The organism is Streptomyces sp. NPDC127098 (assembly GCF_042722465.1).
GTDB classification, from domain to species: Bacteria; Actinomycetota; Actinomycetes; order Streptomycetales; family Streptomycetaceae; genus Streptomyces; species Streptomyces millisiae.
Genome location: NZ_JBHXFJ010000041.1, coordinates 1 through 57671 on the forward strand (window position 1 = coordinate 1; position 57671 = coordinate 57671).

The following is a 57671-nucleotide window of genomic DNA, read 5'->3' on the forward strand; positions in this document are numbered from 1 at the left end:
GTGGGGTGGTTGTATCGGGGGCCGGGCTAATGCGGGGCGTGTGGCCCCGTGTTGGGCTACTTGGTGGGCGGCCGGGGGGGCGCGCCCCCCGACGAGGCCGCCCTCGACGGCGTCTGCGACACGGTGATCGAGCAGCTGCGGCCAGCGGTCGGCAGCAGCGAGTCGGACGACCTGGCGCTGCTCGCCGCCCGGCTCGGGAGCCTGCCCCCGGACCGGGTGGCCACCTGGACCTTCCCGGCCGCCCCGGCGATGCTGCCGGCCATCGGCGGGACGGTCGACCACCGGCTGCGCGGGTGGGGGCTCGGCGCCCTCGCCGAGCGCGCGGGGCGACTGGTCGACCGGCTGGCCCGTGACGCGATGGCGGGCGAGGACCGGTCGGTGGCCGTGCGGATGGTGTACGGCGCGTCCCTGATGGTCGAGGTGACCGCCCCCCTCCCGGAGCCCGGCTACCGGGACGGCGCCGAGCAGCTGCTCACCGCCCACCAGGCCCGACGCTGGGGCACCAGGCACGGCCCGATCGGCCACGCCGTCTGGTTCGAACTGCCACTGCCGGAGAGCTGGGGCCTGACCTAACGAACCGGCAGGTGGTACCCGACCCGGAACCGGTCGGCCGGGACCACCACTTCGGCCGTCTCCACCGGGAGGCTGCCGGCCCTGAAGGTGCGGTGGACCACCAGCACCGGATGCCCGGGCAGCCCGCCGAGCACCCGGGCCTCGGCGGCCAACGCCGGCCGGGCGCCGACCTCCTCCGCCACGTTGTCCACCGTGACGTCGATGGCCGCCATCCGCTCCACCACCCCGCGCCCCGCCAACGGGCCCTGCTCGGGCAGCATCACGGGGGTGCGCCCGGTGATCCGCAGCGGCTCCCAGGAGGTGGACAGCATGATGGGCTCGCTGCCGGTGCGGAACACGTAGTGCGTGCACATCACCTGCTCCCCCGTCTCGATCCGCAGCCGCTCGGCCACCGCGGGCGGCGCCTCGATCCGCTCGCTGTGCCCCTCCCAGGTGCCGCGCACCCGCTCGTCCGTCTGCTCCTGGCGGAACGACGAGCAGTCGCCCAACGTGCGGTAGCCGCTGCGGGAGACGACGCGCGGCGCCGGCCGCTCCCGCACATAGGTGCCGGAGCCCGACCTGCCCTCCACGAGCCCCTCGGCCATCAGCACCTTCCGCGCCTCGAGCGCCACCGTGTCGGAGACGCCGTAGGTGGCGCGGATGCTGGCCTGTGAGGGCAGCCTGGTATGTGGCGGCAGGCTGCCGTCGACGATCTGCTGTCGAAGGTCCTCCGCGACGCGGAGATATGCGGGCTGCTCACCGAACGGCACAGGCCCCTCCCAGGGGTGCTCCCGTCTCGTGTTGACAATCGGCAACAGCTTGACAACAGAGCGTCGCCAACGGCAAGAGACGGCCAACGTTTCACCCGAAGTGATGACGACGGGGCGCGCCCCCGTGCGCCGGCGCCCCTGAGCCGGCGGCCCCGGCGGTGCGAGAAGCGGTGCAAGAATGTGCGCCCTGTACGGTCGGCCGACGATCGGACGCCGCCGACCAACCATGAGGGAAGGGACCACCAGCCAGCATGAGCGCGTCAGGGGGAACCAAGGCGATCGTCGCCGCGTTGACGGCGAACCTCGCCATCGCGGTGGCCAAGTTCACGGCGGCCGCGTTCAGCGGCTCGTCATCCATGCTGGCCGAGGGCGTGCACTCGGTCGCCGACTCGGGCAACCAGGCCCTGCTGCTGCTCGGCGGCAAGCGCGCCAAGCGCGCGGCGAGCGAGGAGCACCCGTTCGGCTACGGCCGCGAGCGCTACATCTACGCGTTCCTGGTCGCGATCGTGCTCTTCTCGATAGGCGGTGTCTTCGCCCTCTATGAGGGCGTCGAGAAGATCAGGCACCCACACGAGCTGGAGCACTGGTACTGGCCGGTGGGCGTGCTGGTGTTCGCCATCATCGCCGAGGGCTTCTCGTTCAGGACCGCCATAAAGGAGTCGAACGAGGTGCGCGGCACCCAGTCCTGGGGCCAGTTCATCCGCACCTCCAAGGCGCCCGAGCTGCCGGTGATCGTGCTGGAGGACCTGGGCGCGCTGCTCGGCCTGGTGCTCGCGCTGGGCGGCGTGCTGCTCTCGCTCGCCACCGGCGACGGCGTCTGGGACGGCGTCGGCACCCTGTGCATCGGCGTGCTGCTGGTGGTCATCGCGCTGGTGCTGGCCGTCGAGACCAAGTCGCTGCTGCTCGGCGAGGCCGCCGGGCCCGAGTCGGTGAAGAAGATCCGCGCGGCGATCGTGGACGACGACACCGTCACCCGGGTCATGCACATGCGGACCCTGCACCTCGGCCCGGACGAGCTGCTGGTCGCGGCGAAGATCGCGGTCCGGCGCGGCGACGACGCCGGCGAGGTGGCCGACGCGATCAACGGCGCGGAGGCCAGGATCCGGGAGGCGGTGCCGATCGCCCGGGTGATCTACCTGGAGCCCGACATCTACCGGGAGCGCACCGAGGCCGCCGCCGCCACCGACTGAGCGGGGCGACGCGTGAAGGGGCCCGCGCCGGCGACGGCGCGGGCCCTTCCTCATGGCCCACGTCCTCGGGCGGGTCAGAACTGCAGGGCCCAGGAGCTCAGGTAACCCTGGTCGGCGCCCGCGCCGTCCGTGATCCGCAGCGTCCAGGTGCCGTCGGCGGCGACACCCGAGCCGCTGAAGGTCCAGGTCGAGTCGATGTTGTCGGCGCTGCCGCCGCTGCGGTTGTGCAGGTTGCGCACCGTGCCGTCGGGCTGGATCAGGTCCACGGTCAGGTCGCCGATGTAGGTGTGCACGATGTGCACCTCCGCCTGGAAGGCGCCGGTCAGCGTGCCGACCCCGGTGACGTCGATGGTCGAGGTCGAGGTCGTGAAGTCGGTGATCGGGACCTGGGTGGTGTTGTCGAAGCGCGGACCCGAGGGCGGCGGGGGCGGGCCGCTGCCCTCGTCGCCGACGTGCAGCAGCGCGTTGACGGTGTTGCCCGGCACGCCGGACAGCCGGTTCCAGACCGCGTTGTTCACCAGGGCGGAGGAGACCTCGGCTGGGGTCGCGCCCGGGTTGTCCGCCAGGTAGAGCGCGGCGGCGCCGGCGACGTGCGGGGTGGCCATCGAGGTGCCGGAGATGGTGTTGGTCGCCGTGTCGCTGGTGCTCCAGGCCGAGGCGATGGAGGTGCCGGGGGCGAAGATGTCCACCACGGAGCCGACGTTGGAGAAGTCGGACCGCGCGTCGGTGCTGGTGCTCGAGCCGACGGTGATGGCCTCGGAGACCCGGGCCGGCGAGCGGGTGCTGGCGTCGGCGCCGTAGTTGTTGCCGGCGGCGACGGCGTAGGTGACGCCGGCCGCGACGGAGTTGCGGACCGCCGCGTCGAGCACGGTGTCGACGCCGCCGCCCAGACTCATGTTGGCGACGGAAGGACCGTCCGCGTCGCCGGTGACCCAGTCGATGCCGCCCACGACGCTGGCGGTGGTGCCGCCGCCGGAGTTGTCGAGCACCCGGACCGCCACGATCTCGGCCTGCTTGGCCACGCCGTAGCTGGCGCCGGCGACCGTGCCGGCCACGTGGGTGCCGTGGCCGTGGCCGTCGACCGCGCCGTTGTTCCAGTAGTCGTAGCCGAACCTGGCGCGCCCCTCGAACTCCTGGTGGCTGAGGCGCACCCCGGTGTCGATGACGTACGCGGTCACCCCGGCGCCCTCGTTGGGGTAGGTGTAGCCGGCGTCCAGCGGCAGGTCGGCCTGGTCGATCCGGTCCAGGCCCCAGGACGGCGGGTTGGGCTGGGTGTCGGCCAGCTCGTACCGCTGGTTCTGCACGACCTCCTTGACGCCCGGCTCGGCGGCCAGCTCCAGGGCGTCCTCCTCGCTCATCTCGGCGGCGAAGCCGTTGATCGCGTGCCGGTAGACGTCGGTGACCTCGGCGTCGTGTCTCTCGGCGAGGTCCTCGGCGTCGTCCGAGGTGGCTTCGAAGCCGCCGTCGTCGAGGAGGACGACGTAGCTGTCCTCGATGGTGTTCTCGGCGCCGAGGTTGCTGATCACGCCCACCGGCTCGTCGGCCTGGGCCGTGGCCGGGATGCTCACGCCGATACCCAGGGCGAGCAGGGCGGCGGTGGCCACCGTGCCGCCGAGTCGCCGCGAGCGGCGGGGAGTTCGCGTCACTGCTATCAAGGTTCCTCCTGATCAGTGGTGCGCACGCACAGCAGAAACGTCATGCCCATGTCAATCACTCATGTCGATTGCCACGGACATGACGACCTCTTGAATGGTCCGCCGTGGTAAAGGAATTGACAAGGGTGCCCGGCGATTCGACACAGCCGCGCAACGGCGGTGAAGCATCCGTTTCGATTGTGAACCGCCGCGCCCGCCGCCCCGGGCGAAGCCGCCTGGCCGGCCGACCGAACGGCCCGCCGGCCAGGCGCCGGCGGGTCAGGCCTTGGCCGGCCGCTCGTAGGAGGGCGGCCTGGCGAGGCCGAGCAGCCAGCCCCAGTGGGAGCCGAGGCGCTGCTCGGCGAACCTGACCGCCCCGTAGTAGGCGGTGCCGGCGGCGGCGGTCAGCGCCGAGGTCACGGTCGCGTTGTCCAACTCGACGCCGACGCGCGCCGCCTGGACCACGACCCAGGAGACGGCGTAGGGCACGAAGGTGCGCCAGAGGCTGGCGACCCAGTCGTAGACGGGCATGGGAGCTCCGATCACGGGGGAGGGAAGAAGGGGCGCGGTCGCGACGCGCACGGCCGCTACCAGCCTTTTTCCCGTGCCGGGAGGGCGGTCACCGATCGGAGTGGGTGACCGCGGCGGGCACGCGCCCCTCGCGCACGCCGGTGGCGCACTCCGCTGGCCCGGGCTCCTCGCCGCCCCGCGCGATGGCCGCGAAGAGTTCTACGGCGCGCCGTGCGGCCGGGTTGCCGGCCACCGCGGCCCCGATCGCGACGGCTACGTGCCGGACCGGGGTCGGCGCCACCAGCGGCCGGACGACGAGGCCGGCCGGCAGGTCGACGGCGGCGAGGCGCGGGATCGCGGTGACGCCGATGCCGGTCGCCACCAGGGGCAGCGCGGTGCGGTAGTCGGGCGTCCACACCTGGAAGCGGGGCGCGAAGCCCGCCCGCGCGCAGGCGTCGAGCAGCACCCGCCGGCAGGGCCCGTCGCGGTGCTCGTTGTCGACCCACGACCGCTCGGCGAGGTCGGCCAGCGGCACCTCGGGGAGCGCGGCCAGCGGGTCGTCGCGGCGCACGACCAGCACGTAGGGGTCGGCCGTGAGCCGGCTGACGACGGCGTCCGGGGGCGGCGGGGCGGCCGCGTCCTCGACGAACACGTCGATGTCGTGCCGCGCCTCGGCCAGCTCTGCCATGCGCAGTTCGAGACGCACGTCGGGGAACTCGGCGCGCAGGGCCTCGACCACCGGCGGCAGCCAGGTGGCGCTCACCGAGGCGACATAGCCGATGGACAGGCTGCCCACCCGGCCCGCCCGCAAGTCGTCCACCAGGCATTCGAGGCGGCCCAACTCCTCGAAGAGACGCTCCGACTCGGCGGCCAGGGCCCGCCCGGCCGCCGTCACCTCGATGCCCCGCCCGACCCGCTCCACGAGGCGCAGCCCGGTCCCCCGCTGCAGGGCCGCGAGCTGCTGGCTGACGGCGGACGGCGTGTACCCGAGCGCGGCGGCGGTGGCGCGCACCGAGCCGGTCGCGACGACGGTGCGGAGCAGGCGGAGCCGTGGGAGATCCAGCATGGACGCCATCGTACAGGGCTACTTAACGGTTACGCCGAATTATTCGCTTGTGCTGTCGTGTTGGTGGCCCGACGATGACGGGGTGACCACAGACCTCACCGCCCCGCCCGCCTCGCCCGCCCCCCTCGCCGCCGAACCGCCGAGGGCCGGCGCCCGCGCCTTCGACCTGCCGAGCACGGTCGCCGCGCTGGTGACCGTCCTGCTGTGGGCCTCCGCGTTCGTCGTGATCCGCGACGTCGCCGACACCCTCTCCCCCGCCCCGCTCGCGCTGCTGCGCCTCGTGGTCGCCGGCCTCGCCCTGACCGTGGCGGTCGCCGTCCGCGGCCGTCCCGCGCTGCGCGCCCAACGCTGGTCGCGCGGCCCGCTGCTGCTGATAGCCGCCTACGGGGTGCTCTGGCTCGCCGCCTACACCGTCGCGCTCAACACGGCCGAGCGGCACGTGGACGCCGGCACCTCGGCGCTGCTGGTCAACCTGGCCCCGCTGCTGGTCGCCGTCGGCGCGGCCGCGGCGCTGCGCGAACGCCTCTCCCGGCCGCTCCTGCTCGGCGGTCTCGTCTCGCTCTCCGGCGTCGCCATCATCACGGCCGGCAGCGGCGGCGGGGAGCGCGACACGGTCGGCGTGCTGCTCTGCCTGCTCGCCGCCGCGCTCTACGCCGCCGGCGTCCTCCTGCAGAAGCCGGCGCTCCGGCACGTCGACCCGCTCACCGCGATCTGGCTCGGCTGCCTCGCCGGCACGGCGGTGCTGCTGCCGTGGGCCCCCCAACTCCTCGACGAGCTGGCGACCGCCCCGACGAGCGCCGTCGCCTCCGGCGTCTACCTCGGCCTCTTCCCGACCGCCATCGGCTTCTGGCTCTGGTCGTTCGCGCTGCGCCGCACCGACGCCGGCCGCCTCGCCGCCTCCACCTACGCGGTGCCCGCGGTCTCCGTGCTCCTCTCCTGGCTCCTCCTCGGCGAGTCCCCCACCGCCCTGGCCCTCACCGGCGGCACCGTCTGCCTCCTCGGCGTCGCCATCTCCCGCCGCCGCGCCGCGCGGTGACGGTCACCCCTCCGCCCTGACGCTCCACCGGACGCCGTGCGGCTCCAGGGCCGCCAGGAAGTCGGCGGGCTCGAAGACCTGGGCGGGCGCCAGCACCCCCGGCGCTGGCTCGCCGGCCACCAGCCGGAGGGCGCCCTCCACGGCGATCACCGCCGTCAGGCCGTAACCGTCGGTCCCGGTCACCGCGCCCCGCGCCCACCGGCCGTCGCCACCGACCGCGTAGACCGCCATCAGCCACCGCGCCACGGCCCGCGCCGCCGGGTCCGGACCCTCCGGCAACGCGGCGGCGAACTCCTCGGTCACGCCGCCGAACAGGGGCACGACCTCCGCCCGCATCACGGTCTCGACCCGCCGCGCCCGCACATGGCGCGGCACGGTGACGACGCCGGGCAGCGCGAACGGCGCCACCTTCAGCTCACCCGTCTCCCCGTCCGCCCCCACCTCGGGCACCGGGACCGTCTCCGCCCGGGCCACGGTCCCCTCGCGCCACGCGCCGTCCGCCCAGTGCAGACCGCCCTGCCCGCCCCACAGGCGGCGGTTGGCCAGCGCCGTGCGCGCCGTGCCACGGGAGACGCCACCGGGCAGCCGCAGGTCGGCGATCGTCAACGACTCGGCCTCCTCGCCCAGGGCCTCCGCGGTGAGGTGCGCGATCAGGTCCCCGGGGCCGCCGTCGTCCGCCAGCGCCGGGACGACCGTGACCCCCGCCTTCCGCGCCGACTCACTGAACGCGTCGAACACCCGCTTGAGATAGGACTGTTCGCCCGTGGTGTCGACATAGTGACAGCCGGCCGCCACGGCCGCCCGCACCACCGGCTCGCCGAACGACTCGAACGGCGCCACGCAGTTGACCACCGCCGCGCAGCCGTCGAACGCCGCCGCCAGCGCCGCCCGGTCCCCGACCCCCGCCACCCGGACCTCGGCGTCGCTCCCCTCCGCCGCCCGCCGAAGTCGTGCCTCGTCCCGGCCGACCAGCACCACCGGCACGCCCCGGCGCGCCAACTCGGCGACCACCAGACGCCCCGTGAACCCGCTTGCCCCGTACACCGCGATCTTCCTCATGGACGCCACGCTAGGACCCCGCGCCGGGACGCTGAATGCTCGACCATCCCCGAACCCTGTCCGAACGTCCTCCGGCACACGCCCCCCGAGGACGGCCCCCGCGCTACGCTGCCCGCATGGACGTGCTCAGCGACGCCGTGGCGGCCATGCGCAACGGCCGGGCGCACTCATCACGGACCCGTTTCACCGCCCCCTGGGGGGTGCGGTTCGCGCCGTTCGCCGGCGCCGGCTTCCACGTCGTCCTCCAGGGCACCTGCTGGGTGCTGCCGACGCGTGGCGAGCCCGTCCGACTGGGGGTCGGGGACCTCGTCCTGCTCCCGCACGGCCGCGCCCACGGCCTCGCCGACGCCCCGACGACCCCACTGCGCGACGCCGGGGACCCCGGCTCGCTGCCTCCCGCGCCACCACCGGACGGCGACCCCGCCGCCACGGTGCTGCTCTGCGGCGCCTACCTCCTCGACCGGGCCCGCCCCCACCCGCTGCTGACCGAACTGCCCGAGGTGGTGCACCTCTCCTCCCGGGTCGGAGCCCACCCCGAACTGCGCACCGTCCTCGACCTCCTCGGCGCCGAGCTCGATCACCCCCGGGAGGGCAGCACGGGCATCGTCCCCGCCCTCCTTGACACCCTGCTGCTGTACGCGCTGCGCGCCTGGCACGAGGAACAGGCCCGGCACAGGACCGCGACGGGCTGGGCGCGGGCCCTGCGCGACCCCGCAGTGGCCGCCTCGCTCCGCGCCATCCACCGCGACCCGGCGCACCCGTGGACCGTGGCCTCGCTGGGCGCGGTCGCGGGCCTCTCCCGCTCCCCCTTCGCCCGCCGCTTCACCGCGCTCGTCGGCCGGCCGCCGCTCGCCTACCTCACCTGGTGGCGGATGACGCTCGCCGCCCAGCTGCTGCGCGCGGACGACCGACCCGTGGCGCGGGTCGCAGAACAGGTCGGCTACACCTCCGAGTACGCCTTCTCCAAGGCGTTCCGGCGCGCCTACGACACCTCGCCAGGACGCTACCGGCGCGCGCCGTCCTGAGGCGCGAGCCAGCCGTCGAGCCAGGCGAACGCCTCGTCCTGCATGTCGGCGGTGAACTCGTGCCCGCGTTCGGGCCACACCCTGGTGACCAGCCGGTCGCCGGCCTCCTGCGACTCCCAGACCTCGCGCATCCTGGCGAAGGCGCCAGCCACCCCCTCGGGCGGGAACAGGCCGTCCAGGGCGCCCGCGTGGAACAGCATGGGGCGCGGGGCGGCGATGGACGCGACGTCCGGGATGTCCAGGTGACGGTAGAGGCCGGGGTGCAGCATGTGGTACGCGGACTGGCCGCGCAGGGTGTTGTTGCCGGGGACCATCATCTCCTTCAGCGTGGTCATCCAGCAGACGGCGACCGCGGCGCGGACGTCCCGCGACAGCGCGGCGAGCTGCCACGCCCGGTAGGCGCCCATCGAGAAGCCGAGCGCGGCCACCCGGGCGCCGTCGACCTCCGGCAGGGAGGCGAGGAACGCGGCGGCGCGGACGTCCTCGTGGGCGGTGAGGCCGGCGAGCGAGGAGCCGAGGTTGTAGAAGTTGGCGGCCAGGGCCTGCTGGTCCTCGTAGGTGAGCGGCCCCCGGTCGGACCAGCCGAGCGCGTCCACGGCGAGCACGGCGTAACCCCTGGCCGCCAGTTCGTCACCGACGAAACGCCCACTGAAGTACCGCGCCGCCCAGGCCTCCGCCGAGGCGAGGCGGGCGTCGTCGCCCCACGGGCGGATCATCTTCTCCTTGCCGATGTCGAACCTGGAGCCGTGGTCGTGCAGCAGCAGCACCGCGGGGAAAGGACCCGTGCCGCGCGGCAGGAGCAGCAGGCCGCGGGCACGGCCGTAGCGGCTGAGCGCGAACTCCACCGTCCTGCGCACGTAGCCCTCCCCCTCCCGCTCGTCGACGGTCTCCGGCCGGAACGGAACCCCCTCCCGGCCGCGCGGCTGCAACAACGCCGCCTCGACCTGCGCCCGGGCCGCCTCCCGCCAGGCCCGGAAGTCCCGTATCCGCGAATGCCCCCAGGCGAGCGGGAAGTCGAGCTCCTCCTTCATCCGCTCGTAGAACGCGGGCAGGACCCGCTCACTCAACCCCAACCCCCCACCGCCACCGCTCCCGGCGACGGGCCCGGCCCCGGCCTGCGCCACCGCCTGGGCCCCCGGCAACAGAAACGGGGAGAGCTGGGCGAGCGATACGAACGTGCGTCGCTTCATGGTGACCGGTCCTTCCGGGTCCGACGTGCGATGGGGGCCACGGTAAGCGCTTCCATGCCCACGTCAAGATCCCGGGACAGACCGCCGCGCGCCTGGACTGACCGTGCCACCACTCACAGCCACCCGCGCTCCCTACGGAGCACCGGGCTCCGGGCGCAGCCGAGGCGGGGCCGCCCTCTGCTACAACTGCTGCGTGGATCTGTTCCTTTCCGCCTCAGAGAGCCGGCTGCTGCGTCATCTCGCCTTGGCGGACATCCCCTACACCGACGACGACACGATCGCGCTGGCCGTGCGCGGGCTGGACGAAGAAGAGGTGCGGGACGACGCGCGGTCGCTCGCATGGCGGGGAATGGTAACAGCCGAGGCCGACCGGCTCTCGATCACCCCGCTCGGTGCCGCGGCCTACTACGCCTTCGAGGTCGAGCAACTGACGGTCCGCCTGAGCGACGTGTGCGCCTTGGTTGACGAACTCGAGCGCGCGGCCCCCGCACTGGCCCGCCAGACGCGCGCCGTACGCCAAGTAGCTCAAGGGGCATGGACGTTGGAGGAAGCCACCCGCTACACCTCGGCCGATCAGCCAGGACCGCCGGGGTGAAGTGTGGTTATCCAGGCCTCGGTTCACAGGAGCGTGCCCGCCGCAGGTCCGGAGAGCCTGTGGCGCGGCTTGCGGGTCTTACTAGCGATCGGGAGGATCCCGGCCTTCGCCAGATCGGATTCCGTGATCACCGGAGCTCTCACGATCCGCTCCAGGAGATTCCGCTGGGCCGACTCCAGTCCCACCAACCGCCGCAGCACCGAGAGCAGTTCCATGAGCTCCTGAGACCACTCCGCCGTCCAGGACTCGGCATGAATGTCGTCCAGCGGGCTGGTCTTGCGGCTGTTGGGCTTGGCCTTGCGGTAGCCGAACCACTTCTTGACGATCGGCATGCCGCCCACGTCGTACGCCCAGACCGAGGGCGGGATGGGGCCGAACCGCCCTGCCCCAAGGTGCAGGGTTTGCGTCAACTCGTCGTAAGTGATCTCGGCGGGGAGTGACGGCCCCACCGCCTGCAGATACACCACGCGGCGCGGATCACCAACGGGGTAGCACACGTCCCCCACGGGCCTGCCCTCCTCAGGTTCCGCGAAGCACTCCCCGTACGTCGACGCCCAGAGCAGCTGCGCGCCCAGGCACACGGCCTCCCTCCACAGGAGCGCATCGCGCGTGAGCGGCAGGCGTACGCCTGCTGTGAGCAGTTCCTCGGTGAACTGCTCGGTGAAGCCAGGGTGCCCCGCCACCGCCGCCGTGTACGCGGCCAGGTCATACACGGTGACTTCGGGGATTCCCAAGGCGGTAGCGAGATAGTTCAGCAGGCCGAGCGGAACGTTGGGCGTCCCGTCGGGGTGCAGGATGGGCATGACCTTGCCACCGCGCCCGTTGAAGTGGTGGGTGTCCGGTAGCAGAGCCGTGGCCACGACCGCCGGCCCGGAGTCGATTTCATGCGTGGACTGCTGGTTGAGGAACAGTTGGCCCGGACGGAGCGCCTCCCACAGGTCGGGACGCGGGAAGTCGATGACACGACTGTCGGCGATCAGCCACTGCCTGTCAAAGCTCCGCATGCCGATCCGAACGAACTCGGGCTCCGTCACGCCCTCGTCGGCCAGTCTCGTCACGGGTTCGGGACGGCCGGGTAAGGAGTGCGACTTCTTGTCGAGTGTGCGGTCGCGGGTCTCCTTGAACAACTCCACCTTCACATCTCGGTCCTGTTCCGAGATCAGACGGGCCCAACGCCGCCGCAGGATGTCGCGATCCGGGCCGTTGACCCACGAGCGATTCGCCGTGATGCCCAGGCTCCCCCAGGGAAAGAGGTCACTCAGTGCGGGAAACTCCTCCCAGCCGGTCCCCGTGGCCGGGCGGAACGGCCGGGTGTTCTCGGCATGTACGTCCTGCCATCCGCCGTCATCCAGCCGGATCTCCTTCAACTGGCGGTACTTGGCGGCTCGCCGGCCCTCGACCGTGCGGTAGTGGATACGAGCGGGCTGCTCGAGATCCTGGTCGGTGCGGCGCACGAAGATGCAGATCGCCAACGGCTGGGCCACACCAGGGAAGATCCGGGTGGCCACGTCCGGGCGGTGCCCTTCCGGGGAGACGTCGATGATCCAGCCCTCGTCGCAGGTGCGCCGGAAGTAGTCCCGCATACCGCGCCCTCCGGGTCCGCTGGCGAATCCGGAGGGCGTGATGAAACAGATCACGCCGTGCTGGTCCTCGTCGTGTGCGTCGAAGACCTTCCAGGTCGCCCAGCGCCAGAAGTAGATGTACAGGTTCTTCAGGACGTGCTCGTAGCGCCCGTTGCCCGGCCACTTGAAGTCATCGATCGGCGGCGCGCCACGCCCTTCCGCGCCGCTCTCGATCCATCCGCCACGCCCCCTGGCCTTGTCGTCGTATGGCGGGTTCCCAATCACCACCGTCACCGGCGTGGTGGCCTTCACCCTGTTCGCACGCTTACGTGCCTCCGAGATCACCCCGTACGTCGAGGCCAGCGACTCCTCCGCCACATAGGGGTTGTCGAGCGTGTTCGTGACGTAGAGCTGCAGCCCCTCCCCGGGCTGCTCCGCACGATGCCGCTTCAGCAGATCGGAGGTGCGCAGCTCCGCCACCGCGAACGGGCCCATCTGGAGTTCGAAACCGACCAGTCGGCGAGCCAGACCTGTGATGGCGTCCGGGACGGCGCCAGGTCCGGTGTTCCGGCCGGTCCATGCCGCCACGTGCTCAATGATCGCGTGGAGATATGTTCCGGTCCCCATCGCCGGATCGACGATGCGCACGTCCTGGCTGGCGTAGCCCTGCGGCCGGTCCAGACGCGTCCGCAGCACGTCCTCCGTCAGCCGCACCATCTCCTCGACGACCTCGCGCGGGGTGTAGTACGAGCCACTCCTCTGACGCAGCTTCTCGTCGTACACCTCGAGGAACGACTCGTAAAGATGCAGGTAGGCGTCGCGGCGGCCCTTCCGAATGGAATCCCACCGCACGGCATCGATCACCCGCACGAGCAGGTCCAGGGTCACCTCGAAGCTCTGGGTGACGTTGTCCGTGAGCAGTTGGAGGGCCTTGCCCATCAAGGCATGCCCCGCATCGAGCCTGCGGCCGATCTCGTGCAGTCCCATCTCCGTCAGACGGAGATCCTCCGTGCGGGCCAACAGCAACGCGAATGTGACCGCCTGCGCATAGCCGTCGGCGAAAGTGGCATCGTCAGCCGTCGGAAAGAGCAGCTTTCGCCAGTCCCCCATCAGGCCGGTGAAGCGAAGATCCCGCGGGTGTGCTCCCTCGGCCGCGGCCCGCCGCTCGGCCTCCAGTTGCTCCAGCACGGCGGCACGCAGCAGTCGGCACAGCGGAGCTATCCGCCGTACCAACACGGAGACTTGGCGTATCTCCTCGGGATACCAGTGGAGGAAGGTCTGGAGCAACGAGTGGAACGCGTCCGGGGAAGCCACCTTCAGGTCGGCGCCAGCGCGCTCCAAGTCACCCTCTAGGACGACGGGCTCACCGACCGGCGCACCGTGCCGGAACAAGCGCCACTCGGTCCCGTTCGTGTAGAGCAGGTTCGGAAGATCGCGGAGGCGCTCCCACTGCTCCTTGTTCCGGCCGGTGAACTTGTCCGGGTCGACACTGTGGCCGGGCCGCTTGATCTCGACGTACCCGATGATGGCCCCGTGGACCTCGACCGCGTAGTCGGGGCGCACCCCGAGGCCAGGCAGCGGGGTCTCGGTGTGCCACAGGACATCCCGCAGCCCGTACTGGTCACCCGCGGTCTGCAGCAACTTCTCGAGCGGGGCTCGGATGGCGAACTCCCGCCACCCCGGGCCGGCGAGCATCGCCCTGCACGACGCCCCGAAGACGGACACTGCCGTCGATAACCACTTCCGCTGGCTCCCCACCACGTCACACGCCCCCACGACTTCCGCTCCAGAACCCGCAGAAGGTGAAGTATGGCAGGCAATTTCAGATCATAGAAGACGCCGAACCCTCAACAGGGCCTATCTCTAGAGGAATCCATTCCAGACCACCGCGGTCACCCGACCTCCGCCGGCCTCCGGAACCATCTCCCATGCCGCACCTGCCATCCGCCACTCACAGCGGCCAGGCGGCCAGCAAATCGCCGGGGCCGTAGGTGGCGTCGAGCCCCGAACAGTCGACTCCACTGCGCGAAACGGCCACGACTGGAACAGGTTCGTCGGTGAGGGCGGCCCGGTGTCGATAGAGAGCGGCCAAGTCATGCCGGTCGAAGGGCGACTGCTCCAGCCACTTGATGGAACCGAGGAAGAGCAGGTCCTTGGCGATGGGGGCACGATCCGCCCCGACGATATCGATCTCGACATCGTTAGTGCGGGTCCAGTAGCCACCCACTGCGGGGGCCGCGGGCAGCCGGTCATCGGGCAGTATCCGCGCCATGGCCTCACGGACAAAGGGCTCGACGGCTCGGCCGCGCCAACTGGTCCAGTTCTCCCGGATGCGCGCCAAGGTCAGATCGCCCCGCCCTCGCTCGATCTCCTCCATGGAAGGGCCGAGCAGATGCAGCCAAAACCGTAGGTAGGGGTCTGTCACCCGATAGCGACGATCCTTCGAAGGGCGCAGCGATACAGGCAACTCCCCGGCGACGATCCGTTTGTCCGTAAGCAGCTCCAGAGCTCGCCGCAGCGGCGTGGCGCCGATCCCACCGGCTGCACGGGCGATGTTCGTGAAGGTCCGCTCACCGCTCCCGATGGCCGCCAGCACCGTACGCGCCTGTGCGTGCGGTGGGAATTCGGCAGCCAGCGAGCGCTCGGCAGACACCAGCAGAGGCGAAACCGGGTCGCTCAGCGCCTCGCCGAGGAAGTCCCACAGCCCTGCGCCGCTCGGCCACTCCGCACAGATCAGCGGCAGCCCGCCTGTGACCAGTGCAGCGTCGAAGGTTTCCGCCGGATCCAGCCCAAGCATTTGCCCCACCTCCGCGGGGTTGAGCGGTCCCAGCACCATCTCCCGGCCGCGCTGATGGAAGGGGCGTCCGTAGCTGTTCAGTGCCTCCATCATCGACAGATCGGAGCCGATGAGGACCAGCAGCACTGGCTTGGTCTCCAGCACCCGATCCCAGGCCCGTTGCAGCATCCCCTCAAAGGCGCCATCAGCATCCATCAGGTACGGCACTTCGTCGATGACCAGCACGCTCGGCTGGTCGACGGGGAGCGCCGCGGCCAGCACATCGAACGCGGCATCCCAGTTCTCCGGTCGCGCGGCGGCCACCAGCCCCGCCAACGGCAGCGTCGACGCCTGGGCGTCCCGGGCCAGCCGTGCCAGATCATCCCTGGGGGAAGCGCCGGTCGCCGCGTAGAACAAGAACGGGGCTCCGGAACGCTCAGCGAACCGCTCGACCAGTCGCGACTTACCCACCCGGCGCCGACCACGCAACATCACGCACCGCCCGGGGCGCTCTCCGCCAACCCCTGCCGCCACCTTCTGCAGCTCTCGCTCCAACACCGCCAGCTCCTGCCGACGGCCTACAAAGTCCGCCACGCCAACCAACCTCCACGCATGACACTAACATCGACGTTAGTAACATTGATGTTAGTCGATGGCCGCGTCGATCGTCGTTCACCATCGCAGGGGCAACCCCCGTCGAAGCGTCTGCTCGGAGATCTGCGCACCGCTGGTCCGAGCCGGGCCGGCACATCAGCGGCGGGGTCGTTCCAGGAACATACGGAACGCAGATCAGGACTTTCGAATGGTAGACATCCAGGCCGAGGCCTCCTCCGCCGCCACCGCCCCGCCGGCGGCACGGCCTCTTCGCCGCCTCCGGGGGCCAAGCGCACCGCCGCCTGCTGCTTCTGGGCGATCAGCTCCCCGCCAGGACGCGAGAGCGACCGCGACGTCTACCTCTCCAACCTGGAACGCCTGTGGCAGCTCGACCAGCCCTGTGACGGCTTGGAGCGCCACATCCACGGCTGGACCGCACGACTCCCAGAGTTCGTTACCGACAGCGGGCCCGGCGGCGTCCTTCGCTACGCCTTCGAGGCCGACCACGCCCCCCGATGACGCCCGCCACGCCTCCAACAACAGCTTCCCTCGGCTTCGCCGACATCCTCGACAACGCCGAGAACCCCTTCGACCCCACCGCCCCCGTTGACGTCGCGCCGCTCCTAAAACCTCCCCCGAACACACCGGCCGCCACCAGCTCGCCGAAGCCGAGGAACAGCCCCGCGACCTCCATGAGCTGGCAGGCCTGGGCGACGACACCCCTCCGGACTCCGACCTCGTCGACCGCCTCCGCCAACGCGCCCAAGAACAAGGCCGGCACCGACTAAGAGCGCTCGAAGCCAGCCAGGTCACTCATTATGTGAACATACCGTTGACGCTGCGTGAATGGGACGCCCGGCTCACCGACGACGGTGGGTCTCCCAGCGCGCCCGGCGGCAGGCTCTGCACGATCCGCCCCGTCCCCTCATCTGATCGAGCCGCGTCTCGACGACGGCGACGAGGGAGGCACACTGTCGGATTCGGTTCTCACCACCGAACTGTCAGTGCCGGGCCATATCGTAGGCGTCACCAGTACCAGCCAAGCCGGTTGTGGGGGACGGGAATTCACCATGCAGGCCAAAGAAACGCTCTTCGCCGACCTCGTACAGGGGCGGGCCCAGCAGTTCCAAGTACCGCTGTATCAAAGGACGTACTCCTGGACGGAGAAGCAGCTGGCCCAGCTCTGGAGCGACATCCTCGAACAGGCCGACCTGCTAGAGTCCGGCGAGAAGGCGAACACGCACTTCCTCGGCTCGGTCGTGCTGGCTCCCTCCCCGCAGAACGAGCCAACGTTTCCCCGCTGGCTCATCGTCGACGGCCAGCAGCGGCTGACCACACTCTCACTCGCCCTGGCGGCGATCCGCGACCACGTCGCGGATGCCGAGCCGGACGAGGCCGAGCGCATCGATGAGGAATACCTGATCAACAAGCGCAAGAGCGGCGGTGACCATTTTCGGTTGCTGCCGACCCAGGCCGACCGGGCGCAGTTCGCCGCATTCGTTCGCGGCCCCCTCTCGGAGCAGGCCGCTGGCGGGGCCGTCGCCGCGGCCTATGGTTTCTTCCGTCGCAAGCTGGTCGCGGCGGCCGATCCGGCCGCCCCGCAGGACGTGTTCCGCATCGAGCAGGCCATCACGTCCCGGCTCACGCTGGTCGCGGTGACCGCCGAGCGGGGGGACAACGTGCACCGCATCTTCGAGTCCCTCAACAACACTGGTCTCAAGCTGAGCCAGGCCGACCTGCTGCGCAACTACCTGTTCATGAAGCTGCGCGCCCACAGTGAGCACGTGTATGAGACCTACTGGCTCCCGTTGCAGGACAGTCTGAGCAACGACGAGCTGGAGCAGCTGATGTGGCTGCAGCTGGTGCTCGACGGGGACGACCGGGTGCGCCGCCAGGACCTGTACGCGGCTCAGCAGCAGCGCTTCGAGCGCGGCGGGGCCAACCAGCGGGAGATCGAGGCCGACATCGAGGCGTACATCAGGGAGCTGTACCGCCGCGGCGCCCTCTTCCGCCGGCTGCTCCACCCCGAAGAGGAGCCGGACGAAGCGGTCCGCGCCCATCTGCGCCGGCTGGACACCTGGCAGGCCCAGGTCACGTATCCCGCGCTGATGCTGCTGCTCGACCGGCGCGAGCGCGGGGATCTGGACTCCTCGGACACGGCCCGCGCGATGTCGTACATTGAGAGCTTTCTGGTGCGCCGGATGATGTGCCGGGTGCCGACGAACAACCTCAACAGGATCTTCCAGGCAGTGCCAGGACAACTCCCGCTCGACGTGCACATCGCCGACGGGTTGCACCAGCTCCTCTCCGCCGAGAACCGCTTCTGGCCCGACGACGACGAGCTGCGCGAGAAAATCGGGAACGCGCCTTTCTACCAGTACGGACGCTGGCACCAGCGCAAGATGGTGCTGCAGCGGCTGGAGGAGAGCTACGAACACCCCGAGCCCGTGGACTTCACCGCCGCGCAGCTCACCATCGAGCACGTCATGCCCCAGTCACCCAGCGACGAGTGGCTCCGCATGCTGAGTGAGGACGCGACCGACGGAGAGAGCGCGGAGGACCTGCACGCCCGACTGCAGCACACGCTCGGGAACCTCACACTCACCGCCGTCAACTCGGAGCTGTCCAACCACCCCTTCAAGCGTAAGCAGGACCTGCTCCAGGGCAGCCACCTTGAAATGAATCGCCGCATCGCGGCCACCGAACGCTGGGGCGCAAAGGAGATCCGGGCCCGAGCCGACGAACTGGCCGATCGGGCGATCGCGCTCTGGCCGGCGCCGCTGCGCGGAGTCGGCCGAGCGGAGCGGAGCCGGGACTGGCACCTGGCCCACCAGGTGCTCGCCGCGCTCCCCCACGGCACCTGGACGTCCTACGGCGATCTCGCGGCATTCATCGGCTCCGGTGCCCAGGCTGTGGGCAACCATCTCGCCAACACACCGGGAGTGGCCAACGCGTACCGGGTGCTCACCTCCGAAGGCAGAGTCTCCGACGGCTTCCGCTGGACGTCCCAGGACGCCGGAGAGGACGTCCGCACCCGGCTCGCCGCCGACGGAGTCCGCTTCGCGGCCAACGGAGCCGCCGATCCGGCCCAGCGGCTCAGCGCCGATGATCTCGCTCTGCTGGTCGCCGGAACCGACGACGACCAGGCGGGCGGCGCGGACACCGCGCAGCACACCCCGGAGAGTCAGGGCGAGGAGACGCGCGCCGATCGGTTCTTCCGTCAACTCGCGGCGGACGACTCCCCCGAGACGGTGGACGCGGTGCGCGCCCTCTTCACCCACTGGGAAGAACTCGGTGGCTGGATCGGCCACGGGGCAGGTCACGTCACCACCAGCGCGCTCCTCATGCTGGGCGAGGCGGGCGCTCCTGGGCGAGGCATCTGGCCCCTGACGCTCTACCCGGGCTGGGGACGCGGCGGCACCGCGGAGGTGGTGTTCCAGTACCTTGCCACACGTGACCCGTTCGCCGACCGCACGCTGCGCGCTGAGCTCCTCAAGCGGCTCAACGAGTTGGATGGCGTCGACATCCCGGAAGGCAAACTGGAGCTGCGTCCCAGCTTCCGTCTGTCCGTTCTGGAGAAGGACCGCAACCATGAGCTGCTCGTCGAGACTCTGACGTGGTTCCGGGACCGCTGGGCGAGCCGGAATACGGACTGAGGCTCGCGTTCCCCAGGCACGGGTCATACGTCACAGCTCGGACAGGCTCAGGCGGCGGATCTCGCCGCCTGGTTCGGCGCTGCCTGCGGCTTCCTCGATACTCGTGGGCAGGAATCGGCTCGGCCTGCCGTTCCAGGTGATAACGGGTTCGTCGCGGGCTCGGGTGGCCGCGACGAAGAGGAGCGAGCGAGCCCGCTGGAGCTCGCGCTCGTAGCGCCTGGGGTCGGTATCGCGGAACGCCTCGACGCGCTGGTGGGGTACTTGGCCCTCGCTGACGCCGGTGAGGAAGACGCGCTGGAACTCCAGCCCCTTTGAAGTCGTATCCCGCCTGGCCACGGGGACCGCAGCCCGGTCGGCAAGCTGCCGGGCCAGGGCATCGATCTCGGGGTCTCCGACGTACGCGAGCTGTTTCGAAGACGAGGCCCCAGGCTTCGCGCTCCAGCGGGGTCGGTTCGTCGCCCGCCGGTGGTTCAGCCTCAGGCGTGGCGAGGACGAGCCCGGTGCCGGGCCGCTCGGCGCTGCCGGTGCCAGTCGGGGCGAGGAACTGGATGATATCGCCCCAGCACGGCCATGACTTCCAACGGCGGCGGTGCTCCGGACGACATCCGCGCCCTCATCGATACCGAGGGCATCAGCCCACCCTCGTCATCCCCACCGCCTAGCAACCGATGGCCTCCCACGAACGGCCCGTTCGAGTACTTCACTTCCTCATTGCGGGACCACCGAGCTGGGGCTCACTCGCGTCGAGGGACCGAAGCAGTAGAGGTCGTCGGCCGCGAGTGTCCGATAGGTGACGCCTTCACAACTGTTGATGTCAACGGCGAGTCGGGTCTCCGCTTGCTCCTGTAGGTAGTCACGGACCATGCTTGCGCCACCGCGTTTGCGCTGCCTGTCGACGCCATACGTAATGTCCGAGATCACACGATTGGCTTCGATGGCATAGCGTTTCCCGAGTTCGAAATGCATGAAGTGATTCTTTGCCCGGGTGATGAGTGTGGCGCCCCAGGACGCCGGTGGGCTGACGAAGAAACGCAGTTGCACTGTGCCGAAATCATGGATTGTTCTTGCGTCCAGCCAACTCTCGTGGGATATCCGGTCGAGGTAGGGGTGCAAAAGCGTACTTTCGGCGCTGTCCGGACGTTTGTTTCCTTTGATTAAGTTACACCGCTCGCAGACGGGGACCAGGTTGAGCGGATCTACACACAGCGCGGGGAAGAGGCTCTTCGGCATAAAGTGGTCGAGCTGGCGGACGGTACCCTGTCGGCATAGCGGGCATCGTTCGTTGGGAGCAGCGGCCATCAGCTCGTCGCGGATCGCCCGTCCCTCGACGGTCTGTATGCCATTTCCATACACCCAGTCCACGAAAGTGCCGCCTGCAATTTCGGGAACCGTAAAATCTTTCGCGTCAAGGTCGTGCAGGCTCCTGTCAGCAGCGGCCTCGCGCAGCGCTTGGCCAGCCTTGTGCACGGTGTCCGCCGCCTTGAGCAGCCGCTCGCGCCGCCCCTCCGCCGCGGTGCTGCGGGCGACGCATGCCCGGTAGCTGTCACTCGCCTTGCGCATGGGGATCTTAAGGGGCCACATCAAAGGGGCCCATCCGTCTTCTCTGCGAGGAGGATCCGGACCAGCCCCTTCGCCTCTCCGCCGAGCTTGCCGTCGAAGTGGGCGAGGACTTCTTCGTATGAGTCCAGAGCGGCCACCGCTCTGCCGATCTCCGCATAGAAGCCGGACTCCATCACCTCCAACCCGAATACCTCGTGGGTCAGCACGCCCACGTTCTCACCGTACGTCTCAATCAGCGGGCGCTCGAAGCGGCTGCTCTCACCGTGGCGTATCAGCTTGTAGACGCAGGACTGCGGCACCGTCTGAAGCACAACGGGCGAGTGTGTAGCAACTACTGCGACGCCGTTGCGGGCAGCCAAGAGGTTAGACAGCCCTTGCATGAAGGAAGCCAGCAGTGGTGGATGCAAATGGGCCTCGGGCTCGTCCACCAGGACCAGGGACTGCTCTGCCACAAGATGCACGAGCTGTGTCATGGTCAGCGCTACGATCGCGTGACCTGAGCTCATCCGGCCGAAGGCAGAGGTCAGGTCACGCACCTGGGATTCCGTAATTCTCATGCCTGCCCGAAGGTCACGCGCGTAGGCCGCGATAGCGGATTCCGCGAACTGCGGGTCACGGCTCAGCAGCATCATGGCGTCGCGCCAGCGCATGAGTTCCCGCGAGTTGATAACGGCCTGGACCCCGGCGTTGAAGGCTGATTGCAGTCGTTGCTGCTGGGTGCCCGCCTCCAGATCATCGAGTGGGGTGCTCTGCAGGCCGACGTAGGTGTATCTCACCGCCTGGGGATCACTCTCCTCGATCACTTCAACGAAGGGATCGAACGCGCTGAAGGTGACCGAAACTACGTTCACGAACCGCTCGCCAACTGAGGACGTCGACGTCGGGAGGACATCAACACGGCCGAATTCCGCGTGCCTCCCGGGCCAGACGACCGCAGCGGCGAGATTCCGCAGCAGGGTCGTCTTGCCAACTCCGTTGCGGCCGATGAGGACATGAATATTGCTAGATGGCCTGGAGTCAGGATCCACCTTGAAGTCGAGAGTGCTCTCAGCGCCATGCCCCGGTGCCATGTAGCGGAACCAGTACTCGGTCAGCCGGACTCCGCCACGGGCAATCCGATTGAACTGTGCCCTGACCGTCTGTTCCTCAACCGTGCGCAACAGTGATGAGCGTGTCACTGGGTACTGCATAGCGGTCTCAAGAAGATCCGGGTTGTAGGCCACGTCAGAGAGTCCCCGGAGGATCTCTTCGCGCCTGTCGTGACCGAGCTTCTTGATGTTGTCATAGTAGAGATCGCTCTGTCCGAGCGAGAAGAGTTCACCTGGTGGCGAGCCATCGTAAACCCCGGCACGGATAGGGCTGGGGCCGTCTTCCTGTCCGGCGACGGCGACCTTGACGAAACCCAAGTTCGTCTGCGTCAGCGGGTCTCGGTACCAAAGCGTATAGCTAGTGCGGAAGCCGAAGTCATCCCAGTCATCGGCCACTAGGACCACAGCCTCGGGGCCTGAGCGCACCGGCGTGCCTTGGGGTAGGACAATGAACTTCACCGGGTCGAGCCTCCGGTTCTGCGGCGGACACCCGCACTTCGGTCGAACTGAGTTTGGAACCTATCGCCTCGCCCTGCCAGGAGGATCGCGACGCCTTCAGCTAAGATCGTGCACCGATCCGACGAATCACGCCGCCGCCCACACCGTGATCCGGTTCGCGTAAGTTTGACCTACGTAAGGCTCCTCCTTTTGCACCCTTATGCCCACTCTTCCTCGGCGAGTGGCGCTTCATTTAGCTCGTCACGAAGGCTCCGCCAGTTCGGCATGAATCTTTCCATGAGCTTGGTGAAGCGCTCATCATGGTTGCGTTCAAGATAGTGCGTCATCTCATGGACAACGATGTACTCCAGGCAGCCTGGAGGCTTCTTGGCAAGTTCAACGTTGAACCAGATGCGCCCGGTCTCGCGATTGCACGAGCCCCACTTGGTCTTCATGCGCTTGATATTCCACCGCGGCACCGACACTTCGAGGACAGGTTCCCATTTGGCAATCAAATCCGGGATCACATGTCGCAACTGCTCCCGATGCCAACGGTCGAGCAACTCTCGCCGGTGTTCAGCTGTTGTGCCGACCGGGACATACAGCAGCAGTCGTTCACCGTCTAGCTCGAAGTGAGCCCGCCCGGGACGCTCCACGACCTTCATCCTGCGACGAACGCCCCACACATAGTGGGACTCGCCTGTGACCATCTCTCGCGTGGACTGCCGGGCAGCTGATCGAAGTTTCTCGCGCCGCTCTTTAATCCACGGTAGCCGTTGGATTACAGCGAGCCGCACCTGCTCACTGTCGAGCTGGTGCGGCGCTGCTACACGGACGCGTCCCAGTGGCGGATAAACACCGATGTGCAGGTTCTTGATGTTCTTGTAGATAACGTCAACGTCGATGCCACGAACGGTGAGAGAGGCGCTAGCGGTACTCATGGCGTGCCTTTAGCAGTTCCAGTAGCTCATCAAGCTGGTCGAAGTCGGCGGGCAGTGCCTGAGCGAGCGCGCGCTTGACCTTCTTCTCCTTCATCACGTTGCCCACCCACGAGTCGGGCTTGGTATGGAGAACAGTGGTGTCCACAACCGCAGCCAGTTCCGGCGACTGACCGAAGAAATCAATCAGAGCGCGGCGAGCAGCGTTGTCAGCCCACTCCGGGTACTTGGTGTCTGACTCGCCCTTGCCGAGCTTGGACGCGTGCTCCAGGAGCTTCGCGAGGTACTCCTTGTAGTCCAGAGCATTCTGCCGCCGTTCCTCAAGTATTGCGTCGAGCAGCTCCGACATCCTGTCGTAGTACTTCGGGTTCATCGGGCGCTCATCGATGATCACCACGCGCATGTTGTTGGCGATCGTTTCCGCCACCGCTTCCGGGTCCCTCTTGATACCCGAGGGAAGCTTGTCGAGCGCGCCGGCTCCCATCTCGACGATCAACTGGATCAGCCCGGCTTCCTGGAAGTCGGATACCACCTCGGAGGGGCCGGCGCTGATGTACGTGTCGAGCAGGTGCCGCATGCCGGCCTCGTACTGCTTGAAATCGACGTTCTCGCCAGCGCCGAGCTTCACCTCTTCACGCACGTTGGCGTAGTGGGCGATCTCTTCCTTGATCGCTGCGGCTTCGGCATCGCTGTACCCAGCGGCCTGCATTTCGTTGGCGAGGTTGCCGTACGCGCGAGTCACGGCCGCCACAGACTTGTAGAGCTCAACCCGCTTGGGCTCGTTGGCCTTGAGCTGCTCGGTGTTGCCCTGCTCCTGGGCGCAGAAGTACTGCTGGTACTGGAGAGTGTTCTTTGGTGGTTCGACCGGCTCACAGAGCGCCCGGATCTTCTCCAGGGCCTCATCGAGGTCGTCACGGGCCTTGTCGATCCGGTCTGACAGCAGCCCTTCGATGTCCTTCGTCTCGTAGCCTTCGAGAGCACCGCCGGTGTAGTCCGCGATCGCGGACTCAAGGGAGTTGAACAGGTCGCGGTAGTCGACGATGTAGCCGTAGTCCTTGTCCTCGCCGTCAAGGCGGTTGACCCGGCAGATCGCCTGGAACAGACCGTGGTCCTGCATCTTCTTGTCGATGTACAGGTACGTCGCACTCGGGGCGTCGAAGCCGGTCAGGAGCTTGTCGACGACGATGAGTAGCCGCATCTGGCCCGGGTCATTGATGAAACGTTCCTTGACGTCCCTCTCGAACTGCTCGACCTTGCCCATCGCCTTGTCGGCAGGCTCGTTGAAGTGGTCCGCGAGCATCTGCCGGTAGATCTCGTACTGGCGCAGCCGTTCGGTCGCGCCGTGGCCTGAGTCTTCCTTGGCGATGTCACTCGACTGTGGTGTGTACGAGGTGATGATGGCGCACTTGCCCTTGAAGCCAGCCTGAGTGAACAGCTCGTAGAACTTACACGCCTGGTAGATGCTCTGACTGACGAGAATGGCGTTGCCTCGGCCATCCGACAGACGGGGCTTGATCTCCATGTCGAACAGGATGTCGTTGACTATCTGCCGGGCCCTCGGCTCCGAGCTGACGACCTTCTGAATGGTGCCCCAGCGTTTCTTGAGCTCGGCGCGGGAGAGGTCCGTCATGCCGCGGGTCTTGGCCTCAAACCACTGGTCGACCTTCGCCGCCGAGGTCAGGTCCTGGTCGATGTTGCGAGCCTCGTACCGCAAGTCGAGCACGACGCCGTCGGCAACGCCGTCGTTGTACTTGTAGGTGTGAATGAAGCTGCCGAACCGCTGGACAGTGGTGTCCTTGTCTGCCTTAAGGAGAGGCGTACCGGTGAAGCCGATAAACATGGCCCCAGGCATGAGCTCCTTCATGGCGTCGTGCATCTTGCCCGACTGCGTACGGTGGGCCTCGTCGACGAAGACGAAGATATTGCCCTTGGCATGGAAGTCCTTGGGGACAGTCGCCTTCAGCGCACGGATGAACTCGCTCTCAGCTTCATCCCGGGCGGCCTCGTCTTCCGAGCCACGAAACTTGTGAACCAGCGAGCAGACCAGCCACTCCTCGCTCGCATTCAATGTAGCGAGGAGATCAGCGCTGCTCTTGGTGCGATAGATGGCCTCGTTGACTCCCTGGAAGACCTTCTGAATCTGATCATCCAGTTCGCTCCGGTCAGTGATGAGGAGCACGCGGGCATCCGGCTGATTCTCGCGAATCCACTTGGCCAGCCACACCATCGTCAGAGACTTGCCGGAGCCCTGAGTGTGCCAAATGATGCCGCCCTCGCGCTTGGCGATCCGCTCCTGAGCGGCCTTGACGCCGAAGTACTGGTTGTGCCGACAGGTCTTCTTCTGCCCCGCATCGAAGACCATGAAGTCGTGAACCAGCTCAAGCAGACGTTCCTTTGAGCAGAGCTGGGTCAAGGAACGATCCAGGGGGGCGGCGATGTCGGACGGCTCCCGCCATGCAAGCCAGTACTTCTCCGGCGTGTCGATAGTGCTGTAGCGCAGCCCCTCCACATCGTTGCCGGCCATGACTAGCTGCACCGTCGTGAAGAACGACCGGATGAACTCGGGACGCTGGTTTCCGATGGTCTGGCGGATACCTTCAGAGACGGCAACCTTCGAGCGCTTGAGCTCGATCGTCCCGAAGGCGATGCCGTTGACATACAGCACGATGTCTGGGCGCTTCGCGTGCTGCCCCAGCACCGTCACTTCTTCGGCCAGAGCGAAGTGGTTGTCTTCGGGGCGCGCCCAGTCGATAAGCCAGACCGTCTCCATCTGCTCGCCGACACCAGGCTTGACCTTCAAACCGTACCGGAGCAGACCGTAGACGTCCCGGTTCGCCTCGTACAGGTCACGACCGCCACCGAGCGAGGCGTCACTCTTCAGCTTGTCGATCGCCTTGTTGATGAGGTTGTCGTTGTAGCCCCGGGCACGGAGGTTCTGCTCGAGTAGCTCGGCATCGACGTTGGAGTTTGCCGCACGGTGCTCCCAGTTGCCGAGGTAGTCGTAGCCCAGCGACTCCCGAAGAAAGGTAATAACGTGATCTTGAGCCTTGCGTTCGGCTTGACCTACATTACTCATGCCGCGCCTTTCCTGTCCGGAAGGCGGTTCAGTAGCCTCTGCATCATGCCACGCTTGACGTCAATCATTTTTCGAAGCTTGGCATGCAGGGCCAAAATTTCTCCATCCGCATCGCCAAGCACTTGAGCCAGTGCTCGTTGTTCATCAATCCCAGGCATTGGCACCACGAGATCACGAATCTTGGCAAGTGTCAAACGCGTAATCGCGTTACCCGCCATTGCATTCTTGATCTGCTGTCGACCTTGACTTGAGAGCAAATACTGCAAAATGTACGCCTCGGAAGCCTTCTGCGGGTCGCAGCGAAGAAAGGCGACACTTGAGAGGAGGCTGATCTCCTCTCGAAATGGATTCAAGGCGGCGTTGCCAGTGTTCGCCCCATCCTTCGTGATCAGCAGATCACCAAATCTTGTATCGCAGCGACTATAGATCTTCCTGTGTTCAGACTCGGAGATCGTCTCCACGGTCTCCAATTTCATAACCCCAAACCCAATATTCTTCGAGGTGATGTACTTGAAGGATGAACCTCCAAGTCGGGGCGAGAAGTGGGTACCGTCTTGGATCTTGATGCTCACATCTGAGAGACGATGTTCTGCGAGCTCGCCGGTGAAGCCTGGAAGCCGAGTCCTCCCGGCCAAGAGTTGCTGCATCGTGCCTTGCTTGACCGCTTGCTTCTTAGCGATCATCCGTTCCAGTGCGGCGATTGAATCGTCAGCTTCAGCAAGAACCTGCCCGATGGCACGTTGCCGCTCCACAGATGGAAGGCATAGCGGAAGTCTACTAAGAATTTTCTGATTCAAAGAGGCCATAGTCGTGCCGGTTGCGTGTTGCACGATCCAGTCTCGAACCTGGGTCGACTGCAGCACGTAGACCATATACAACGGATCAATGGCTGTTCCCAACCGAACCCGAATTCCATCCGACCCTAGGAAGTACCCTTCTTGAGAATCCAATACCCTTGCAGATCGGTCAACGGCGCCCTTTCGCCCGAAAACGATATCGTTTGCTCGAAGTACATACTCTGACATTCGCTTAACGACGCTTGGCCCTACCCTTGGCGTAGCAGAGGTGATGCATAGCCGACCATGACCGATCTCGCCAACGGAAATGACTGGAACACCTGTATCGGAATACTCGGACGCTCTCAGCGCAGTACCAAATGGCCCAGTTCTGATAGAGCCCCCGCCTCGCCTCAGCAACTCCCCAAGAGTCGTAACTTGTGGCACTGTCACGCGTATACCCCCATTGCCGTCAAGTGGGCAATGACCCTGAACTCTCGCTGCTCTAGGTCGTTATCGAGATCATTGACAGTCTCGGCGTAGCGCTCACCGAGCTGCTGGATCCGCGAAACGAGTGCCAGCGTGAGTGACTCAGCTTCAGACACAACGCGGCTACTGATCGCCGCCTGCCACTTATCGTCGAGTACGAGCTGCTTGATCTCAGGCTCAGTGAGATCGCCGTACTTCTTAAACGTCGCGAGATCGAGGGAAGCCTGGGCTTCCTTGGCGGTCTTCTTGGCGACAGCCTCTTCGTTGTACAGCTTGATCAGGTGCTGGAGGGCCTCGACCTCCGCCGCGTCAGTTCCCTCGTGCCGAGCCACCTTAAGGCGCGACGAAACGAGAGCTTTAGAGACCTTGCCTTCGTCCATCGCCTCGGCAAGCAGGCCGTCTTCTGCGGCGTGCTCTTCGATATACTCCTCGATAGCACGGCTGGCGTCTTCGACTGCCGTGTGCAATGCATCAACCTTGGACTGCTCGTCCGCAATGTACCGAGTGACGACAAGCCTCGGCGGGATGAGGTCCATCTTGAACTTGGTGGCGCTGCGCCCCGAGCCAACGACAAGGTCCGGGGTCTCGGAGAGCTTGCGCGCCTTGTCCTCGAGGGTCTTGCGAGGCTTCGCCGCCTCACACCACCCCTCATTCATGACGAGAAAGACGTCGTCGTGCATGACGCCATGCCAATAAGTCATGAGCTGCTCGTAGACGTCGTACTCGTCGAGCAGCGGGGTGTTCCTGAACCGGGCCAGTAGATCGTCGCCGATACGAGCGATCAGGTCCTTGGGGATAGTGTCTGGGTTGAGCGCTTGCAGGACCGGCCGGTGGGCGGCGAACCAATCGTCAACCTGGCCACGGATGTCCATTGCGAACTTCTGGAACTCGTCGGAGTCCAGGATGGCCTGTTGCACCTCAGCTACACCGACAGCCAGGTCGCTGTAGCCGGGACGGTTCGGCTTGAAGAGCGTGGTACGAAGACTCGGGAACGCCTCCCAGTACCCGTTGAGTGCGTCCAGGTCGTGGTCGGGGATCCCGCCGTGAAGGTGGGCGTGGAGGTCCTGGACGTCTTCCGGCTCGGAGGAGTCGATGTACCGCGGGATGTTGAGGTTGTAGTCGTTCTTCGGGTCGGCAATCTCGTGGAGCGGCACCATACGTGAGTAGCGCTCAATCTCGGTCTGCTTGTTGAAGACGTCGACGATCTTGTGAATGTCCTGGCTCCGGAGACGGTTCTTGTTGCCGTCCTTGGTGAACCCCTTGGAGGCGTCGACCATGAAGACGCCGGTGCGCGCTTGGGCGTTCTCTTTGTCGAGGATGATGATGCAAGCCGGGATGCTGGTGCCGTAGAAGAGGTTCGGGGGCAGGCCGATTATTCCCTTGATGTAGCCGCGGCGCAGCAGCTCCATACGAATGCCCGCCTCGGCGTGACCGCGGAACAACACACCGTGCGGCAAGATGACTGCGGCCTTGCCCGTGCTCTTGAGCGACTTGAGGATGTGCAGCAGGAAGGCGTAGTCGCCGTTCTTCTCCGGCGGCCGGCCGAGGTCGAAGCGGCCGTAGTCGTTCTCGAGGCCGTTGCTCCACGACTTGATCGAGAACGGCGGATTAGCGACGGCGAAGTCGAAGGTCTGTAGCCGTGCGCCCTGGGTGAACTGTGGGCTGGTGATCGTGTCACCCTTGCGGATGTCACGGTCCTCGTAGCCGTGGAGGATCATGTTCATCTGGGCCAGCGCCCAGGTGGCGTTGTCCTTCTCCTGACCGTAGATGGTGAGGCCACGTGGGGCCTCGTCAGCGACCTTGAGGAGCAACGAGCCGGACCCGCACGTGGGGTCGTAGACCGTGTGGTCCTGCCGGGTGCCCGCTCCGATACCGACGACCTTGGCGAGTACGCGCGAGACCTCGGCAGGGGTGTAGAACTGGCCCTTCGATTTGCCCGACTCCGTGGCGAAGTGCCGCATCAGGTACTCGTAGGCGTCGCCAAGTAGGTCGTCGCCCTCAGCGCGGCTACCTCGGAAGTCGAGATCAGCGAAGATCGTCACCAGCTTGGAGAGGCGATCCTGCATCTCCTTGCCCTTGCCGAGCTTCTCTTCGTCGTTGAAGTCGGCCAGGTCGATGACCTTTTCGAGTCCGTTGGCCTCGGCGAGCTTGCCGATGATCTTGTTGACCTTATCGCCGATCTCCTTGTCTCCCTTGAGTGCGATCATGTCGTCGAAGGATCCACCGACGGGGACGTCGATCAAGGAGTTCGGATCGGACTTGGCCTTGTCCGTCACGTACTTCACGAACAGCAGCGTCAGGATGTAGTCCTTGTACTGGCTGGCATCCATGCCGCCGCGCAGCTCGTCGCAGCTCCGCCAGAGCGAGCTGTACAGGTCCGACTTCTTGAGAGCCATTACCAGGCCACCCCCTTGCCAGCGCCGAGCCCAGGGCCTGACCGCGATCCTGCGGTGAGGTGTTCGTGTGACCTGTCCATCCTTCGGCGCCCATCCTTCACATGCCGGTGCACGACAGCAGTGCCACTAGTGGCAAAGTCCAAGCTAAGTGCCTCAACGATAGCGCTGGGCGCTGACACGGGATGCCGTTAGCGTGCGGCGCTCAAGAGCCTAGACGCGACAGTCCGTTGTGGTGTGTTCACCGATCAGTCGTGAAACACCGTGTGTGTTGGACGATGGCGCACGTTGGCGGGTCGGGTAGCTGGGGGCCTGTATTGCGGCGCTGGACTCCTCGCCGGCTGCCAGGGCAGCGAGGGCTCTTCAGGTCTGCTGTCTGATTCCAGTGCTGAGCGGAAGTGTCGTGACACTGGCCGCCGCGCATGTGTAGGCCCAGCACGAATCCAGCACGGTGGGGCTGACCTGGGATGATGACAGGTGACGGGGTGTCAGAAAATCCAGCACCGATCCAGCACGGGGATGACGGCGGGGTCACCCCGTGATGGGGCGACCCCACCGCGACCTGCGCGTTTGCCAGGTCAGTGGCTCTGTGCTACGGCGGCCGTCACACGTTGAAGCGGAACTCCACCACGTCGCCGTCGCGCATCACGTAGTCCTTGCCCTCCATGCGCGCCTTGCCGCGGGAGCGGGCCTCGGTGACGGAGCCGGCTTCGAGGAGGTCGTCGTAGGAGATGACCTCGGCCTTGATGAAGCCCTTCTGGAAGTCGGTGTGGATGACGCCGGCCGCCTCGGGGGCGGTGGCGCCCTTGGGGATGGTCCAGGCGCGGGCCTCCTTGGGGCCCGCGGTCAGGTAGGTCTGGAGGCCGAGGGTGTCGAAGCCGACGCGGGCCAGGGTGGCGAGGCCGGGCTCCTGCTGGCCGACGGTCTCCAGCAGTTCGAGGGCCTCATCCTCGTCGAGCTCGGCGAGGTCCGCCTCCAGCTTGGCGTTGAGGAAGATCGCCTCGGCCGGCGCCACCAGGGCGCGCTGTTCGGCCTTGAACGCCTCGTCCGTGAGCTCGTCCTCGTCCACGTTGAAGACGTAGAGGAAGGGCTTGACCGTCAGCAGGTGCAGCTCCTGGAGCGGCTCGGCCTGCTCGGAGCCCTGCGCGATGCCGGCGGAGAAGAGGGTGCGGCCGTCCTCGAGGATGGCCTTGGCCGCCTCCACGGCCGCGACGACCGGCTGCCTGTCCTTCTTGATCCTGGCTTCCTTCTGGAGCCTGGGCAGCACCTTCTCGACGGTCCCCAGGTCGGCCAGGATCAGCTCGGTGTCGATGGTCTCGATGTCGCTCTTGGGCGACACCTTGCCGTCGACGTGGACCACGTTCTCGTCCTTGAAGGCCCGGATGACCTGGCAGATCGCGTCGGCCTCGCGGATGTGGTGGAGGAACTTGTTGCCCAGGCCCTCGCCCTCGCTCGCGCCCCGCACGATGCCCGCGATGTCGACGAAGTCGACGGTGGCCGGCAGGATCCGCTGCGAGCCGAAGAGCTCGCCGAGCCGCGTGAGGCGCGGGTCGGGCACGCCGACGACGCCGATGTTGGGCTCGATGGTGGCGAAGGGGTAGTTGGCCGCCAGGACGTCGTTCTTGGTCAGGGCGTTGAACAGGGTCGACTTGCCGACGTTCGGCAGGCCGACGATTCCGATCGTGAGCGACACGTGAGACTTCCCGGGCGAGAATGCGTGGACGGTGGCCGACGGACCGTGGGCCGGTGAACCAGTCTACGGGCGCGCCCGGGACCGGCTACCCCCGACGGGGGAGCCCTCGACCGACTGTCATATGGGCCGCAAGCGTGTCCATCGCCCTTTTCCCCACCTTCGCCGCATTACCTTGGTGACGTGGAACACACAACGCACACAACCCGTCACCCAGAGCACTATGCGACGGCCCCGGTGCGGACGACGGTGCCCCGGCCCGCGGGGCGGGTGCCGGCGGCCGGGCGCCAACCCCGACCGGCCCGGCGACTCCCCAGGGCGCGCCTCACCGGGCTCGGCTGCGGGGCGCTCGCGGTGGCGTCGATGGTCGCGGCGGCCTGGCTCTGCAAGCTGATCGGCGGGGCCGACGGGGCGCCGACCTACTACGGGGCGCTGTTCGTCGCCACCTCGGCGGCGGTCTCGCTCTGGGTGCGGCCGGCCGACCTGGTCTGCGCCCCGGTCGCGGCCCCCATCGCGTTCGCCGTCGGCCTGCTCAGCACCAACGGACTGCTGGAGACGGTGACGACCCTGGCGCTCAGCGCGCCCTGGGTCTTCGCCGGCACCATGACGGCCTGCGCGGTCACGCTCTCCCGCTCCTGCCACCGGCTGGTGCGCAGGCGCGCCGAGCGGCGGGCCGCGACGCGCGGTCGCTAGACGTTGGCCTCGACGCGGCGCGCGGCCGCCTCGGCCCGCAGGTCGCGGCGCAGCTCCTTGGGCAGCGAGAACTGGATGTGCTCCCGCATCGGCTGCACGACCTCGACCTGGCCGAAGCCGCGCTCGGCCAGCCACTCGACCACGCCGTCCACCAGCACCTCGGGGACCGAGGCGCCCGAGGAGAGCCCGACCGTGGTCACGTCGGCCAGCCACGCCTCGTCGATCTCGTCGGCGTTGTCCACCAGGTAGGCGGCCTTGGCGCCGGCGCCGAGCGCCACCTCGACCATGCGGGCCGAGTTGGACGAGTTGCGCGAGCCGACCACGAGCACCAGATCCGCCTCGGCGGCGACCTGCTTGATCGCGGTCTGCCGGTTCTGCGTGGCGTAGCAGATGTCGTCGCTCGGTGGGTCGTTCAGCAGGGGGAAGCGGCGCTTGAGGGCGCCGACCGTCTCCATGGTCTCGTCGACCGAGAGCGTCGTCTGGGAGAGCCAGACCACCCGGGAGGGGTCCTTGACCTCGACCTGCTCGGCCGCCTCCGGGCCGTCGACCAGGGTGATGTGGTCGGGTGCCTCGCCGCTGGTGCCGACGACCTCCTCGTGGCCCTCGTGGCCGATGAGCAGGATCTCGTAGTCGTCCTTGGCGAAGCGGACGGCCTCCTTGTGGACCTTGGTGACCAGCGGGCAGGTGGCGTCCACCGTGGCGAGGCCGCCGCGCTCGGCCTCGCGGTGCACCTCGGGGGCGACGCCGTGGGCCGAGAAGATCACGATCTCGCCGCGCGGGACCTCGGACGTCTCGTCGACGAAGACGGCGCCCTTCTGTTCCAGCATCTGCACCACGTACTTGTTGTGCACGATCTCGTGGCGCACGTAGATGGGCGCGCCGTACTGCTCGAGGGCGCGTTCGACGGCGATCACGGCCCGGTCCACGCCCGCGCAGTATCCACGGGGGGCGGCGAGAAGTACGCGGCGGTTGGTGTCAGACGGGTCGACCATGCGCCTATCGTACGGGGGCGCTCCGACAGCCCCGACGGCTCGGTCGGTCCGTTGTCGGTCCCCGGCGATAGCGTGGGGCCATGGCTGTGCAGACGTCGGCGGAGACGCCGATCCCGGTGGGTGAGGTGTCCAGGCTCATCGGGAGTTGGGTGGAGCGCCTGGGCGCGGTGTGGGTCGAGGGGCAGATCACCCAGCTCAGCCGGCGGCCCGGCTTCGGGGTGGTGTTCCTCACGCTGCGCGACCCGGCGCAGGACGTCTCGCTCCGAGTCACCTGCTATCGCGGGGTGTTCGACCGGGTGGCCGACGTGATACGCGAGGGCGCCCGGGTGGTGGTCCTCGGCAAGCCCGAGTGGTACGCGCCGCGGGGCGAGTTGTCGTTGCGCGCCTCCGAGATCCGCGCGGTGGGGGTGGGCGAGCTGCTGCTCCGCCTCGACCGCCTCAAGCGGGCGCTGGCCGCCGAGGGGTTGTTCGCGCCGGAGCGCAAGCGTCCTCTGCCGTTCCTGCCGGGCTGCGTCGGTCTGGTGACGGGCCGCGCCTCGGCCGCCGAGCGTGACGTGTTGGAGAACGCGCGGCTGCGCTGGCCGGCGGTGCGGTTCGCGGTGCGCAACGTGCCGGTGCAGGGCGTGCACGCGGTGCCCCAGGTGGTGGACGCGGTGCGGGAGTTGGACGCGGATCCGGCGGTCGACGTGATCGTCGTGGCGCGGGGCGGCGGCAGCGTGGAGGACCTGCTGCCGTTCTCCGACGAGGCGTTGGTGCGGGCGGTGGCCGAGTGCCGCACGCCGGTGGTCTCGGCCATCGGGCACGAGCCGGACACCCCGCTGCTCGACCTGGTGGCGGACGTGCGGGCCTCCACGCCGACGGACGCGGCCAAGCGCACCGTGCCGGACGTGGGCGAGGAGCTGGCGCGGGTGCGGCAGCTTCGGGAGCGGGCCAGGCGGGTGCTCGGCTCGGTGCTCGACCGCGAGGAGCGGGGTCTCGCGGCGGCGCGCAGCCGGCCCTCGATGGCCCACCCGCACCGGATGGTGGACGGGCGCCAGGAGGAGCTCGCGGCGCTGCTCGAGCGCTCCCGGCGCACGCTGCGGCATCTGCTCGACCGGGCGGCGGGTGATCTGGAGCACACCAGGGCCCGGGTGGTGGCGCTCTCCCCCGCGGCCACGCTGCGCCGCGGCTACGCGGTGCTCCAGCGGGCGGACGGCGCGGCGGTGCGCGCGGCGGACGAGGTGGCGGCGGGCGAGCGGCTGCGGGCCCGGGTGGCGGACGGCTCGTTCCCCGTCACGGTGGCGGACGAGGTGGCGGACGAGCGGTGAGCGGCGGCGGCGGATCGGGTGAGAGGCGGAGCTTAGGGTGGCGGACGTGACGGATCTGACGGAGGCGGCGGGGACGGGCGAGGCCGGCGCGGCGGCGCTCGGCTACGAGCAGGCGCGGGACGAGCTGGTCGACGTGGTGCGCCGTCTTGAGGCGGGCGGCGTCACGCTCGAGGAGTCGCTCGCGCTCTGGGAGCGCGGCGAGGAGCTGGCGCGGATCTGCGGCCACTGGCTGGAGGGCGCAAGGGCCAGGCTCGACGCGGCGATCGCGGAGAGCGAGGGCGCCGCCGCGCGGGAGGAGGCGGACGGCGCCGGGGAATAGCGACCCCGGGTCGGCCCGTTGCGGGGGCGTGCGGCCGGTCGGGCCGCACGTCCGACGTCTTCCCACCCCCGCGAAAGGCAACGCCAGGATGACCAGCCTCGCCCTCGACCCCGCCGCCCAGGACCTGCTCTTCCACGAGGCGCACACCGCGCGCGCCTTCACGGACGAGCCGGTGACCGACGAGCAGATCGCGGCGGTCTACGACCTGATCAAGCTGGCGCCGACCGCGTACAACTCGTCGCCGCTGCGGATCACGCTGATCCGCAGCGCGGAGGCCAAGCAGCGGCTGCTGCGGCACGTCGCCTCGGGCAACCAGCGGCAGACGGCCGAGGCCCCGGTCACCGCCATCCTCTCGGCCGACCTGGACTTCCACGAGAAGCTGCCGCGGCTGGTCCCGGCCAAGCCCACCCTCAAGGACGCCTTCGCCGACGCCGACGCGCGCGCCGCGTCGGCGCAGCTGAACGCGGGGCTGCAGATCGGCTACTTCGTGCTGGGCGTGCGGGCGGCGGGGCTCGCCGCTGGGCCGATGTCCGGCTTCGACGCGGCGGGCGTGGACAAGGAGTTCTTCGGGGACGGCAGGCAGCGCTCGCTGGTGCTGGTGAACATCGGCCGGCCCGCCGAGTCGGCGTTCGCGCCCCGGCAGCCGCGACTGGCCGCCGAAGAGGCGGTCACCTCGCTCTGACCTCCAGGGCCTCAGCGAAGGCGACGAGTCGGTCGGTGGCCACCGTGCCGAACACCACGGTGGTCACCTCCGGCTCCTGGAGCACCAGCGCGTCGTACCGGTCGCCCTCGTAGCGGGCCCAGTCCCGGCCGGCCGCCGACACCGTCTCGCCGGTGTCCTCGGCATTCTGGGTGACCGAGGCCAGGAAGGGCTCAGGCCCGCCGACGACCGCGTCGGACTGGGCGAGCGCGACGTACTCGTCCTCCGGATCGATCATGCCGAGCCGCCAGGTGGCGCCGAACTCGCCCTGCGGCTCGTACCGCACCGAGGTGGCGCGCCAGTCCTCCGGCAGCCCCTCGGGCGCCAGCAGCTCGTACGGCGCGACGCGGGCCGCGGTGCTGGCCGCCACGTCGTACTCCACCTCGCGCACCGGGTCGATGGACTCGTCGTGCGGGATGAAGAAGTACATGGCGAAGGCGCCGAGGCAGATGATCGCCATGGACAGCACCATGTTCCTGATGGTCTGGAGGCGGAGTCGCTGCCGCGACCTCGCGGCGGGCCGCTCGCCCGCCGGCTCCGCCTCGCCCGCCGTCTCCGTCTGCCGCGCCGTCTCGGTCGTCTCGCTCGCCACCCAGCCATCGTCGCGCACGCCGCCGGGCGCCGAGCAACCACCCCCGGCAATGCTCATCCGAAGGGCGCTCTGCTCATGTGTACTCATTCGGGCTAGAGTCGAAAGCACCCTCCGCCCAGAAAGGCGTGTCCCGATGCCCGAACATCTCCCGCCGCAGCTCGACGTCGACCCGCAGGCCCCCGACCGCAACCTGGCCCTGGAGCTCGTCCGCGTCACCGAGGCCGGCGCCATGGCCTCCGGGCGCTGGGTCGGGCGCGGCGACAAGAACGGCGCCGACGGCGCCGCCGTGCGGGCCATGCGCACGCTGGTGTCCACGGTGTCGATGAACGGCGTGGTGGTGATCGGCGAGGGCGAGAAGGACGAGGCGCCGATGCTGTTCAACGGCGAGCGCGTCGGCGACGGGACGGGGCCCGAGTGCGACGTGGCCGTCGACCCGGTGGACGGCACCACGCTCACCGCCAAGGGCATGGGCAACGCGGTCTCGGTGCTGGCCGTGGCCGAGCGCGGCACGATGTTCGACCCGAGCGCCGTCTTCTACATGGACAAGCTGGCCACGGGCCCGGAGGCCGCCGAGTTCGTCGACATCGACGCGCCGCCGGCGGTCAACATCCGCCGGGTCGCCAAGGCCAAGGGCGGCAGCCCGGAGGACGTCACGGTGGTCATCCTGGACCGGCCACGCCACGCGGACCTGGTGAAGGAGGTCCGGGAGAGCGGCGCGCGGATCAAGTTCATCTCGGACGGCGACGTGGCCGGCGCGATCATGAGCGTCCGCGAGGGCACGGGCGTCGACCTGCTGCTCGGCGTCGGCGGCACGCCGGAAGGCATCATCGCGGCCTGCGCCATCAAGTGCCTGGGCGGCACCATCCAGGGCAAGCTGTGGCCGAAGGACGAGGGCGAGCGCCGGGCGGCGCTGGACGCCGGGCACGACCTGGACCGGGTGCTGCACACCGACGACCTGGTGCGCGGCGAGAACGTGTTCTTCGTCGCCACCGGCATCACCGACGGCGAGCTGCTGCGCGGCGTCCGCTACCGCGGCGAGACGGCCACCACCCAGTCCCTGGTGGTCCGTTCCCGCTCGGGCACGATCCGCCAGATCGACTCCACCCACCGCCTCACGAAGCTCCGCGCCTACAGCGCCATCGACTTCGACCGCGGACGCTAGGCGCGGGCGCTATGCGCACGGGCGCGTCACGGTGGCGCCGGCGAGACCGGCCGGCCGCCTTTCGGTGCGGCCACCGCGGCGCGGTGCCTTGTGCCCGGGGCACGGGCAGCGGCGACCGGGGCCGGCTGGGGACCCGGCGACAGCCGGGACACCGGCCACGCCCGGACCGCAACCGGAACCGGCCAACTCCCGGCCACCGCCGGAACGGCGGCCGCGCACGGACCAAGAACCGAAGCCGGCTGGGGACCCGGCGACAGCCGGGACACGCGGCCATACCGGGACCGGCCGGCCCTCGCGACGCCGGGGCCGAACCCACGCCTCCCCGGGCCGGCCAGGCCATCGGCCGGAGGAAGCGGCGGGTGTCGGAAGGAGCCGTCGGCCGGCGACGGCCTTACGGCCTGGGGCGGGCTGGGCGGCACCACCCCGAGACCAGGAACCGGAGCCGGTTGAGCTCCCGGCGACAGCCGGGACACGTGGCCATGCCCGGACGGCGACCGGAGCCGGCTGGCCCCCGGTGACAACCGGGACAGGCTGCCACGCCCGGCCCGTCAGGCGATGCGGCTGATGTCCGCGGTCCGGCCGCCGCCGGGCCCCGCGGCCTCACGCCTTCGGCGCCTGCTCAGCACCACGCGCCGCTCCGCGGCCGTGAGACCGCCCCACACTCCGTAAGGCTCCGGTTGGAGCAGTGCGTGCTCCCGGCATTCGAGCAGCACCGGGCAGCGGGCACAGACCGACTTCGCCGCCTGCTCCCTGGACAGGCGCGCGGCGGTGGGCTCCTGTGAGGGAGCGAAGAAAAGCCCCGCCTCATCCCGGCGGCAGGCGGCCTCCGAATGCCAGGGACCGGCCAGGTCCCTCGGGCTGCGCTGAGTGGGAACGGCTGGGGACCACTGGGACTCTTGTGGCGGTGACGATTGCAGCACGGTCAACTCCTGATGACGGCTACGGAGGTCGCTCCTGGCGTGGACCCTCACTCGTCCGTGGGGGAGCCGCGGTTCGCCCTTCCCACCATGCGGCCATACGAGTGACGGTCCCCCGAGCCCTACCCGCTGTGCGCACGCTTATGCACGGAGCGACAACATGCCGGTCGTATCAGTCGTTACGTCAGTCGTTCCGGTTAATCGTCCCCGTTATGCGTCGCCGAGCGGTGACGTCGGTCGTCACTCGTCACGCAGGTCGCGGATCCGCCTGCCGTGCACCACCTTGGCCTCCACGCCGCCCCAGATGGCCACGCCCTGGACGGTGATCACCGGCGCGCCCGGCTCGGTGGACTCGACCTCCCGAACGTCGAAGCCGCCCATCACGCCGCTGCCCGCGCCGCGCAGCGTCACGTTCTCCGGGACCTTGATCTCGATGCCGCCGCAGATGGCCGTGGCGTTGATGACCACGTGCTGCTGCTCGAAGATCGCCTCGGTCAGGTCGAGTTCGACGCCACCGCAGACGGCCACCGCGTTGATCTTCGCGCCGACCCGCCAGCGGCCCTGCCGGTTGGCGCCGCTGAGCACCGCCACCACGTTCTTCGCGCCGGCCACCTGGATCCCGTGTCCTGAGGGCCGCACGCCGGATGGTCGCGGACCCACGCCCACGGCCGGTGAGGCGGCGGCGGGCGGGACGTACCGCTGGCCGGCCGGCAGGTCGCCGATCAGCGGTTCCAACTCGGCCAGCGTCTTGGCCCGGTAGACCGCGTCGATCCGCTCCGCGTGCTCCTCGGCGTCGATGCGCCCCTCGGCCAGGGCCTCGCGCAGGATGTCGGCTATCCGGTCCCGGTCGGCGTCGGAGGCGCGGACCGCCGGCGGCCCGGCGACTGCTTGCTGCGGCGCCGCCTTCTCCAGCGGGACCTTCCCCAACGGCACGGCGGGCGGGTTCTCGGCTGTCACTCCTTCAGCGTACCGAAACGCGATACATCGCGACCAGTCCGGAGGGCGCCGTGTTCGCCCCGCGGGCGCCCAATCCCCGGCAATCGCGAAACCACCCGAAACGGTGATTCCAGGAGCAGTACCGCGTATGCCACGGTGGGGACTTCCATTCGCTCAAACCACGAACATGGAGTCCCGTCACATGCTCACCATCGGCGACCAGTTCCCCGCCTACCGACTGACCGGCGTGGTCGGCCCGTCCGACGCCCTGGAGTTCCGCACCTTCTCCAGCGAGGACCGCGAGAAGAGCTGGACCGTCGTCTTCTTCTGGCCCAAGGACTTCACCTTCGTCTGCCCCACCGAGATCGCCGCCTTCGGGCGCCTGCACGGGGAGTTCGCCGAGCGCGACGCCCAGCTCCTCGGTGTCTCGGGCGACTCCGAGTTCGTCCACCACGCCTGGCGCCGCGACCACCAGGACCTGCGCGAGCTGCCGATCCCGATGCTCTCCGACGCCCGGCAGGACCTGATGCGGGCCTGCGGCGTCCGGGGCGCCGACGGGTTCGCCCAGCGCGCCGTGTTCATCGTCGACCCGCACAACGAGGTCCAGTTCACGATGGTCACGGCGGGCTCCGTGGGCCGCAACCCCACCGAGGTGCTGCGGGTGCTGGACGCGCTGCAGACCGACGAGCTGTGCCCGTGCAACTGGAACCGGGGCGACGAGACCCTGGACCCGGTCAAGCTGCTCGCGGGCGTCTGAGGAGTCGACACCGATGGCCCTCGACGACCTCAAGGCCGCCCTGCCCGACTACGCCAAGGACCTGCGGCTCAACCTCGGTTCCGTGACCACCACCTCCCAGCTCTCCCCGCAGCAGCTCTGGGGCACCCTGCTGGCCTGCGCCGTCGCCGCCCGCTCCCCACGGGTGCTGCGCGAGCTCGAACCCGAGGCCCGCGGGCGGCTCACCGCCGAGGCGTTCGGCGCGGTCCTGGCGGTTACCGCCACCATGACGATGAACAACGTCTACTACCGCGCCAGGCACCAGCTCTCCGACCCCGGCTACGGCACCCTGCGGGCCGGCCTGCGCATGTCCGCGCTCGCCGACCCGGCCGTGCCCAAGGCCGACCTGGAGCTGTGGTCGCTCGCCGTCTCCGCGGTCAACGGCTGTGGTCAGTGCCTCGACGCGCACGAGAAGGCGCTGCGCACGGCCGATCTGGCGCGCGAGACCGTCCACGACGCGCTCCGCGTCGCGGCGGTGCTCCAGGCCGTGGCCACCACGCTGGACGCCGAGGCCGCGCTGGGCGGCGCGCCCGAGGCGCTGCCGCTCGGCGAGCCGGCGGCCGGCTGACGGCCGCTCAGCTGGCGGCGGCGGGCGGGGCCACCTCGAACCAGACCAACTTGCCGGTGGACAGGCGCGTCGCGCCCCACTGCCTGGCGAGCCGCTGGACGAGGTACAGGCCCCGCCCGCCCTCGTCCGCCGGCCCCGCCTGCCGCAGCCGTGGCAGCTGCGGCACGTCGTCGCCGACCTCGCAGCGCAGCACGTCCGTGCGCAACAGGCGGACGGTGACCGGGCGTTCGGCGTACCGGACGGCGTTGGTCACCACCTCGCTGACCAACAGCTCGACCGAGTCCTCGAGCTCGCCGAGCTGCCACTTCTCCAGGCTCTCGCGCACCAGCCGCCTGGCCTCGCGCACCGACTCGGCACGCGGGTCCAGGCGGCGGAAGGCGACGCTCTCGGGCGCGATGCCCTCGAACCTGGCGGCCAGCAGGGCGATGTCGTCGTCCCGGTCGCCGGGGCCCACGATGTCCAGGATCTCGTCGCACAGCGGCTCCAGCGGAAGCGCCGCGTCCGGCCGGGTGAGCCCGGAGATCGCCGCCAGCTTCTCGCGCAGGTGCTCCACGCCGGTCCACACGTCCCTGGTGCGCGACTCGACCAGACCGTCCGTGTAGAGCAGCAGCGTGGCCCCGGCCGGCGCGTCGAACTCGACGGTCTCGAAGTCCACGCCGCCGACGCCGATCGGCGCGTTGGGCGGGAGCTCGACCAGCTCCGTCGATCCGTCGACGTGCAGCAGCACGGGCGGCGGATGGCCGGCGTTCGCGGCGGTGATGCGGTGCGCGACCGGGTCGTAGACCGCGTAGAGGCAGGTGGCCATCCGGTCGGTGCCGAGGCGCTGCGCCTGCTCGTCGAGGTGGTGCAGCACCTCCTGCGGCGGCAGGTCGAGCCCGGCCAGGGTCTGCACGGTGGTCCGCAGCTGGCCCATGATGGCGGCCGACGTCGTCGAGTGGCCCATCACGTCGCCCACGACCAACGCCACCCTGCTGCCGGGCAGCGGGATGGCGTCGTACCAGTCGCCGCCGACGCGGGCGGACTGGGCGGCGGGAAGATAACGGCTCGCGAGCCGCACCCCGGTGGGCGCCGGCAGGTCGTCGGGGAGCATGGTGCGCTGCAGTTCGTCGGCGATGGACGCCTCACGGCCGTACAGCATGGCCTTGTCGACGCCGAGCGCCGAATGGGTGGCGAGCTGCGCCGCGACCTGCAGGTCCTCCTGCTCGAAGGACTCGCGATCGGGCGGCCGGAGGAAGACCGCGACGCCGATCACCCGGCGCCGGCCGCGCAGCGGGGCGATGATCGCGCGCCGCTCCTCGGGGACGGTCTCGGCGCCGGTCAGCTCGCGCAGCGCCGCCCTCGGCACCTGGGACTCGGTGAACAGCGGCCGCACCCCGCGCATCACCTCGGCCAGCGGACCGTTGCCCCTGACCTCGACGGTCGAGGTGGCGCCGGCCAGCAGCGGCAGCAGCGAGCCCGCGGCGTCGGCCGTGTCGGGCGCCCTGGTGTTGCCGAAGGCCAGCTGCTCGGGGATGCGGTCGGTGCGGCGGAGCTTGAGGACCCACGGGGTGGCCGGCATCTCGTCGCCGACCGGCATGGGGTTGAGGAGGTAGACCAGGATGGCGTCCGAGAAGGCCGGGACCGAGGCCCGGCACAGGCCGATGACGATCTCGTCCACGTCGATGCCCCGCGCGATCCGGCGGGTGGCCGACCCCACGAACCGCAGCCGGTCGGTCTCGCGCATCCTGCCGTTCAGCCCCTCGCCGGCGGCGGGGTGGGCGGGCGGGTGTTCGGCGGTTCCGGGCTCGGAGCGGGCGTGCGGCAGCGCGGAGCTCTCGGCGAACGTGGGTACGTCCGCCGTGCGAGCCACGGGCTGCGGTGGGGTCGGGTCCGTCACGAGGGGATGTCCATCCAGGCGGGGAACTAGCGTGCGGGGTGGGGGCGTTGTCCAGTTGTGTGGTCGTGGGGGTGATCCTACGTTTGGCGCCCCGGTCGACATCAAGAGCCTCTCGGGTGCCTCGGCAGTCTTGCCACCTCGGTCTAGGGCGCCATGGGCGCCTCAGGTGAGGGTGCCATGGCGGGACCTGATCTGTCCCAACCCTGCGGCAACTTGGCCCAGTCGGGGGGCAGCCGGGGAACGCGCCAGCGAGGGTCGGGACGCCAGGAGACCCAGTTCTCCGAGAAGGGCGGGCCCCACTCGCGGATCAGCGCCGTCGCGCGGCGGCCGGCCTCGCGGACGCCCGCCGCCTGCTCCCCGGTCAACAGGCCGGCCTGCTGAGCCTGGGCGAACTCGTCCTCGTCCCGCCACTCCCAGCTGTGATCGGGGTAGACCGCGATGTCGAGGAAGTGGTCCTCGGAATCCACCCCGCCCGACCACCTGCTCCGGGGCTCCTCAAGGTTGACGTACCAGTTCTTGAAGCGCCAGCCCCGCTCCCAGAAAAGCCACACGGACCAGGGCTCGCCGGGGCGTGCGAGCTTCAGCACCCCCGCGCCCAGCCACTGCGTTCGAACGGTGACACGGGGCTTGGTGTAACGGGTCGCCAGCGGCTCCAGGTGGACGGGGGTGCCGTCGGCCAGCTCGGGGCGGACGCACTCGGTGCCGGGGGCCATCCAGACGGCCAGCAGCTCGGGGGTGTCGCGGACCACGGTGACGGGCCGGCAGATGTGGAAGCCGGGGCCGCCGTTGGCCCGGTAACGCCACAGGACGTGGTCACCGGGCCGCCAGCGGTCCGTGCCTTCCGGCCGGTCAGTTCCCGTTGTCATCTCCTCATGCTATTCGGGCCCGCGCCGGGGGCGGGTGCATCCGGCCGCGCCGAAGGGAGGGTGACCGACCGACGAACGGTCAGGAAACTCCCAGGAAATGATCAAGGGCGGGTCATGCGCAGCACGTCGAGCGCCTCGTCCAACTGTTCGACGGTGAGGTCTCCGCGCTCCACGTAGCCGCCGTCGAGCACCGCCTCCCGGATCGTCTTCCGCTCCTTGAGGGCCCGCTTGGCGACCTTGGCCGCCTCCTCGTAACCGATGTAGCGGTTGAGCGGCGTGACCACGGATGGCGAGGATTCGGCGTACTCGCGAGCCCGCTCCTCGTTGGCGGTGACGCCGTCGACGGTGCGGTCGGCCAGCAGCCGGGAGGCGTTGGCCAGCAGCCGGATGGACTCCAGCAGGTTCTTGGCGATGACCGGCAGCATCACGTTCAGCTCGAAGTTGCCGGAGGCGCCGGCCGTGGTGACGGTCACGTCGTTGCCGATGACCTGGGCGGCCACCATCAGCACGGCCTCGGGGATCACCGGGTTGACCTTGCCGGGCATGATCGAGGAACCGGGCTGGAGGTCGGGCAGGTTGATCTCGGCGAGGCCGGTGCGCGGGCCGGAGGACATCCAGCGCAGGTCGTTGCAGATCTTGGTGAGCGAGACGGCGATGGTGCGCAGCTGTCCTGAGGTCTCGACCAGGCCGTCGCGGGCGCCCTGGGCCTCGAAGTGGTCCCGGGCCTCGGTGAGGGGCAGCCCCGTGGTGCGGGCGACCTCGGCGATGACGGCGGCGGAGAAGCCGGGCGGGGTGTTGATGCCGGTGCCGACGGCGGTGCCGCCCAGCGGCAGCTCGGCGAGCCGGGGCAGCGAGGCGTTCAGCCGCTCGATGCCGTACCGGATCTGCGCCGCGTAGCCGTCGAACTCCTGGCCAAGGGTGACAGGGGTGGCGTCCATCAGGTGGGTGCGGCCGGACTTGACGACGCCGGCGAACTCCTGGCCCTTGCGCTCCAGCGACTCGGCCAGGTGCGCGAGCGCCGGGATCAGCTCGCCGGTGACCGCGCCGGTGGCGGCGATGTGGATGGAGGAGGGGAAGACGTCGTTGGACGACTGGCTGGCGTTGACGTGGTCGTTGGGGTGGACCGGGCGGCCGAGGCGCTCGCTGGCGAGGGTCGCGAGCACCTCGTTGGTGTTCATGTTGGAGGAGGTGCCGGACCCGGTCTGGAAGACGTCGATCGGGAAGTGCTCGTCCCAGCGCCCCTCGACCACCTCGTCGGCGGCGGCCACGATGGCCTCGGCCAGGTCCTTGTCGATCACGCCGAGCTCGGCGTTGACGGTGGCGGCCGCCGCCTTGATCCGGGCCAGGGCCGCGATGTGCGCGCGCTCGATCCGCTGGCCGGAGATCGGGAAGTTCTCCACGGCCCGCTGGGTCTGCGCGCGCCACCGCGCCTCGGCCGGCACCCGCACCTCTCCCATGGAGTCGTGCTCGATCCGGTACTCATTCGTCCCACTCATAAGGACGAATCTACCGGCAGCCCTCGCCGCGCCGTCCGCCACCCGATCGAGGCCGCGGGCTACTCGGTCCGCAGCCCGTCGGGCCGCATCACGTACCAGAGGGACGGCAGGCTGACCAGCGTCACCAGGACGATCACGCCGGCGCCCACGACCGCCATGGGCAGGAAGGCCGACCAGTCGCCCACCGGCAGGTCGACCATGCCCATCAGCAGGGCCCCGAGCGCGGTGCCCACGGCGGAGGCCATCGTCAGGCCGAGGACCACCGGTATCGCCGTCTGCCACAGGATGGAGGCGCTGAGGGTGCGGCGGCGGGTGCCGACCGCGATCAGCGCGGACAGCAGGCGCCTGCGCTCCCGCAGCTGCTCCACGGTGGTGACGACCATGCTGGCCCCTATCAGCAGCAGCACCCCGGTGGCTCCGGCCAGCAGGCCGGCCTGGATCCGCTCGATGTTCCACGAGGGCCGCTCCGCGGCCATCTCCCACACGGCCGCCTGCTCGGCCCGGTGCCAGGCCACGTTGCGCACCCGCTCCACGGCGTCGCGGTCGTCCGGGTCGAGGCGGAGCAGCGCGGAGGTGGCAGCGCCCACCAGGCGCTCGGGGTCGAGCGCGGCCGGGGTGGCGAAGATCCCGGACCTGGTGGTGCCGCCGGGGTCGGGGCGGGACCCGACGGACGTGATGGAGGCGGGCACCGTCCAGACGGCGGTCGGGTCGCCGCCCTCCTCGCCGCTGAGGTCGAGGCGGTCCCCGGGACGCGGGGCGAACTCCCCGTCGTCCACGTGGAAGACGTCCCCGTCGGAGCAGCTGGCGAGCTCGGTCAGCTCCCGCAGGGTGCCGCAGTCCGCGACGGTGACGGTGGACTGGTAGGCGGACCCGCCGAGGCTGACGCCGCTCCCGGTGACCATCCCGAGGGCGCCCTCGACGCCGCGCAGGCTCTCCAACTCACCGATGAGCCTGGTGCTGTCCTGCCCGTTGGTGAGGGGCGCGAAGACCTCCAGCTGGGCCCGGTCCGGATCCTGGCCCGTCTCCACGGTCTCCTCCGACCTGACGCCGGAGAACAGCATGGACAGGGCGGTGGCCGCGGCGACCGCGACCGTGATCCCACTGACGGCGCGCGCCGCCGGGCCGCTGCCCAACTGGAGCCGCCTGGTGGCCAGCTGCCAGGAGAGCGGCCCGCCGCCGAGGCCGCCGACCAGCCGCTCGACGAGCCAGGGCAGCACGATCGTGCTGCCGGCGAGCAGCAGCACGATGCCCACGGCGGCCTGGGCGAGCGTGCCGTCGTCGGCGGCCGAGAAGCTGGAGACCAGCGGGACCAGCAGGCCGAGGCCCAGCAGGACGGGGACCAGGCGCCAGGCGAGACGCCGGGGCCTGCCCTCCGCGTGCCGGACGACGCCGAGCGGCTCGATCGTCACGCCGCGCAGCGCGAAGAGGGTGACCGCGAGCGCCGAGGCCGGCACGGTGATCAGGACGAGCACGATCAGGGAGCCCTCGGGCACGATGTCGGCCGGGTAGGCGCTGATGTCGAGGACCGTGACGCCGCTCAGGTACTGACGGAGCAGCAGGAAGCCCGCGCCGCCCAGGGCCAGGCCGAGGAGGGAGCCGGCCAACGACTCGCCGGCCGCAATCCGCCGGGTCATGGTCATGTCCGCGCCGAGCAGGCGCAGTGCCGCGAGCCGCCGGTCCCGCAGCTCGCCGCCGAACCTGACGGCCGTCGCGATGAAGACCGCCACCGGCATCAGCAGCCCGACGCAGATCACCAGGACCAGCAGGGTCAGCGCGGGCGACAACGGCTCGCCCATGGACCGGTGTCCGAACTCGGCGACGCGGACCGCGTTGTCCCCGAGGACGTCGGTGCCGGCGTAGTAGTAGAGCTCTCCCGGGCCCGACAGTCCCTCCGGGGCGATGGTGCCGGCGCGCTCGTAGGCCAGGCGCTCGGCGAGCAGCCGCCCGTCGGGCGAGTCGAGCAGCCGGCCGAGGGCCGGCGAGACGACCATCTCGCCCGGGGCGGGGAAGGCGTCGAGGCCGGGGGGCGGGGTGGCCGTGGTGGCCTCGCCCGCGTCGGGCTGGAGCTGCCGGCCCTCGACGGTGCGCCCGCGGTACTCGGTGTCGGCGGACAGGACGAGCACCGTGTCGGGACCGGGCGGCACCTGGGTGCCCTGCCCGATCGCCCGCGCGTCCTGCCGCTGGGCGCGGGCCTCCAGGGCGCTGGGGATCGAGGCGGCCAGCAGCAGCACGACCACCCCGAGGCCCACGCCCACCGCCGTGAGAGTGGTGCGGGCCCAGCCGGAGCGGCCGCCGGCGAGCGCGAACCGGGCGCCGACGCCGAGGTCGCGCGCCCAGGCACGGACGGCGCTCATGCCGCCCCCGCCAGGTCCCTGGCGCGCCCGTCCCGGACGACGACCTCGCGGTCCGAGTACGCGGCGACGCGCGACTCGTGGGTGACGAGCACCACGGCGGCGCCCGTGTCCCTGGCGGCCGCGACCAGCAGCTCCATCACACGCTCGCCGTTGAGCGAGTCGAGGGCGCCGGTGGGCTCGTCGGCGAAGATCACCCGGGGGTCGTTCACCAGGGCGCGGGCGACCGCCACGCGCTGGCCCTGGCCACCCGAGATCCGCCCCGGCCGGTGGTGGCGCACGTCCGCCACCTCGAGCCGCTCCAGCCACTCCGCCGCCCTGGCCTCGGCGGCCTTGCGGGGGGTGCCGGTGAGACGCAGCGGCAGCGCCACGTTCTCCGCGCAGGTGAGCTCGGGCACCAACTGGCCGAACTGGAAGACGAACCCGAAGTCGGAGCGGCGCAGCGCGCTGCGCTCGGCGTCGGAGAGGCCGGACACCTCGCGCCCGGCGTAGCGCACGGTGCCCGCGTCGGGCGGGACGATGCCGGCCAGGCAGTGCAGCAGCGTGGACTTGCCGGATCCCGAGGGGCCCATCACCGCGACCACCTCCCCTGAGCCGATGGCGAAGCTCGCGCCCGCGAGGGCCGGGGTCGAGCCGTAGGTCTTGCGCAGGTCGGTGGCCGAGAGCAGGAACTGGTCGGTCATGAGCGGACCTCCGCGGCGAGGCGGTCCAGGCGGGCGGTGGTGAGCTCGAGCCAGCGCAGGTCGGCCTCCAGGTGGAACAGCGCGTGGTCGCAGATCAGCTGGTCGGCCAGGTCCCCACCGGTCTTGCGGCGGGTGAGCTCGCGCATCAGCCGCAGGTGCTCGGCGCGCTGCGTGTCCAGCAGCACGGCCGCGTCCCGGCCGGTGAGCAGCGCGAGCACCACCTTGGTGTAGAGCACGCTGTGCAGGTACGGCTCGGGCTTCTCGGGGCTGGTGAGCCAGCCCTCGACGTCGGTGACCCCCGCGTCGGTGATGGCGTACCGCTTGCGCTCGGGGCCGTCGCCCGGCTCTATGCCCTCGACCTCGACCAGGCCGTTCTTCAGCAGGCGGGACATCGTCGAGTACACCTGCCCGTAGTGCAGCGGGCGGTCCTGCCCGAAGTGGGCGTCGAAGGCTCGCTTGAGGTCGTATCCGTGCCGGGGGCCGGACTCGAGGAGGCCGAGGAGCGTGTGACTGATGGACATGGGGACGACTATACACGGCGTGTATAAACACGGTGTATAGACGTCGGGTATACCCCGCGGGACCGCCATACGGCCCCCCGCGGACGACCTCCGTCACCCTGGTGGCACGGATCGGCATAGGACAGGCAACGCCACGTACCCGAGTGGCGTCTGATCATCTAGCGTGAGAGCTACAGCGAGTGCCGGCCTGGGGCTGAGGTGGACCTGGGGCTGAGGTGGACGGGGGCCTTCCGTGGACAAGCAGACCGCGCGGGAGGAGCCGCCGGCGCTTCCGCCACCGGAGGAGCGCACGGACGCACCCGCCCCGCACGCGCTGCGTGCCGCCGGCGCGCGGGCCTTCGAGCGCGCCGCCGCCGTGGCCCGTCACCCCTACTGGGAGCGCCCGAGCAGCGAGTGGCTGGTCAGGCGCTGGCCCGACCTCACCGCCTCGCTGGCCGCCACCTTCTTCTTCTGGCTCTCCCTCACCCCGTCCCTGGTCCCCCGCCCCTGGTACTACCAGGGCGCCATCGGCGGCATCACGGCCGCCATCGGGTACGGGCTCGGCGCGCTGCTCGCCTGGCTCTACCGGCTGCTGTTCCCGTGGCGCCCGAGCGAGCGCGTCAGGGCCCGTTGCTGGCTCGCCTTCCTGGTAGCCCTCCCGCTCGCCATCGCCTTCCTGCTCGGCCGCAGCGCGGACGGGCAGCGCGAGCTGCGCCGGCTCCAGGAGCTGCCGCCCACCCTCACCTGGCACTCGCTGATGATCGCGCTGATCTCGTTGACGGTGCTCGGCCTGCTGCTGCTCGTCGCCAGGTCCATCCGGCTGGGCACCCGGCAGCTCACCAGGCTGCTCAACCGGATCATGCCCTGGCCGGCGGCGGTCGCCCTCGGACTCACGCTCAGCACCGCCATCACGGTCATCGGCATGCGCGACGTGGTCTGGGACCGCGGCATCCTCGAGGTCGCCGACCGGCTCGCGGCGGCCAAGGACGAGTCGACCGACCCCGGCGTGATGCGGCCCTACACGCCCACGCTCTCGGGCAGCCCCGACTCGCTGATCTCCTGGGACGACCTCGGCAACAAGGGCCGCACCTTCACCGGCACCGCCCTGTCGGCCGACGAGATCGCGGAGTTCGGCGGCACCGAGGCGGCCCTCGACCCGATCCGGGTCTACGTGGGCCGCAAGGCGTACGACGACTACGCCGACGGCGCGGAGCTCGCGGTGCGCGAGCTGGAGCGCACCGGCGCGTTCGACCGCGAGGTGCTGGCCATCACGGGCACCACGGGCACGGGCTGGGTCAACCCGACCACCGTCGAGGCCCTGGAGTACATGCACGGCGGCGACACCGCCGTGGTGGCCATGCAGTACTCCTACCTGCCGAGTTGGGCCTCGTTCATGGTGGACAGGGAGGAGGCCGGCCGGGCCACCGAGGAGCTGTTCGACGCCGTGCACGCGCGCTGGGAGCAGGAGCCGGCCGCCGAGCGGCCGATGCTGTTGGTGTTCGGCGAGAGCCTGGCGGTCTCGGCGATCGAGTCGGCCTTCGACAATCTGGACGACCTGCTCTCCCGCACGGACGGCGCGCTGCTCATCGGCCCCCCGGATTTCAGCCCGATCCACAGCGAGCTCACCGAGCGGCGGGACGCCGGCAGCCCCATCTGGCGGCCGGTCTACGACGACGGCCGCCACGTCAGGTTCGCGCAGTTCCCCGACCGCGACCTGCGGCTCCCGGAGGGCGAGCCGTGGCTCGAACCACGCGTCGTCTACCTGCAGAACGCCTCGGACCCGGTGGTCTGGTGGTCACCCGACCTGCTGTTCCGCCGCCCCGAGTGGCTGAACCGGCCGCTCGGCCCCGACGTCACCTCGTCCGTCGACTGGTTCCCCTTCGTCACCTTCTGGCAGACGACCGTCGACATGGCCAACTCCTACGGCGCCCCGGCGCCACACGGCCACCGCTACGGCTCCAACCCGGTCGACGCCTGGGCCGCGATCGCCCCACCGGACGACTGGACCGCGACCGACACGGAACGCCTCTCCTGGCTCCTCGAAGTCCGCCACCCACCGAGGCACGGCTGGGCGGGCTGAGCCTGGCGGCTCCCGCTCCGAAGGAGCGGCGCCCGGGCGCGAGCCAGGCGCCGCGGGCGGCCACCGGCTCGCGCCGGACGCGGCCCCGCCCCTCCGGGCGGAACAGGCCGCCGGCCTACCGATTCGAAGGAGCGACAGGCCGCCCGCGAGCCAAGCGCACGGGCGGCCACCGGCCGGCGCCGGGCTTGACGGGCCCCTCCGGACGGAACAGGCCTACCGGCCTACCGGCTCGAAGGAGCGACAGGCCGGGCACGAGCCAAGCGCCGCAGGCGGCGCCGGGCGCGGCCCCGCCCCTTCGGGGCGGAACGGGCCTGCCGGTTGCGGGCGGACGCGTCGAGCGCCGATGGGCCGTCGAGTCCGCCCTGGCGGTGCGGCGATGAGCCACGGCGTCGCGCGGGTGGCCGCCGCAGGCTACGGGTGAACGGCCGCGCGGAGTCGGAGCGCCGGCCGACGTATGGCCGTGGGACGGCCCAACGGCTCGGACCCACCGCCCGGAGGAACGGTGGGCCCGGCGAAGCCGGCGGGACCGCCCGGAGGGCGACTCACCGGCCGTCAGGCCGGGCGCCGCTCCGGAGGAGCGTGGCCGCCGGCGGTCCTTCGGACCGGTAGGCCGGCAGGCCGGTCACGTCGGGGGCGGCGGCGTGGGGGCGATCTCGGCGATCGTCGCGCCGCTGGTGGCGGCGCGGCCGGCGCGGGCGTCGAGCTCTTCCTGGTAGGCCCGCAGGTAGCCGACCACCGTGCTGGTGACCGCGATCAGCGGCACCGCGACGACCGCGCCCGGGATGCCGGCCAGCATGGAGCCGGCGGCGACGCCGAGCACCACGGCCAGCGGGTGCACCCGCACCATCCGGCCCAGGATGAACGGCTGCAGGATGTGGCCCTCGATCTGCTGCACGAGCAGCACCACGCCGAGCACGATCAACGCGTCCACCGCGCCGTTGGTGACCAGGGCCACCACCACGGCCAGGGCGCCGGAGGCGATCGCGCCGACCAGCGGCACGAAGGCCGAGAGGAAGACGATCACGCCGAGCGGCACGGCCATCGGCACCTCGAGGACGAACAGCCCGACGCCGATGCCGAGCGCGTCGATCAGCGCGACTATCACCGTGCCGCGCACGTAGCCGGTCAGCGTGATCCAGGCGCGGGGCCCGGCGCCCGCCACGCCCTCCCTGGCGGACCGCGGCACGAGGCGCAGGAACCACTGCCACACGCCGGCGCCGTCGTAGAGGAGGAAGAGGACCACGAACAGCGCGAGACCCGCACCAGTGAAGAACTCCACCGCGTAGTTGACGCCTTCGAGGCCGGCCGAGGTCAACTCGGAGCTGTGGTCAGCGATCCAGTCGTTGATGTTCTCGGTCCACTCGTTGATGTTGTCCTCGGTGATGTCGAAGGGCAGTTCGAGGAGCCAGTTCCGCACCTGCTCGATGCCGTCCTGCACCTGCTCGACCAGGCGGTCCGAGTTCTCGATGACCTGCCAGACCACGAACCAGCCGACCAGGCCCATCGCCGCGAAGCCGCCGAGCGCCGTGATGGCGGTGGCCGCGCCGCGGCCGATGCCGAGTCGCTTGAGCCAGCCGACGAACGGCTGGAGCGCGGCCGTGATCAGCAGGCCGGCGGCGAACGACATCACCAGCAGGCTGACCGAGCTGACCACCTGCATCACGACCCAGAGCACGCCGGCGAGCACCAGCATCCGCCAGCCCGCCTCGGCCGCCACCCGCACGCCCCACGGGATCGCCTCCGCGGGCTCGGGGCGGCGCGGCAACGGCACCTCGGCCGTGCGGGGCGGCGGCTCCTCGCCGCCGTCTCCACCGACCGCCGACGTTTCCGGCGGCGGCCCGCCCGTCAGTATGGCCTGCCTCGCCCTGGCCTCGAACGTCTGTCCGCCCCCAGGCCCGGGTCCCACGGCGGCGCGCGCCGCCGACACCTCTGCCTCGCCGCGCTCGCCGGCCTCACGCTCCCGGCGTTCCTGCTCGCGCTCGGCGTCGCCCCGCAATCGCGAAACGCGCGAGCCGACCCGCGACAAACCGGCCCCGAGCCGGCCAAGTCTCGACATCCCTGGTCCCTCCGCCCCCAGCTTCATCTCACCGCAAACGCGACTCGACGTTACCCCGGGCCGCCGGACGGCGGGATATCCAACCGGAATCAGTGCTGTCACAAGCGAGGTCCCCGAGCCGAGCGGCTCGGGGACCTCACGTGAAGATCGCCGGGATTCTCCGGATCAGTACCAGTTGTTGACGGTCCAGAAATCCCACGCACCGCACGGGCTGCCGTAGCGGTCGTTCATGTAGTTCAGGCCCCAGCGGATCTGGGTGGCCGGGTTGGTCTGCCAGTCGGCGCCGGCGGAGGCCATCTTGGAGCCGGGCAGCGCCTGCATCAGGCCGTACGCGCCGGACGAGGGGTTGGTGGCCTGGTAGTTCCAGTCGCTCTCGTGGTCCACGATGTTGGAGAAGCACTGGAACTGGTCCGCGCCGACGATCTCCCTGGCCATCTGCTGGATCTCGGCCACGCTGTACGAGGACTGGACGGCGTAGTCGGCCGACGCGCTCGCGGACTGGGCCTCGGCGGCGGCCTCGGCCGCCTCGCGCTCGGCGCGCTCCTGGGCCTCACGCTCCTCGGCGGCCCGGCGCTCGGTGGCGTCCTCGGCGGCCTGGATACGGGCCGCCTCCTGGGCGGCGATGCGCGCCTCCGCGTCGGCGGCGACGGACTGGACCTCCGCCTGCTGGGTCAACGACGCGGTGTGCAGCTGGGCATTCGTGCCAGCGGGTATCTCCGAGAGCAGCGTCGCTGAGGCCGGGACGACCTCCAGACCCTCGGCGGCGGCGCCCTGCTCGTCCCCTGACGCCACGCCGACGACGGCGCCGACGCTGGTCACAGCGGTGGCGGACGCCACTGCGAATCCCCGGACCGAAATCCCGGTCACACGGTTTCCTTCCGACATCGCCCGCTCGTCACCTCACGGGCACAATCGTGCCCCTGGCTCGGGCCTCCCCTGGTGCCGTTGCGGCGGGAGGCGCTGGCCCGGACGGGAACCCGAGCGAGATGCGCACGGGGACCCGCGTGGTGCTTCGGGCGGCATACGGCGAGCGGCTGTTCAGTTGTAAAAAGCAGTCCTTGCGGTGCCCTTGGGGGGCATCGGTTGCCGTATGCGGGGCCTGACAGACGCACACACTGCCGGAAGCGAGAGCCGGGAAGCAATTCGACCCCGTGTGGGAAAGCTCACACGGGGTCGGGGCTTGTCAAGTCGGCGAAACCCGGAATTGACGGGCCTGCCTGGGGTTTCCCGGGCGGGGGAGGCGCCCCGGCGGGGGATAACCGCCGGGACGCCTGTTTCGCGCCGTTGGGGCGACTAAATGCGCCCCTCTTCCAGCATTTCGGTCACCAGCGCGGCGATCGGGGAGCGTTCGGAGCGGGTCAGGGTCACGTGCGCGAAGAGCGGGTGGCCCTTCAACTTCTCGACCACGGCGACCACTCCGTCGTACCGGCCCACGCGCAGGTTGTCCCGCTGCGCCACGTCGTGCGTCAGCACCACCCTGGAGTCCTGACCGATCCTGGAGAGCACCGTCAGCAGCACGTTGCGCTCCAGCGACTGGGCCTCGTCCACGATGACGAACGCGTCGTGCAGCGAGCGGCCGCGGATGTGGGTGAGCGGCAGCACCTCGAGCATGCCGCGCGCCACGACCTCCTCGATGACCTCGCGGGTGGTGACCGCCGAGAGGGTGTCGAAGACGGCCTGCGCCCACGGGTTCATCTTCTCGGCCTCGGTGCCCGGCAGGTAGCCGAGGTCCTGGCCGCCCACCGCGTACAGCGGCCGGAAGACCATCACCTTGCTGTGCTGCCGCCGCTCGAGCACCGCCTCGATGCCGGCGCACAGGGCGAGCGCCGACTTGCCGGTGCCCGCCCGGCCGCCCATCGAGACGATCCCGACCTCCGGGTCGAGCAGCAGGTCGAGCGCGATGCGCTGCTCCGCGCTGCGGCCGTGGATGCCGAACGCCTCCCGGTCGCCGCGGACCAGCCGGATCCGGCCGTCGGGCGCGACCCGGCCCAGCGCACGGCCGCGCTCGGAGGAGATCACCAGGCCGGTGTGGACGGGCAGCTCGGCGGCCACCGGGTCCTTGACGCTCTCGGCGGCGAAGAGCTCGTCGACCGCCTCGGCGCCCAGCGAGATCTCGACCATCCCCGTCCAGCCGTCGGCCTCGGTGATGGCCAGCTCGGCCCGGTACTCCTCGGCGGCGAGCCCCACCGACGACGCCTTGATGCGCAGCGGCAGGTCCTTGGAGACGACCGTCACGTCATGGCCCTCGGCCTGCAGGTTGCGGGCCACGGCCAGGATGCGGGAGTCGTTGTCGGGGAGCCGGCCGCCACCGGCGCGCATGGCCGGGGGCAGGATGGTCGGGTCGGAGTGGTTGAGCTCGACGCGGAGCGTGCCGCCGAGCTCCCCTACGGGCAGCGGCGCGTCGAGCCGCCCGTGCTTGACCCGGAGTTCGTCCAGCCGGCGCAGTACCTGCCGCGCGAAGTATCCGAGCTCAGGGTGGTGCCGCTTGTCCTCCAACTCGGAGATGACGACGACGGGCAGCACCACCTCGTGCTCGTCGAAACGGGTGATGGCCGCCGGATCGGCGAGCAGGACACTGGTGTCGAGGACGTACATGCGCCGGTCGCTGGAACGCTTCTTGCTGCTGGCCACGTGTGGACGAACCCCCTCGGACGAGGTGTGGAATCAAGGCGCCGCCCAGGGCGCCGGGGGCTGAGAACCGGCCCCGGCCCGCCGCGCACGGGCCAGGACCCGGCCCAGATCCCCACGAGAGAAGGGGGTGACGTGGTGCGCAAACGGGCCTCCCGGCGGACCGCGCCGACGCACGGTCCGCGAGGAATATGCCCGCGCCTTGCGCATCTCATGCGAAGAACGCCCTGGACGGCCGCCCCGCGACAGTGTGGTGACCGCCTATGGCCCCGAGGCTATCCGCCCGGAAATGGGGGTGAAAGTGCCGATGGTCCCTAGCTGAAGTCGCCAGGCACCTCGGGCCGCCTAGACGCCGTACCTGCGGTGCCTGGCCGCGTAGTCGCGCAGTGCGCGCAGGAAGTCGACCTTGCGGAAGGCCGGCCAGTACGCCTCGCAGAAGTAGTACTCCGAGTGGGCGCTCTGCCAGAGCATGAAGCCGGAGAGCCGCTGCTCCCCGCTGGTGCGGATCACCAGGTCGGGGTCGGGCTGGCCGCGGGTGTAGAGGTGGTCGGAGATGTCGCTCGTGGTGAGCGACTCGGCGACCTCCTCGAGGGACTGGCCGTCGGCGGCCCGCTTGGCGAGCAGCGAGCGGACGGCGTCCGTGATCTCCTGCCGGCCGCCGTAGCCGATGGCGACGTTGACGAGTATCCCGGGACGCTGTCCGGCCAGCTCCTCGGCCTCGCGCAGCACCCGGCGGGTGCGCTCCGGCAGCACGTCGAGCGCGCCGACATGGTTGACCCGCCAGCGGCCGTCCTCGGCGAGGTCGCGCACGGCGCCCTCGACGATGGAGAGCAACGGGGTCAGCTCCTCTTCCGGCCGGTTGAGGTTGTCCGTGGAGAGCAGCCAGAGCGTGACCACCTCGACGTCCGTCTCCGAGCACCAGCCGAGCAGGTCCCTGATCTTGGCGGCGCCGGCCTCGTGGCCCTCTCTGGTGGTCCCGCCCGACGCCTTGGCCCAGCGGCGGTTGCCGTCCAGGATGACGCCGATGTGCTTCGGCCCCCGGGCGGTGTCGAGGTGGCCCTCGACCCGTCGTGCGTACAGTCGGACGGCGACGCGACGCAGGGTGTTCTTCATCGCGCTCTTGATCGCGCTCATCGTGTGTGTCAGCCCCTCCTGGCCCTCTCCCCGTGCCCGGGCACTCTAGCGCCGCCACCCCCAGGCACGAACCGGAACCGGTGGATCCGGCCAGCCGGACGGCGGGCCCGGGTGGGCGGGATCCGGGCAAGAAAAAGCGGGCCGGTCCGTGGGGGGGGTTACGGACCGGCCCGAGGGGGGGATTCCACCGTAACGCATGTCGGTGCCTGGCGTATGCACCTGGGCGTGATTTAGCTCGCGAGTCCCGCCAGCGTCAGGCCGGCGAGCGCGCCGAGAGCCATGAAGGGGCCGAAGGGCACGGCCGTCCTCCGGCCCGCCCGGCCCGCGATGACCAGGGCCGTTCCGTAGCCGGCGGCCAACAGGAAGCCCACGAAGGTGCCGGCGAGCACCGCGGGCCAGCCGTACCACCCAAGGGCTACGCCCACGGACAACGCCAGCTTGACGTCGCCGAAACCCATGCCGCTCGGGTTGACGACGAACAGCAGCAGGTAGCAGGCGCCGAGCGCGAGGCCGCCGAGCAGCGCGCCGGGCCAGCTGCCGCCGGCGCCGGGCAGCGGCGCCGCCACGCCGAGCCCGACGAGGAGCCCGCCGGCCAGCGGCAGCGTCAGGGGGTCGGGCAGCCGCTGCACCGCGAGGTCGACCGTGGCCAGCAGCACCATCACGGGGGCGGCGAGCAGCCAGACCACCAGCTCGGGGCGGCTCCCGACGGCGGCGGCGAGCGCGGCGCAGCAGCCGGCGGTCGCCAGCGCCGTGCCGGTCGCGGCCCCGGGCCGCGGGGCGGTCGGCGGGCAGCCCGCGCAGCGGCCGGCGCCGAGCCAGCCGGCGGCGACGCGGCCGGTGAGCCGGTGTCCCGCCGGGCAGGTGTCGCGCCAGGGTTCCCCGGCGGGCACGGCGAACCGGTAGACGGGGCGGGCCAGCAGCGCGCCGACGAGGGCGCCGTAGCCGCCGGCGGCGACGATCAGCAGCGGGTGCACGGGGCGAGCGTAGGTGAGGACGCGGGTCAGGAAACCCATGCGGGCCGGTCTGCCCGAGTGGGGGGATGGGCAGACCGGCCCGTGAGATGGGCCGGACCGGAGCGGGGGGGTGGCTCACGGTCCGCCCGGCCAGCCGTCGCCGGGGTGGGAGTGGCGACGCTGGCAGTACAAGGCGCCGGCTGGGGTGCCGACACGGGGAACCATACATCACGGTCTCTCCGGCTGTGACCCCCCTGGTCCGTGGCCCCGGCAGACCCGGCGCAACGCCCGACCGTAGCGGCGGGCGGCGGCCCGCTGCGCGATCCGGGCCAGCGGACCGGCCAGTCCGACGTACCAGACGCCGGGCCTGCTGACGGCCGTCACCGTGAGCCAGACGGCGTCGTCGGGGTCGCGCGTCACGACG

46 protein-coding genes (1 of these 46 running past the window's edge) are annotated in these 57671 nt (G+C 70.0%); 14 read left to right on the plus strand and 32 right to left on the minus strand.

The features are described 5' to 3' along the window. Positions 1–48 precede the first annotated feature (48 nt). Positions 49–573: a hypothetical protein gene (locus ACFWI8_RS23615; protein ID WP_387094881.1), complete on the plus strand. Its 525-nt coding sequence runs from the start codon at positions 49–51 to the stop codon at positions 571–573. On the opposite strand, the gene ACFWI8_RS23620 is transcribed toward ACFWI8_RS23615, so the two are convergent. After that, on the minus strand, positions 570–1322 hold the full coding sequence (locus tag ACFWI8_RS23620; RefSeq protein WP_387094883.1) for a GntR family transcriptional regulator: 753 nt from the start codon (positions 1320–1322) through the stop codon (positions 570–572). The two genes, ACFWI8_RS23615 and ACFWI8_RS23620, sit on opposite strands and share 4 nt — an antisense overlap. Before the next feature lie 251 nt (positions 1323–1573). On the opposite strand from ACFWI8_RS23620, the gene ACFWI8_RS23625 reads away from it, so the two are divergent. After that, positions 1574–2512 (plus strand): cation diffusion facilitator family transporter, encoded by a 939-nt coding sequence (locus tag ACFWI8_RS23625; protein ID WP_387094885.1) that lies wholly within the window; start codon positions 1574–1576, stop codon positions 2510–2512. A 74-nt stretch (positions 2513–2586) separates the two neighbouring features. Here the strand turns inward: ACFWI8_RS23625 and ACFWI8_RS23630 are convergent, their stop codons facing one another. From ACFWI8_RS23630 to ACFWI8_RS23640, 3 genes are all read right to left on the minus strand, one after another. Then, positions 2587–4164, minus strand: coding sequence for a S8 family serine peptidase (locus ACFWI8_RS23630; protein WP_387094982.1), 1578 nt, complete (start codon positions 4162–4164; stop codon positions 2587–2589). Positions 4165–4425: 261 nt separating this feature from the next. Further along, complete coding sequence (locus ACFWI8_RS23635) at positions 4426–4677, minus strand: hypothetical protein (protein ID WP_387094887.1); 252 nt, start codon at positions 4675–4677, stop codon at positions 4426–4428. A gap of 88 nt (positions 4678–4765) precedes the next feature. Beyond that, positions 4766–5722: a LysR family transcriptional regulator gene (locus ACFWI8_RS23640; protein WP_387094889.1), complete on the minus strand. Its 957-nt coding sequence runs from the start codon at positions 5720–5722 to the stop codon at positions 4766–4768. An 82-nt stretch (positions 5723–5804) separates the two neighbouring features. On the opposite strand from ACFWI8_RS23640, the gene ACFWI8_RS23645 reads away from it, so the two are divergent. Further along, positions 5805–6758 carry a DMT family transporter gene (locus tag ACFWI8_RS23645; RefSeq protein ID WP_387094891.1) on the plus strand — a complete coding sequence of 318 codons (954 nt, stop codon included), beginning with the start codon at positions 5805–5807 and terminating at the stop codon, positions 6756–6758. A 3-nt stretch (positions 6759–6761) separates the two neighbouring features. Here ACFWI8_RS23645 and ACFWI8_RS23650 read toward each other — a convergent pair whose 3' ends face one another. Further along, positions 6762–7817: a saccharopine dehydrogenase family protein gene (locus tag ACFWI8_RS23650; protein WP_387094893.1), complete on the minus strand. Its 1056-nt coding sequence runs from the start codon at positions 7815–7817 to the stop codon at positions 6762–6764. 116 nt (positions 7818–7933) lie between these two features. Here ACFWI8_RS23650 and ACFWI8_RS23655 point away from each other — a divergent pair, with 116 nt between their 5' ends. Next, complete coding sequence (locus ACFWI8_RS23655) at positions 7934–8842, plus strand: AraC family transcriptional regulator (protein WP_387094895.1); 909 nt, start codon at positions 7934–7936, stop codon at positions 8840–8842. On the opposite strand, the gene ACFWI8_RS23660 is transcribed toward ACFWI8_RS23655, so the two are convergent. Next, entirely contained in the window at positions 8821–10032 is a 1212-nt protein-coding gene (locus tag ACFWI8_RS23660; protein ID WP_387094897.1) for a dienelactone hydrolase family protein, read from the minus strand. The two genes, ACFWI8_RS23655 and ACFWI8_RS23660, sit on opposite strands and share 22 nt — an antisense overlap. Before the next feature lie 193 nt (positions 10033–10225). Between ACFWI8_RS23660 and ACFWI8_RS23665 the strand changes: the two genes are divergently transcribed. After that, positions 10226–10627 carry a hypothetical protein gene (locus tag ACFWI8_RS23665; RefSeq protein ID WP_387094899.1) on the plus strand — a complete coding sequence of 134 codons (402 nt, stop codon included), beginning with the start codon at positions 10226–10228 and terminating at the stop codon, positions 10625–10627. Positions 10628–10650: 23 nt separating this feature from the next. Here the strand turns inward: ACFWI8_RS23665 and ACFWI8_RS23670 are convergent, their stop codons facing one another. Continuing rightward, a complete protein-coding gene (locus ACFWI8_RS23670; RefSeq protein ID WP_387094901.1) occupies positions 10651–13830 on the minus strand; it encodes a type ISP restriction/modification enzyme in 3180 nt (1059 codons plus the stop codon). A 310-nt stretch (positions 13831–14140) separates the two neighbouring features. Continuing rightward, positions 14141–15559 carry an ATP-binding protein gene (locus ACFWI8_RS23675; protein ID WP_387094903.1) on the minus strand — a complete coding sequence of 473 codons (1419 nt, stop codon included), beginning with the start codon at positions 15557–15559 and terminating at the stop codon, positions 14141–14143. Between the two features lie 1070 nt (positions 15560–16629). Here ACFWI8_RS23675 and ACFWI8_RS23680 point away from each other — a divergent pair. Then, positions 16630–19215 carry a DUF262 domain-containing protein gene (locus ACFWI8_RS23680; protein ID WP_387094905.1) on the plus strand — a complete coding sequence of 862 codons (2586 nt, stop codon included), beginning with the start codon at positions 16630–16632 and terminating at the stop codon, positions 19213–19215. Between the two features lie 30 nt (positions 19216–19245). Here ACFWI8_RS23680 and ACFWI8_RS23685 read toward each other — a convergent pair whose 3' ends face one another. The 8 genes from ACFWI8_RS23685 to ychF all read right to left on the minus strand — a co-directional run bounded on the left by ACFWI8_RS23685 (position 19246) and on the right by ychF (position 31666). Further along, a complete protein-coding gene (locus ACFWI8_RS23685; RefSeq protein WP_387094907.1) occupies positions 19246–19551 on the minus strand; it encodes a 3'-5' exonuclease in 306 nt (101 codons plus the stop codon). A gap of 372 nt (positions 19552–19923) precedes the next feature. Beyond that, entirely contained in the window at positions 19924–20775 is an 852-nt protein-coding gene (locus tag ACFWI8_RS23690) for an HNH endonuclease (protein ID WP_387094909.1), read from the minus strand. Between the two features lie 20 nt (positions 20776–20795). Then, entirely contained in the window at positions 20796–22322 is a 1527-nt protein-coding gene (locus ACFWI8_RS23695; RefSeq protein WP_387094911.1) for an AAA family ATPase, read from the minus strand. 197 nt (positions 22323–22519) lie between these two features. Continuing rightward, on the minus strand, positions 22520–23242 hold the full coding sequence (locus ACFWI8_RS23700) for a M48 family metallopeptidase (RefSeq protein WP_387094913.1): 723 nt from the start codon (positions 23240–23242) through the stop codon (positions 22520–22522). Further along, positions 23229–26315 (minus strand): type I restriction endonuclease subunit R, encoded by a 3087-nt coding sequence (locus tag ACFWI8_RS23705; RefSeq protein WP_387094915.1) that lies wholly within the window; start codon positions 26313–26315, stop codon positions 23229–23231. Before ACFWI8_RS23705 ends, ACFWI8_RS23700 begins: the two co-directional genes overlap by 14 nt. Continuing rightward, on the minus strand, positions 26312–27544 hold the full coding sequence (locus ACFWI8_RS23710) for a restriction endonuclease subunit S (RefSeq protein ID WP_387094917.1): 1233 nt from the start codon (positions 27542–27544) through the stop codon (positions 26312–26314). Before ACFWI8_RS23710 ends, ACFWI8_RS23705 begins: the two co-directional genes overlap by 4 nt. Next, positions 27541–29976, minus strand: coding sequence for an N-6 DNA methylase (locus ACFWI8_RS23715; protein WP_387094919.1), 2436 nt, complete (start codon positions 29974–29976; stop codon positions 27541–27543). The genes ACFWI8_RS23710 and ACFWI8_RS23715 overlap by 4 nt, the downstream gene beginning before the upstream one ends. Before the next feature lie 601 nt (positions 29977–30577). Further along, positions 30578–31666, minus strand: coding sequence for a redox-regulated ATPase YchF (gene ychF, locus ACFWI8_RS23720; RefSeq protein WP_387094921.1), 1089 nt, complete (start codon positions 31664–31666; stop codon positions 30578–30580). Between the two features lie 180 nt (positions 31667–31846). On the opposite strand from ychF, the gene ACFWI8_RS23725 reads away from it, so the two are divergent. After that, positions 31847–32356 (plus strand): DUF6542 domain-containing protein, encoded by a 510-nt coding sequence (locus tag ACFWI8_RS23725; protein ID WP_387094923.1) that lies wholly within the window; start codon positions 31847–31849, stop codon positions 32354–32356. Here the strand turns inward: ACFWI8_RS23725 and ACFWI8_RS23730 are convergent. Then, positions 32353–33348, minus strand: a complete 996-nt coding sequence (locus ACFWI8_RS23730) for a 4-hydroxy-3-methylbut-2-enyl diphosphate reductase (RefSeq protein ID WP_387094925.1) — start codon at positions 33346–33348, stop codon at positions 32353–32355. The two genes, ACFWI8_RS23725 and ACFWI8_RS23730, sit on opposite strands and share 4 nt — an antisense overlap. Positions 33349–33428: 80 nt before the next feature. Here ACFWI8_RS23730 and xseA point away from each other — a divergent pair, with 80 nt between their 5' ends. The 3 genes from xseA (at position 33429) to ACFWI8_RS23745 (ending at position 35656) form a co-directional block, all read left to right on the plus strand. Further along, complete coding sequence (xseA, locus tag ACFWI8_RS23735; protein ID WP_387094927.1) at positions 33429–34655, plus strand: exodeoxyribonuclease VII large subunit; 1227 nt, start codon at positions 33429–33431, stop codon at positions 34653–34655. 37 nt (positions 34656–34692) lie between these two features. After that, entirely contained in the window at positions 34693–34974 is a 282-nt protein-coding gene (locus ACFWI8_RS23740) for an exodeoxyribonuclease VII small subunit (RefSeq protein WP_387094928.1), read from the plus strand. An 88-nt stretch (positions 34975–35062) separates the two neighbouring features. Then, positions 35063–35656, plus strand: a complete 594-nt coding sequence (locus tag ACFWI8_RS23745; protein WP_387094929.1) for a malonic semialdehyde reductase — start codon at positions 35063–35065, stop codon at positions 35654–35656. Here ACFWI8_RS23745 and ACFWI8_RS23750 read toward each other — a convergent pair. Beyond that, complete coding sequence (locus tag ACFWI8_RS23750) at positions 35643–36266, minus strand: DUF4245 domain-containing protein (protein WP_387094931.1); 624 nt, start codon at positions 36264–36266, stop codon at positions 35643–35645. The genes ACFWI8_RS23745 and ACFWI8_RS23750 overlap by 14 nt on opposite strands. 133 nt (positions 36267–36399) lie before the next feature. On the opposite strand from ACFWI8_RS23750, the gene glpX reads away from it, so the two are divergent. Next, positions 36400–37428 (plus strand): class II fructose-bisphosphatase, encoded by a 1029-nt coding sequence (glpX, locus tag ACFWI8_RS23755; protein ID WP_311601185.1) that lies wholly within the window; start codon positions 36400–36402, stop codon positions 37426–37428. Positions 37429–37976: 548 nt separating this feature from the next. On the opposite strand, the gene ACFWI8_RS23760 is transcribed toward glpX, so the two are convergent. Further along, positions 37977–38348, minus strand: a complete 372-nt coding sequence (locus ACFWI8_RS23760) for a WhiB family transcriptional regulator (RefSeq protein ID WP_387094983.1) — start codon at positions 38346–38348, stop codon at positions 37977–37979. Between the two features lie 237 nt (positions 38349–38585). Further along, positions 38586–39302, minus strand: coding sequence for a DUF1707 domain-containing protein (locus ACFWI8_RS23765; RefSeq protein WP_387094933.1), 717 nt, complete (start codon positions 39300–39302; stop codon positions 38586–38588). A gap of 181 nt (positions 39303–39483) precedes the next feature. Here ACFWI8_RS23765 and ACFWI8_RS23770 point away from each other — a divergent pair, with 181 nt between their 5' ends. Beyond that, positions 39484–40038: a peroxiredoxin gene (locus ACFWI8_RS23770; protein WP_387094985.1), complete on the plus strand. Its 555-nt coding sequence runs from the start codon at positions 39484–39486 to the stop codon at positions 40036–40038. Positions 40039–40051: 13 nt separating this feature from the next. Continuing rightward, positions 40052–40624, plus strand: coding sequence for a carboxymuconolactone decarboxylase family protein (locus ACFWI8_RS23775; RefSeq protein WP_387094935.1), 573 nt, complete (start codon positions 40052–40054; stop codon positions 40622–40624). Between the two features lie 7 nt (positions 40625–40631). Here the strand turns inward: ACFWI8_RS23775 and ACFWI8_RS23780 are convergent, their stop codons facing one another. The 6 genes from ACFWI8_RS23780 to ACFWI8_RS23805 all read right to left on the minus strand — a co-directional run bounded on the left by ACFWI8_RS23780 (position 40632) and on the right by ACFWI8_RS23805 (position 48417). Continuing rightward, entirely contained in the window at positions 40632–42602 is a 1971-nt protein-coding gene (locus ACFWI8_RS23780; protein WP_387094936.1) for a SpoIIE family protein phosphatase, read from the minus strand. A gap of 41 nt (positions 42603–42643) precedes the next feature. Next, a complete protein-coding gene (locus tag ACFWI8_RS23785) occupies positions 42644–43366 on the minus strand; it encodes a DUF402 domain-containing protein (protein WP_387094938.1) in 723 nt (240 codons plus the stop codon). A 101-nt stretch (positions 43367–43467) separates the two neighbouring features. Next, positions 43468–44862 carry a class II fumarate hydratase gene (locus ACFWI8_RS23790; RefSeq protein WP_387094940.1) on the minus strand — a complete coding sequence of 465 codons (1395 nt, stop codon included), beginning with the start codon at positions 44860–44862 and terminating at the stop codon, positions 43468–43470. A gap of 59 nt (positions 44863–44921) precedes the next feature. Then, positions 44922–47216, minus strand: coding sequence for an ABC transporter permease (locus ACFWI8_RS23795; protein ID WP_387094942.1), 2295 nt, complete (start codon positions 47214–47216; stop codon positions 44922–44924). Beyond that, positions 47213–47896 carry an ABC transporter ATP-binding protein gene (locus ACFWI8_RS23800; RefSeq protein WP_311601178.1) on the minus strand — a complete coding sequence of 228 codons (684 nt, stop codon included), beginning with the start codon at positions 47894–47896 and terminating at the stop codon, positions 47213–47215. The genes ACFWI8_RS23795 and ACFWI8_RS23800 overlap by 4 nt, the downstream gene beginning before the upstream one ends. Continuing rightward, positions 47893–48417, minus strand: coding sequence for a PadR family transcriptional regulator (locus ACFWI8_RS23805; RefSeq protein ID WP_387094944.1), 525 nt, complete (start codon positions 48415–48417; stop codon positions 47893–47895). The genes ACFWI8_RS23800 and ACFWI8_RS23805 overlap by 4 nt, the downstream gene beginning before the upstream one ends. Positions 48418–48649: 232 nt before the next feature. Between ACFWI8_RS23805 and ACFWI8_RS23810 the strand changes: the two genes are divergently transcribed. Next, a complete protein-coding gene (locus ACFWI8_RS23810; protein ID WP_387094946.1) occupies positions 48650–50476 on the plus strand; it encodes an alpha/beta hydrolase in 1827 nt (608 codons plus the stop codon). A 622-nt stretch (positions 50477–51098) separates the two neighbouring features. Here ACFWI8_RS23810 and ACFWI8_RS23815 read toward each other — a convergent pair. The 6 genes from ACFWI8_RS23815 to ACFWI8_RS23840 form a co-directional block, all read right to left on the minus strand. Further along, positions 51099–52532, minus strand: coding sequence for an AI-2E family transporter (locus tag ACFWI8_RS23815; RefSeq protein ID WP_387094948.1), 1434 nt, complete (start codon positions 52530–52532; stop codon positions 51099–51101). A gap of 165 nt (positions 52533–52697) precedes the next feature. After that, a complete protein-coding gene (locus tag ACFWI8_RS23820) occupies positions 52698–53417 on the minus strand; it encodes a transglycosylase SLT domain-containing protein (protein ID WP_387094950.1) in 720 nt (239 codons plus the stop codon). Between the two features lie 408 nt (positions 53418–53825). Further along, on the minus strand, positions 53826–55127 hold the full coding sequence (locus ACFWI8_RS23825; protein ID WP_311601217.1) for a PhoH family protein: 1302 nt from the start codon (positions 55125–55127) through the stop codon (positions 53826–53828). 378 nt (positions 55128–55505) lie between these two features. Beyond that, positions 55506–56294 carry an isoprenyl transferase gene (locus ACFWI8_RS23830; RefSeq protein ID WP_387094952.1) on the minus strand — a complete coding sequence of 263 codons (789 nt, stop codon included), beginning with the start codon at positions 56292–56294 and terminating at the stop codon, positions 55506–55508. A gap of 230 nt (positions 56295–56524) precedes the next feature. Further along, positions 56525–57307 (minus strand): prepilin peptidase, encoded by a 783-nt coding sequence (locus ACFWI8_RS23835; protein WP_387094954.1) that lies wholly within the window; start codon positions 57305–57307, stop codon positions 56525–56527. Between the two features lie 168 nt (positions 57308–57475). After that, positions 57476–57671: the 3' end of a DUF1990 family protein gene (locus ACFWI8_RS23840; protein ID WP_387094956.1), read on the minus strand. 362 nt of this gene lie beyond the right edge of the window; only the last 196 of its 558 coding nucleotides appear in the window; its start codon lies beyond the right edge, outside the window — the gene reads right to left on this strand; its stop codon occupies positions 57476–57478.

Bases quoted from the DNA above. Each gene is read 5' to 3' on its own strand.
- ACFWI8_RS23625 (WP_387094885.1), top strand. From the start codon at position 1,574: ATGAGCGCGTCAGGGGGAACCAAGGCGATCGTCGCCGCGTTGACGGCG.
- ACFWI8_RS23635 (WP_387094887.1), bottom strand. From the start codon at position 4,677: ATGCCCGTCTACGACTGGGTCGCCAGCCTCTGGCGCACCTTCGTGCCC.
- ACFWI8_RS23640 (WP_387094889.1), bottom strand. From the start codon at position 5,722: ATGCTGGATCTCCCACGGCTCCGCCTGCTCCGCACCGTCGTCGCGACC.
- ACFWI8_RS23650 (WP_387094893.1), bottom strand. From the start codon at position 7,817: ATGAGGAAGATCGCGGTGTACGGGGCAAGCGGGTTCACGGGGCGTCTG.
- ACFWI8_RS23655 (WP_387094895.1), top strand. From the start codon at position 7,934: ATGGACGTGCTCAGCGACGCCGTGGCGGCCATGCGCAACGGCCGGGCG.
- ACFWI8_RS23660 (WP_387094897.1), bottom strand. From the start codon at position 10,032: ATGAAGCGACGCACGTTCGTATCGCTCGCCCAGCTCTCCCCGTTTCTG.
- ACFWI8_RS23680 (WP_387094905.1), top strand. From the start codon at position 16,630: ATGCAGGCCAAAGAAACGCTCTTCGCCGACCTCGTACAGGGGCGGGCC.
- ACFWI8_RS23690 (WP_387094909.1), bottom strand. From the start codon at position 20,775: ATGCGCAAGGCGAGTGACAGCTACCGGGCATGCGTCGCCCGCAGCACC.
- ACFWI8_RS23700 (WP_387094913.1), bottom strand. From the start codon at position 23,242: ATGAGTACCGCTAGCGCCTCTCTCACCGTTCGTGGCATCGACGTTGAC.
- ACFWI8_RS23705 (WP_387094915.1), bottom strand. From the start codon at position 26,315: ATGAGTAATGTAGGTCAAGCCGAACGCAAGGCTCAAGATCACGTTATT.
- ACFWI8_RS23715 (WP_387094919.1), bottom strand. From the start codon at position 29,976: ATGGCTCTCAAGAAGTCGGACCTGTACAGCTCGCTCTGGCGGAGCTGC.
- ACFWI8_RS23730 (WP_387094925.1), bottom strand. From the start codon at position 33,348: ATGGTCGACCCGTCTGACACCAACCGCCGCGTACTTCTCGCCGCCCCC.
- xseA (WP_387094927.1), top strand. From the start codon at position 33,429: ATGGCTGTGCAGACGTCGGCGGAGACGCCGATCCCGGTGGGTGAGGTG.
- ACFWI8_RS23745 (WP_387094929.1), top strand. From the start codon at position 35,063: ATGACCAGCCTCGCCCTCGACCCCGCCGCCCAGGACCTGCTCTTCCAC.
- glpX (WP_311601185.1), top strand. From the start codon at position 36,400: ATGCCCGAACATCTCCCGCCGCAGCTCGACGTCGACCCGCAGGCCCCC.
- ACFWI8_RS23770 (WP_387094985.1), top strand. From the start codon at position 39,484: ATGCTCACCATCGGCGACCAGTTCCCCGCCTACCGACTGACCGGCGTG.
- ACFWI8_RS23775 (WP_387094935.1), top strand. From the start codon at position 40,052: ATGGCCCTCGACGACCTCAAGGCCGCCCTGCCCGACTACGCCAAGGAC.
- ACFWI8_RS23780 (WP_387094936.1), bottom strand. From the start codon at position 42,602: ATGTCGACCGGGGCGCCAAACGTAGGATCACCCCCACGACCACACAAC.
- ACFWI8_RS23785 (WP_387094938.1), bottom strand. From the start codon at position 43,366: ATGACAACGGGAACTGACCGGCCGGAAGGCACGGACCGCTGGCGGCCC.
- ACFWI8_RS23790 (WP_387094940.1), bottom strand. From the start codon at position 44,862: ATGAGTGGGACGAATGAGTACCGGATCGAGCACGACTCCATGGGAGAG.
- ACFWI8_RS23795 (WP_387094942.1), bottom strand. From the start codon at position 47,216: ATGAGCGCCGTCCGTGCCTGGGCGCGCGACCTCGGCGTCGGCGCCCGG.
- ACFWI8_RS23800 (WP_311601178.1), bottom strand. From the start codon at position 47,896: ATGACCGACCAGTTCCTGCTCTCGGCCACCGACCTGCGCAAGACCTAC.
- ACFWI8_RS23805 (WP_387094944.1), bottom strand. From the start codon at position 48,417: ATGTCCATCAGTCACACGCTCCTCGGCCTCCTCGAGTCCGGCCCCCGG.
- ACFWI8_RS23815 (WP_387094948.1), bottom strand. From the start codon at position 52,532: ATGTCGAGACTTGGCCGGCTCGGGGCCGGTTTGTCGCGGGTCGGCTCG.
- ACFWI8_RS23820 (WP_387094950.1), bottom strand. From the start codon at position 53,417: ATGTCGGAAGGAAACCGTGTGACCGGGATTTCGGTCCGGGGATTCGCA.
- ACFWI8_RS23825 (WP_311601217.1), bottom strand. From the start codon at position 55,127: ATGTACGTCCTCGACACCAGTGTCCTGCTCGCCGATCCGGCGGCCATC.
- ACFWI8_RS23830 (WP_387094952.1), bottom strand. From the start codon at position 56,294: ATGAGCGCGATCAAGAGCGCGATGAAGAACACCCTGCGTCGCGTCGCC.
- ACFWI8_RS23835 (WP_387094954.1), bottom strand. From the start codon at position 57,307: ATGGGTTTCCTGACCCGCGTCCTCACCTACGCTCGCCCCGTGCACCCG.